The organism is Bradyrhizobium sp. 157 (assembly GCF_023073815.1).
GTDB lineage: Bacteria > Pseudomonadota > Alphaproteobacteria > Rhizobiales > Xanthobacteraceae > Bradyrhizobium.
Genome location: NZ_JADPKF010000038.1, coordinates 114,030 through 168,479, shown reverse-complemented (window position 1 = coordinate 168,479; position 54,450 = coordinate 114,030). Strand labels below are relative to the sequence as shown.

Below are 54,450 nucleotides of genomic sequence, written 5' to 3'. Positions count from 1 at the left end.
TTGCGGGGGTCGAGACGAGCGAAGCTCGCTCTTAGGTCGGCGCGAAGCGCCGGGTGGGGGCTCTCTCCACTCGGGCAGTGTCGCCCGCGGAGCCACCCCCCACCCCAGCCCTCCCCCGCAAGCGGGAGAGGGAGCGCACCTTCTTCGTGGTCGCAATCAAACTCAATTTCATCATGCTCTAGACCCAATTGTCCCGGGTCGGCCTGACCGCGGGAAACGTCATTCCTGACAGCAACACCCGCATCGTGCGCAGCGAAGCCTGCCGTCCGTCCCAGGCGATCCGCGGCAATGCATGTAGATTTGTGTATCCTTTGGCCTCGACGACGCCCGGGATCGTTGATACCGCGCTGGCGAAACCTGCCTCCTGCGCCATGACGACGTGCTCCCGGCGCCAGGATTGCCGATCGCCGAACGGATAGGCGAAATGGCTGACAGTGCGGCGCAAAGCGGTCTCCGCGACCGCCTTGCCCATCGTCATTTCGCGTTGCGCATCGGCCGCTTTCAGCTTGGACAGTGCGGAATAGTTCACCGTTGCGCTGCCGATCGTCACCAGCGGATCGGCGGCGAGCTTGGTCAGATCGTTCCAATCCATCGAGGCAGCGCGCGACAGCGCCGCGAGATCGACGGAGTAGCGCGTACAGAGATCGTGGATCGCGAACAAAAGGTCCGGCGGCGGCAGCGTCCGCATCCAGTTCGCCAGAAATTCGAAAGTATCATACTTGCCCGATATGCTGCCGGTTGCGAAACGCCGCTCCTTGCCGTCGATCATCAGGCTGATGCGATCCTCGCGCGCGATCATCTCTTCCAGCGCGAGCCACCAGGGTTCGCCGAGCCCATCCGGAAATGCGGTGGGCAGGTAGATGGTGAAAGGCACGCCCTGCTTCGACAACACCGGATAGGCCTGCGTGATGACGTCCTTACAGCCGCCGTCGAAGGTCAGGCAGGCAAACCGATTGGCTCTTGGCAGCGTGACCGCCCGCCGGCACACCTCGTCCATCGTGATCAGGTCGAAGTTCCAGCGCTTCAGCGCCTGGATGGTCCGGTCGAGAAATTGCGGCGTGATTTCACGCCACCGATTGGGCTGAAACGGCCGGGAATCGCGCGGACGGACGCACTCGAACCGCAAAATGACGCCGGCGCCACCGCTCTGCCGCTGCTTCAGCCTGAAATAGCCGCTGAAATAGGCGAGCTCCATCCAGGCCCGCCGCAAAATTCCGATATCCGACGCCAACGTACCGCCCTCAACATGCGGTCGCGCTGCCCCCGCCGCGCCCGCATCGTATTACCCTTTGTTGACATTTCCCTGCGAAGGTCGGCCAAAGCCGAAATTGTGAACAAATTCATATAACACGGGCTCTGCGATGACCATGGCTGCCGCGATCAAAGGCCGAACGGCGGATGCAGATGTGTGGTCGAAGGCGAGCCGTATCGCCGGCATCGACATCGTTCACGACCTCGCCGCGGCGGAAGGCGTCTGGCGCAGCCTGGAAGGCGCGCAAACCTTCTTCACGCCGTATCAGCGGTTCGACTTCCTCAGCCCCTGGCAGCGCCAGGTCGGCGCGCGCGAAGGCCTCGTTGCCTTCATCGTGATTGCCTACGACGCGGAACGCCGTCCGCTGCTGCTGCTTCCGCTCGCGCTCACGTACGCCTATGGCGCCCGCTGCGCCAGCTTCATGGGCGGCAAGCATTCGACCTTCAACATGGCGCTGTTCGACCGCGATTTCGCCGCGAGCGCAACGCGGGCCGATCTCGAGAGCCTGATATCGGCGATCTCACTGCGGTCCGAAGCCGATGTCCTCGCGCTGCACCAGCAACCGGTTCGCTGGCGCGACCTGACCAATCCACTCGCCTTGCTGCCGCATCAGCCGTCGGCCAATGATTGCCCGCTTTTGGTGATCGAGCCTGGCGCCGCGCCCCCTGCGCTGATCAGCAACTCGTTCCGGCGCCGTCTCAAGGGCAAGGAACGCAAGCTGCAGTCCCTGCCCGGTTATCGCAGTCTTATTGCGTCCTCCGAGGCCGACATCACCCGGCTGCTCGACTGGTTCTTCCGCGTCAAGCCGCTGCGGATGGCGGAACAGAAGCTGCCGAATGTGTTCGCCGATCCCGGCATCGAGGAATTCGTCCGCAGCGCCTGCACCGCGCCGCTCGCCGGCGGCAGGCACGCCATCGATATCCACGCGCTGGAATGCGATGAGGAAGTGATCGCGATCTTCGCCGGCGTCGCCGACGGCCATCGGTTCTCGATGATGTTTAACACCTACACGATGTCGGCAAATTCGAAGTACAGCCCCGGCCTGATCCTGATGCGCGACATCATCGATCACTATGCCGGACAGGGTTACCGCGCGCTCGACCTCGGGATCGGATCGGACGATTACAAGCGGCTGTTCTGCAAGAGCGACGAGCCGATCTTCGACAGCTTCATTTCGCTGAGCCAGCGCGGCAAGCTTGCCGCCGGCGTCATGTCGGGCCTCAACCGCACCAAGCGGCTGGTGAAGCACAATCCGGCGCTGCTGGAGATGGCGCAAAAGCTGCGCAACGCGTTCAGCTAGGACACGCAATCGATTTCCAGGTGACATGGTCGCCCGGCTGCGGGCTCGCAGTAGCTCACGACTTGTGAGCACGCGGCTTGCCCGCCATGGATTTCGATACTTCACGAACGCATTCGATGAATATCTCGGCAGCCGGGCTCAGCGTGCGATTCTTCAGCGTCACAATAGCCACCGACAAGACGGGCGCTCGTGGGAGTTTGACCGGAAGCACTTTCAGTCCCAAATCGCGACCGCTGAATTGCACAATCGAGCTTGGAAGGAAAGTGACATAGTTCCCGGTCGCGGCCAGCCTGCAGCAGAGGTGGATCGATAGCGTCGTAAGAGACGCGCGAGGCACCAGCAATCCGCTTTCGCGAAACAGATCAGCGGTCGCGGAGCCTGGAAAAGTATCCGGAGGAGGCAAGATCCAAGCCTCGTCGGCCAGATCGGCCAGACTTAGCTTCGACGACCGCGCCCATTCGCTTTGTCTTCCCACAACCACGACCCGCGGATCACTTAGGATAGGCTCCGCTACCAAATCGTCCTCGGCAAACGGCGTCGGAATCCACCCCAGCAACAGATCTATCCGCCGTTCGCGAAGTTCGCTGTAGTGCGTGGTGCTGAGCACAGTTTGCGCCACGTTCAAGCGGATGCGCGGATGCCGCCGGGCGAATCGATCGATCACAGCCGGGAGAAGGCCAGCCGCTACGCCCTCGGCACTGCCGATGCGCAGTTGTCCCGTGGTCGGGTCGGCAAGAAATTCGAGTTCTTGCAGGCCCTGCGTCAACTCGTCGAAAACTGCCATGCCGCGCTTTACGAGTGCGCGGCCGTAAGGCGTAGGTTCTATGCCGTTTCGGCTGCGGTCGAGAAGTCGAAGTCCGACCTCATGTTCCAAGTCAGCTATCGCCTTGGATACTGCCGGTTGAGAGATCGCAAGCTCGGCTGCGGCCTTCGCCATGCTGCCCCGCAGCGCGACGACAAGCAGGATATGCAGATCGCGCAGTTTGATACGGCGTCGGGCCCGGTCGATGTACTGCATGTCCGTCCTTATCAAAACAGTTATGGAACCTTCAAATAGTAGCATTGGACGGATATCTACGTCTCCAGCATCCTCCTGCGGAACGGCCAGGGAGGCATCTCATGATGACACGTCGTGATGTGTTGATTGCGTCAGCGGCCGGTGTCGCGCTCTCCGCTACTGCTGTCGTGCCGCGAGGCATCGCACAATCGCGCTTGAAAACCGCGCGTATACTGACGGGCTTCACGCCCGGTCTGCCTGACGCGGTGGCAAGGCTCATTGCCAGCCAGATGAAAGATTATGCAGATTCGATTGTCGTCGAGACCCGCCCTGGTGCGAGCGGCCGGGTCGCGGCGGAGGCCGTGAAGGGCGCGGCTGCCGACGGATCGGTCATTCTGTTCGCACCGCTCGGCTTCGTGATGCTCTTTCCGCACGTCTACAAGACGCTCAGGTACGATCCGCAGGATTTTATCCCGGTGTCGACGGCCGCCTCTTTCCCAACCTTGCTGACGGTGGGGCGGAAGGTACCGAGCGAGGTCCGAAGCCTTGCCGACTTCATCACCTGGTGCCGCGCCAATCCAAAAGACGCTACCTACGGCACGGCGGGCGTTGGAAGCACGCTGCATTTCATTGGTACGATGCTGGGACGCACGGCACGCTTCGAGTTTCTTCACGTGCCCTATCAAGGCGCAATCGCAATTCAGGACGTCCTGAAAGGCGAGATCGCATCGGCTATTATGCCGCTCGGCAGTTCCTTGGGCCTCGTCCGATCCGGCGAGCTCCGTGCGCTGGCGACCACCGGTCCCCGCCGGAGCCCTTATCTTCCCGACGTGCCGACGATCGCGGAAGCGGGTTATCCCACGCTCGAGGATCTCACATGGTTTGGTTTTTTCGTTCCGGCGAAGACGCCGGCGGACATCGTCAACAGGCTCAACAGTGCCCTCCAGGAGGCCCTGCGCACCGACGAGGTAAGGTCAGGCATGGCAAAATTATCCGTTGAGATCGACACGATCTCCATGAGCGACTTTGCGCAACTGATCGCATCGGAATCCGAACGGTGGAAGACGATCGTGCAAGCAACCGGGTTTACGCCGGCTGACTAGAGATCTCGGCTCTCGCGCGATACGGTTACATGCCCAGAGTCGCTTCGTAGACAGATATACGCGCGTTTACGCCGCCACTACGCGCGGACCCGGCTCAACCGCGTCTTCAGCCTGGTACGGCTTGTTCAGCATCGTCACCTCAAAGAAGCCGACCGCCTTGAGCTGCTCGCACAGCAGCGTGCGCGCATCCTGCGCCATCGACGCTTCGGGCACCACGACTGCGTGCGCCTGCGACGTCAGGAGTTCGGCTGGCAGATCGGACGCGGTGCCGGCATCCAGCAGCACGTGATCGTAGACCCGCAGCAACGCGTCGATTGCAAGCGTCAGCCGCGGTGATTGAAGCTGCGCACGGTCGAAGCCGGGGCGTCCCGCGCTCACTAGATGAACGCGCGACAGCCGATCCTTGGTGATAATCTGCGCAAACGAGGCTTCGCCCTGCATCAGTTCGGCAAGCCCCGGCGCTACCGGATCGACCGACGCCGCCGTCATCGTCGGCGAGGACGCCACGAGATCGACGACCACGATCTTTGCCTGCTGCGCCATCAGCCGCGCCAGCGTCAGTGCGGTCAGCGTGATGCTCTCGCTCGATGCCGTGCCGAGCACGGTCACCTTGCGCGCTGCAGCGCCTGCGCCAACCAGCTCATCAGCCAGTTGCTCGATCTCGCTGTCCCCTGTCGCAGTATCCATGTGAGGGGCGTCGGCATGCGGCTCATTCAACGTTGGCTCTGAAACGTGATCCGCTTCAGCGAGGCTCGCTACAGGAAGCTCGGGCGCGATCGGTGGCGCACGCACCGGTTCCGGCGCAGATGCCAGGACGATTTCGGGCGCAATTTCACGCACAACTTCCGGCGAAGCCGCACCGAGTGCCCGCGGCGCGGTCATGCGCAAGAGTTCGCCGGTCGCGATCACGCCCGAAGTGAGCAGCAGGGTCGCCAGCGTCGCGATCAAGACGATCGGCAGCTTCTTCGGATAGGCCGGGGTGTTGGAAACGGTGGCGCGGGAGATGATGCGGCCGTCGGCCGGCGCCGCCTCGATATTCTCGCGGGTGTTCGCCTCGCGGTATTTGGCGAGATAGGATTCCAGCAGGTCCCGCTGCGCCTTGGCCTCACGCTCGAGTGCGCGGAGCTGCACGTCCTGGCCGTTGGTCGAAGAGGCCTGCTTTTTCAACTGATCGAGGCTCGCCGTCAGGCCTTCGACCCGGCCGCTGGCGATGCGGGCGTCGTTCTCCAGCGAGCGGGACACCTTGCCCGCCTCCTCGCGCAACTGCCGATCGAGATCGGCGAGTTGAGCCTTCAATTCCTTGATGCGGGGATGACCGCCGAGCAGCGTCGAGGATTGCTCGGCGAGCTGCGCACGCAGTGTTACGCGCTGCTCGGACAGCCGGCGCACCAGTTCGGAATTGAGCACCTCGGAAGCCTCGATCGGCTTGCCGCTCTGAAGCATTTCCTTGATCAGCCGCGCCTTGGATTCGGCATCCGACTTCAGCGCTCGGGCGTTGTTCAACTGCGTGTTAATCTCGCCCATCTGCTGGTTGGATAGGGTGGTGTTGTTGGTGCCCACGAACAGGCTCGACTTGGAGCGAAAATCCTCGACCCGCGATTCGGCCTCGGCCACGCGCTTGCGCAAGTGTTCGATTTCACCCGAGAGCCACTGGCTCGCAGACTTCGCTTGCTGCTGCCGCGCGTCCTGCTGCAGCACCAGATAACCTTCCGCGATCGAGTTGGCGACACGCGCGGCAAGCTCGGGATCGCGCGACTGGAATTCGATGACGATGACGCGGGATTTGTCGACCGCATAGGCCGTGAAGCGCTCGTAATAGGCTTCCAACACGCGCTCTTCCGGCGTCAGCGAAAACGGATCGCGCCCGATGCCGACCAGTGCCAGCAGCGACTTCAGCGGCGAGAATCCCTGCAGCACCGGATCGAATTCGGGACGCTCGGAAAGCTTGTTCTTTTTGATGATCTCGCGGGCCAGATCGCGCGATTGCACCAACTGCACCTGGCTGGTGACGGCCTCGGCGTCGAGCGCGCTGCGCTCCTCGTTACGCTCGCCATTCGGCCGCAGGAAAACGTTCTCGCGCCCGTCGACCAGGATGCGCGCTTCCGACTTGTAACGCGGCGTGATCATGTTGACTGCGGCCAGCGACAGCACCAGCGCCAGTACTGTCGGAACGATGATCCAGCTCCGCCTGCGCATCAGCGCCTGACCAAGCGCATGCAGATCGAGATCGCCGGAATCGGATGCGGCGACAGGCTTCGGCGCCGAAGCCACAGGCCTTGCCATCGCCCGCTGCACCACCGGCTTGTCCTTGCCTGCACGCCAGAACGCCAAACGCATCGCACACTCCCGCGGACGCAACTATCGGTCCATTCGCCCGGGGCGATTACACTTCATTATGGTTGCTGCTGGGTTAATTTGCCTTGTCTGCGCGCCCGAGCGTACTCTCGCGCGCGCAGTCATTTTTTGTTAACCATCAAAGCCCTTAATCGCGGAATACTTTTCCAGGATACCTGTAATGCGAGGCGTGCTCGCCCCTATTCCATCTCTGATCGCTGCGCTGACGCTTGCGGGCTGCCTGGCCCAGACCGCGCAGGTCCCGGTCGCATCTGAAGGCGGTATCAATGCCTGTCGTTGACGGCCAGCCGCTTCGGATTCTGCACGCGACGCGCGCGCCGGTCGGCGGCATTTTCCGCCATATCCTCGATCTCGCCAACGGGCAGGTCGACCGCGGCCATCACGTCGGCATCATCGCCGATAGCCTCACCGGCGGCGAACGCGCCGAGCAGGCGCTGGCGGAAATCGCCCCGCGCCTCAAGCTCGGCGTTCACCGCACCGCCATTCGCCGCGAGCCGCTGCCGTCCGACCTTCTGGTATGGGCCCGCTTCCAGCGCATGATCCGCCAACTGAAGCCCGACGTGCTGCACGGTCACGGCGCCAAGGCCGGCGCCTTCATGCGGTTAAGGACCACTTCCCGCGACAGGATCAGGGTCTACACCCCGCACGGCGGTTCGCTGCACTATCCGCTGTCGACGCTCAAGGGCAACATCTATGCGCGTGTCGAGCGCGCGCTGATGAACGATACCGACCTGTTCCTGTTCGAAAGCGCGTTTGCTCGCAACACCTATCAGCGCACCATCGGCACGCCGAAGGGACTGGTGCGATGCGTCTTCAACGGCGTCACCGCCAGTGAATTCGATCCCGTGGTCGAGGCGGAGGACGCCACCGACCTGATCTATGTCGGCGAGTTCCGGCATATCAAGGGCGCCGACCTCCTGATTGATGCGGTAGCGCGGCTGCGCGCCGACGGCCGTCCGGTGACGCTGACGCTCGCAGGCGACGGCGAGGAAAGCGAAGGCCTCAAAGCCCAGGTTGCGCAGCTCGGCCTTGGTGAGGCCGTGCGCTTCATCGGCCACGTCAAGGCGCGTTACGGCTTCTCCAAGGGCTCGCTGCTGGTGGTTCCCTCCCGCGGAGACTCCATGCCTTATGTCGTGATCGAGGCAGCGGCCGCCGGCATTCCGATGCTCGCCGCCAATATCGGCGGCATCCCCGAAATTTTCGGCCCGCATGGCGATGCCTTGTTCGCGCCGAGCAACGCAGCCGCCATGGCCGAGGCCATCGAAGCCGCTCTGAAGGATCCGGCCGCGACGAAGGAGCGAGCCAAATCGCTGCGCGAACGAATCTTCCAGCATTTTTCGCAGAAGGCGATGGTCGAGGGCGTTGTCGCCGGCTACCGCGAGGCGTTTGCCAATCGTTAACCGAAAATTACCGACGTAACTGTTTCTTCCGATTTGTCCCGTAAGCCCGTGGTGTGGGGAATTCCGCACCGGCGGGCACGTTGCTATGTGCCCGCTCAAGAACGGACGTGGACCAGTGGAACCGATTAACGCACGCTCGATGCTCGATGCCGCGGCGACCGCCAGCGTCGATCGTCCGCCGATCGAACGGCGCCGCAGGCTGTCTCCGGCGGCGCTCGCCGTCACCAATCAGAAAGTTGGCCGCGCCTACTCGCCGATCGTGATCGCAGGCGCGGTTCGCGTGATCGATTTCGCGATGTTAAGCGCGATCGGCGTCGCGCTCTATTTCGGATATGTCGTGCCTCTCAAAGGTTTTTCCTGGGAGTTTCTCGCGGCGATCTTCGGCGTGGCGGCAACGGCGGTGATCTGCTTCCAGGCCGCCGATATTTATCAGGTGCAGTTGTTCCGTGGCCATCTTCGCCAGATGACGCGGATGATTTCATCCTGGGCATTCGTGTTCCTGCTGTTTATCGGCGTATCTTTCATCGTGAAGCTCGGCAACGAAATTTCGCGGCTGTGGCTTACGGCGTTTTTCGTGAGCGGCCTCGCGGCGCTGGTGACCGGGCGCGTGTTCCTGCGCTCGCTGGTGCGCCGCTGGGCCCGTCAGGGCCGGCTCGATCGCCGCACCATCATTGTAGGCGCGGACGAGAATGGCGAGCAGCTTGTCCAGGCGCTCAAGATCCAGGACGATTCGGACATCAAGGTGCTCGGCGTGTTCGACGACCGCAACGACGACCGCGCGATGGACACCTGCGCCGGCAGTCCCAAGCTCGGCAAGGTCGAGGACATCGTCGAATTCGCGCGCCGCACCCGCATCGATCTCGTGCTGTTCGCGCTGCCAATCTCGGCCGAGACGCGCATTCTCGATATGTTGAAGAAGCTTTGGGTGCTTCCGGTCGATATCCGACTCTCCGCCCATACCAACAAGCTGCGCTTCCGTCCCCGCTCCTATTCCTATCTCGGCGAGGTGCCTACTCTCGACGTGTTCGAGGCGCCGATCACCGACTGGGATCTGGTGATGAAGTGGCTGTTCGACCACGTCGTCGGCTTCGTGATCCTGGTGCTGGCATTGCCGGTAATGGGTCTGGTTGCGCTTGCGGTGAAGCTCGATAGCCCTGGGCCGATACTGTTCCGCCAGAAGCGTTTCGGCTTCAACAATGAGCGCATCGATGTCTTCAAGTTCCGCTCGATGTACCAGCATCAGGCCGATCCGACCGCCTCCAAGGTCGTAACCAAGAATGATCCGCGCGTAACCCGCATCGGGCGCTTCATCCGCAAGACCAGCCTCGACGAACTGCCGCAGCTCTTCAACGTCGTGTTCAAGAGCAATTTGTCGCTGGTCGGGCCGCGCCCGCATGCGGTGCAAGGCAAGTTGCAAAGCCGGCTGTTCGACGAGGCCGTCGACGGCTATTTCGCGCGCCACCGCGTCAAGCCTGGCATCACCGGCTGGGCGCAAATCAACGGCTGGCGCGGCGAAGTCGACACCGACGAAAAGATCCAGAAGCGCGTCGAGTTCGATCTGTATTACATCGAGAACTGGTCGGTGCTGTTCGATCTGTACATTCTGCTCAAGACGCCGATCGCGCTAATGACCAAGAGCGAGAACGCGTATTGAGTTGAGGACGCGCCAACGTCATTGCGAGGAGCGATAGCGACGAAGCAATCCATCTATCCCTGTGTGGCGCCATGGATTGCTTCGCTTCGCTCGCAATGACGCGGATGGTGCGGATAGTAGTGTCGTAGTTAGTTGAGTTGCGTGAGTATGTGATGGCGTATGCGGCGACAGCCGGGGAATCGCTCCCATCGATAACGGCCGCGCCCGGCGTGCTCGCGCTGCAGCGCGCGCTGGTTTGGCTCGTGGGTGCGTCCATCGCCATCGTCTTCATCGAGCCGAGCCCCTATGAGCTGGCGACGCTTGCCGCCTCGGTGATCTTCTTCGCCACGGGCGCGCGGATGCGGCTGGTATTCATGCCGCTGCTGTTGCTCTTGTTCCTGCTCAACCTCGGCTACAGCATCAGTGCGATCGCCGTAATGGATCGGCCCAATGTGCCGAGCTGGATTGCGACCTCCTGGTATATGGCAATCACGGTCATTTTCTTCGCGATGGTGATCTCCGAGGATACCGCAGCGCGGCTCGACATGCTCCGGCGCGGGCTCATCGTCGGCGCGATGATTGCAGCGCTCGCCGGCATCGCGGGTTATTTCAATCTCATTCCCGGCGGTCGTGACCTGTTGACGCTGTATGATCGCGCCCGCGGCACCTTCAAGGACCCGAACGTGTTTGGCGCGTTTCTGGTTCTGCCGGCGCTGTTCGTGCTGCAAAGCGTGGTCACGGACAAATTCGGCAAGGCGTTCCGCAGCGCGATCGCGTTTGGCATCATATCTTTGGCGATTCTCCTGGCGTTCTCACGCGCTGCGTGGGGCATGCTTATCATCACCTCGGGCTTCATGCTGGCATTGATGGTGCTGACCAGCCGCTCGCAGTCGCAGCGCTCGCGCATCATCGTGATGGCGCTTGTTACCGTATTTCTGGCGGCCGCCCTGGTCGCGGTGCTGCTGTCGTTCGATTCGATTGCACAGCTATTCAAGGAACGCGCCAGCTTGGACCAGAGCTACGACGAAGGCCGCTTCGGCCGGTTCGGCCGGCACATCCTCGGCGCAGAAATGGCGTTGGGCCTGCCCTTCGGCATTGGCCCGCTACAGTTCACCCGTTACTTCCCGGAAGACACCCACAATTCCTACCTGAACGCGTTCATGTCGGGCGGCTGGCTCTCCGGCGTTTGCTATCCGGCGCTGGTCTTCGTCACGGTTCTGACGGGCTTCCGCTATGTCTTCGTCCGCGTGCCCTGGCAGCCGGCCTACCTGGCAATCTTCGCAGCTTTCCTCGGCACGGTCGGCGAGAGCTTCATCATCGACACCGACCATTGGCGGCACTTCTGGATGATGCTGGGGGCGATGTGGGGCATGTTCGTCGCCGCCGAACGCTGGAGGGCGGGCAGCAATTCGGCACTCATGGCGCCGAAGCGGAAGCTTACTTCTCCACCGTGAACGTCAACCCGGCGTGCTCTTCCAGCCGCTTGATCAGCTTGTGCTGCATCGCTGCGCCCGGTGTCCAGAAGCCGGGCGCGACGTCAGGTGTATCGCGCAACAGGCAGATTGCGCATTCGGAAATCATCTTCGAGGTCGATCCGTACGGATCGCGGTCGCCTTTCACGGACGCGCGGACCTGGCGTCCATCAGGCGCGATCGCGACATAGAGCAAGTCGTAAAGGCCATTTTCGCGCTCCTCCTTCGACGGCCCCTCGCCGGGCTTGCGTGCATTGGCGCCGGTCTTTTCGTTGTTCGCCGCCATCACAAGCTTCGCGTTCGCTTCTCCCTGGTCGCCGGGACCGGTCAATACCATCTCGTCATAGATGAATTCGCGGCCGTACGGGAATCCCATAAGCATGTTGGAGCGATGAACGTTCCGCGTGTTGATCAAGGCCATCATGAACGGCGCGGCCCAGGATTGAAGATCTTCTTCGTAAACCGGCTTGTTACCGCGCGGCTGTCGCGCGCCGCTAAATCCTGGTGTGAGCGCAAAGGGATCGTTCAGGATAGAGACGAGGCTAAGGTCCTTGGCGACAGCACCGAACGTCGCCTTGGCGCTTGCGGCAGTACCGCCAGAGAGCGTACCGCGCATGTCGCGGACCCGACCTTTAACGCGAGAGGCGGGCACACCTAACACGCGCTTAGCCTCCGTCTGGACGAAGAACGCGCCAAGTTCAAACGGCAGCGAGTCGAAGCCACATGAGAACATGATCCGCGCGCCGCTTGCTTTCGCTTGCGCCTCGTGCGCCTCGATCATTTGTCGCATCCAGATCGGCTCGCCGCAATAGTCGAGATAATCGGCACCAGTTGCAGCGCAGATGGCGACCAGATCGCTTCCGTACAGCTGATATGGCCCAACACCTGCAATCACCGACTTCGTCTGCTCGACCATCGCTTTCAACGACGCCACATCACTGGAATCGGCGACGATCAGTGGCGTGTCCGCCGGAGCGCCGACCGCGTCACGGACGGTCGCGAGCTTGTCCTTGCTGCGGCCTGCCATCGCCCATTTCAGATTGGCGTCGCCCTTGTAGTGCTCGGCCAGATATTCGGCGACGAGCTGGCCGGTGAAGCCGGTGGCGCCATAGACGACGATGTCGAATTTCGACGAAGACATGTTCTGTTTCCCAGAAAAGTTGTGCTCTTCTTGTCATCGCGAGCGAAGCGAAGCAATCCATAAATCGCGCTGCGGCGGCACCCTGGATTGCTTCGTCGCTTCGCTCCTCGCAATGACGGTGCAGGTTCCTATTTCTTACCGTACGACACGCCCATCCCGGCGCGCACGTCGGCCTGGATGCCATAGGGCGCGATCGGATAGCGCAGGCCGTTCTTCGCGAGCTGCTTCATGCCTACGATGGCCTTGGCAAGATGCTCCGGCTTGAGCGCCATCAGCATCTCTTCGTCGGGCACGCCGCCATAACGCCGTTCCGCAAAGCACGGCAGCGACAGAGAAGGCTCGCCGGTTTTCAGTGCCCTGCCCCAGGAATCCGCGCATGCAGTCTCGCCGACCACGCCCCATTCGAACTTCTTGTAACCGGTATATTGCAGGCCGTTGATCAGAATGATCATCTGGCCGGGCGTGGCGTAGACCAGACAAATATCCGGCGGATTGAGCCGACCGCTGGTCAGCGGGCTCACCGCCATTGCCTGATATTGGCCGAAAGGCACAACGTCGAGCGCTTCCTGACGCTTGCGTGCGTCTTCGGCGGTGCCGTGCCAGACGCCGACGTAATTTTCCCCCGCGAGCCACTTCTCGTCCTGCGGCGCAAGTCCGATCACGGCACGGCATTGCGCGCCGACGAGATCATCGCCGGTAATGCCGACGGTCCAGCCGAGCCGCGAAGCCATGCTGACGATCTGGTCGGTGGTATGGACGGCCGACGGACGCCGGATCTTCGGGATCGCCATCATATCTTCCACGCTGGCAAACATCTTGATGCCGATCACGGTCGTCTTGAGCCGAAGCAGGCTGTTCAGGTCGGCCACCATGCCGGCCAAATCGAATGCTTCCGGCGGCGTCTGCTGTTGCATGGCGTCAACTCCCAATCGGCGCGCTTAAGCGGCGCTTTGTCCTTCGATATTAGCCCGGCTGGCTGCCCGCTGCTACTTTGCCGGACCCGGCAACAACTCGTCGATCTTGCCGGTGGCGCGGTAGGCGATCAGGCCCATCCATTCGCGCACGGCGAGGTCGGTCCGTCCCAGTCCATCGATCGCGACGTTGGTGAAGCCAAATACATCGTCACGTCCGCCGACCCGCCAGTCGACGGGATGGGGTTCGACCGCAAATCCCGCCTTCCGGAACAAGCCGACCGATCGCGGCATATGGAAGGCCGACGTCACCAGCAGCCAGCGCTCGCCGTCCTTGGGCGCAAGCAAGGCTTTGGAGAATTCCGCGTTCTCGTGCGTGTTGCGGGAACCACGTTCCATGATCAGCCGCGATTTGTCGATGCCGAGGCTTTCAAAGATAGCGCCGGCGAAATCGGCTTCCCTGGCGTCGTTCGAAATCAGCTTCGCGCTGCCGCCGGAGAACACAATACGCGCCTTCGGGTAGCGGTGTGCCAGCGCGGCAGCCGCGATCAGGCGATCCGGCGAGCTGCGCACCACCGGTGTGCCATGCGCAGTGGAGAGATCGGCTTCGATGGATGCGCCGAGCACGATGATGCCGTCAGGTGGGCCGCGCGAGCTGTCCCACGGCGGAAAGCGCTGCTCCAGCGGATAGAGCAAGAGATTCCCGAGCGGCGACAGCCCGCAAATGACGAGCAGCAGAACGGCTGCGATCACCAGCTTGCGGCCGAGCGATGCAAAGCGGGTGAACATCAGGATGGCGCCGATAAAGCCTACGCCGATCAGCAAATTCGTCGGCAACAGCAGAAAGCCGAGCGTCTTGGAGAGGACAAAAAACAAGCGAAGCCTCTGACAATGTCTGGTACAGCGTCATACGACGCCATTGCAGCAACCAAAAGCCCTCCCGCATGTCCAATCATCACCTGCATTCCAGCCCCGAAACCTGCCACTGGGGCTTCTTTGAAGCCAAATTGAAGCCCGTCCTGACCATTGCCAGCGGCGACGAAGTCACGATCGACACCGTGACCGGCGGCCCGGACGTGGTGCCCGATCGCAGCCAATTTCACGTCCCTCCCGAGCTTGCCGACATTCACGCGTATAGCGAGCGGATGCTGCCGGGACATATTCTTACCGGCCCGGTCGCCGTGGAGGGAGCCGAGCCCGGCGACGTGCTGGAGGTCGATATTCTCGACGTTCGGCTGCGCCAGGATTGGGGATACAATCTGATCCGTCCGCTGGCGGGCACCTTGCCCGACGATTTTCATGAGACCCGGATCCTGAACATTCCGCTCGACCGCGAGCGGATGGTAGGACGGATGCCGTGGGGGCTCGACCTGCCGTTGGCGCCGTTTTTCGGCGTGATGGGCGTGGCGCCGCCGCCCGCCTGGGGCCGCATCACCTCGCTGATTCCGCGCGCGATGGGTGGCAACCTCGACAACAAGGAATTGGGCGCCGGCGCCAAACTGTATCTGCCGGTGTTCGTGCCGGGCGCGCTGTTCTCCTGCGGCGACGGCCACGGCGTGCAGGGCGATGGCGAGGTCTGCGTCACCGCGATCGAAACCGCGCTGCAGGGCCGCTTCCGCCTGACATTGCGCAAGGACCTGCGGCTCGCCTATCCGCGCGCAGAAACATCAACGCATTACATGACGATGGCGATGGACCCCGATCTCGATCAATGCGTGGTGCGGGCGCTGCGCGACATGATCGTGCTGCTCGGCGAGAAGCGCAATCTGTCGCGCGAGGATGCCTACACGCTCTGCAGCCTCGCCGCCGATCTGCGCGTGACGCAAACGGTAAACGGCTCCAAGGGCATTCACTGCATGATCGCGAAGGCAGTCGTGCACGGCTGATCGGACGGCCCGCGGCTCCTCAAAAAGGAGACAGCAGCTTCAGCCGCGCGTGAAATAATACGCTGGTCTTTCCGACCAATGCAGTCCCCTGCACCTGCGCGCCATCGGCGGCGTACGACCCGCTGAAGCCGCAAGTGACTTCGCGCCCCCCGAACAGTGGCCGGCTGCCTGCTGATTTCGTGTGCTCGTTGGTGATCAACTCACCGCGCCACTTGCCGCGATCCGCGGTGTATGAGCCCGTGTAGTAGAAATAGGAGTCTCCGCCGGCGATCTTGCCGTCGCGCAGCACGATCACGCCGTGCGCGCGGCCATGGCCGCCGTCCGTCATCTCGATCTGGATGGTGTAGAGACCGTTCGTTACCGTCATTGCGCCCATGCCGCCGTCCCAGGATATCATCGGCATTCCCTGCAGCGCGAAGCAATGGGGAAATGGCCCGCACGGCTGGATCGTTTCGCCGCGCCTGTAACCGCCATTAAGGCTGCCGCGCGCTGCGCGTCATGGGGCGCTCAGCTAATCCACAAACCCGGCTTCGACTTTTAATATGTTTTTTCAAATGGATAGGGAGCTATCCACAAGTCGTTTGACTCATGTGTGCAAAACTAAATAGAGTCGAAATAGTAACTTTTCAGTACATCATTTAAAAGTTAGCGTTCCCCATGGCTACAGAAAAAGCCGAAACCGACCGCGTTCCCGTGACCTTGGCGCTCTCGACCATCGCTTATCTCGAAAGACTGGTGAGACAGGGCACCCACGGCACAAGTGTTCCCGGCGTTGCACGGACCCTGATCGAGGAAGGCATTCGGCTCGCCATCAAGGATGGGCTGCTTGCGATCCGCGACAACGGCAAGGCGTCCTGACGGGAGCAGCGCGGCGGTTTCACAGAATGTGGAACCGAGAAAATGCTTACGAACGTACCGACCTGGACCACCGATCGCGTCGAACTCCTGAAGAGCCATTTTGAAGCCGGCCTCACCTGCCGCGAGATCGCGGCCAGCATCGGCGTCAGCCGTAACGCCGTGATCGGCAAACTCTCGCGCCTTCAATTGACGCGCGGCCCCGCCCCCGCCGAACCGCGTCCGACCAAGGCTGCCAGAGAGCGCTCGCGGAAATCCGTCCCCAGGCTGCAGTATCAAGTCCTGCAAGCCGTCTACGAAAACGCGCAGCCGTTCCAGGAAGAGCCGATTATCAGCGACAATCGTTGCTCGCTGCTCGAGCTCAGCAATGAAAGATGCCGCTGGCCGATCAGCACGCCAGGCGCAGAGGATTTCTGCTTTTGCGGCAATACGCCGGTGGAAGGCATGCCCTATTGCTCAGGGCATACCCGCCTCGCCTACCGCCCGGGTTCGCGTCAGCGCGTCTCGCGCGCGTGAGCGGCGTCAGTTGCCGTGATGACGCGTCCAGAATGCAAAGTGTCGGTTCTGATTTCATCAGAACCGATCGGTTGCTACCCGAGCCGCCAGCCGACCTCTTCCGTAAAGCTCTTGTAGAACTCCGGCGTGTAGGCCTTCTCCGGGGCTTGCCGCACCCGCTCGTCGAGCTTGTGAGCATCGTCGCCGACGAGGATCCGCCAGCGTTCGGCCTTGACGCCGTCGAGGATGATTTTTGCCGCGGCCGCCGCCGTGGTCGGCGCCTCCTCGCGGAAGGAGCGCGCGCGGTCGAGCGCGATCTTCTGGATGTCGTCGTCCGACATCGGCGCGGTGTCAATTCCCATGCCGTTCAGGCGCTGCCGCGTCGCCAAAATTTCGTTCGGGCTGAGTTCATCGGATTCCGCCCCGCTCTGAATCTTGCGCGAATTGGCAACGATCGAGGTGCCGATATGCCCGGGCATTACGACGGAGCATTTGATGTGCGGAGCGTTGAGTCGCAGATCGGTCATCAGCGCTTCGGTAAAGCCTTTCACCGCGAACTTGGCGGCGCTGTAGGCGGTATGCGGCACGCCCGGGCCGACCGACGCCCAGAAGCCGTTGACGCTCGATGTGTTGATGATGTGGGCCTCGTCGGCCTTCATCATAAGCGGCAAGAAGGTGCGGACGCCGAGATAGACGCCGCCCCAACAGATGTTGAAGGTGCGTTCCCACTGCTCGCGCGTGTTGGTGAACAGGCTGCCGCCGCCGCCGATGCCGGCATTGTTGAACAACAGATGGATCTTGTCGGTCGCCTGCTGCTCGATCAGCTCGTCACGGAAGCGCTGCAGATGCGCCTCGATCGAGACGTCGGCGACGTGAGTGGTTACGCGCAGGCCCTGCGGCAGCCTTTCCGCTTCGCACAGCCGCTTGGTCTCGGCCATCGCTTCCGGCGAGACGTCGCACATCGCCACATTGCAACCTTCGGCGACGAGCTGACGCGCGAGCTCGCGACCCATGCCCGTGCCGCCCCCGGTGATCACGGCGAACTTTCCGGCAAAATCCTTCATTGAGACGCTTACCTCGGTTTTCAATTTTTGAGTTGGGGCGCTCATGGCATGGAGGCCCGTGCGGAAGGACAGTAACAGGTGGGAGCTGCCGGTAAAGCCGCCCGCGAGACGGGCGGCTCGATTGTCTCGCAGGCGTTTTCGCGTCGCGGAATTTACTCCGCGGCCTCGCGCGAGCCGCCCAGCGCACCCAATCCCTCCAGCGCCTTGCTGATTGCGGCCTGCTGCGCGGGCGATGCTTCCGGCATCGGCGCGCGGGAGCATGTCGTCGGCAGCCCCTGCAGCGACTGCGCATAGCGCGTGCATGCCGGCAGATTGTCCGAGACGATCGCGTTCCACAGCGTCAGCAGTTTCCTGTGCAGCTCGAGGGCGCGAGTATGATTGCCTGCCTTGACCACGTTCCAGAGCTCAACGGAAGCATGCGGCGCGGCGCTCAAGATCGCCGCGATCGAACCATGCGCGCCGAGCGTATAGGACGGATACATCAGCGCATCGACGGCACTGTAGATCAGTTTGTCCGGCGCCATCATCATGAGATCGGCAAACAATTTCAGATCGCCCGCGCTCTGTTTGACGCCTACGACGAGCGGCACCTCGTTCATGATCCGCGTCAGTAGCGCCGGCGAGAGGTACGACCAGGGCAGAACGTTGTAGATGATGATCGGCATGCCGGTTTCGTCGGCCATGCAGCGGAAATGGTCGACCATCGCCTCCTCGTCCGGCTTGAACAGATAGTGCACCGGCGTCACCTGAAGTGCTGCGACATCCATGTCGCGCACCAGCTTGCCGCGCCGGATCGCGTCGCGGGTGGAATCGACGATGATGCCGGCGATCACGGGCGCACGCCCTTTCGCGGCCTCCACCGTCGCCGCCACCAGATCACGATACTCCTCGTGATCGAGCGTATGCCCCTCCCCGGTCGAACCGCCGGCCGCCACGCCATGGCAGCCGGCCGCGATCAGCCAGTCGACCTGCGATGCAACGAGTTTGAAATCGATCTCGCCGTCTTTCCGGAACGGCGTCGTCATCGGCGGTATCACGCCTGTGGGGCGTACTGTCATCGGCCTGCCCTCGCTGTTTCCATCCGTTGCATGCGGGCGTATTCCCCGCTTTCGCAAGACCAACCGTACCGAAGGTCGGAACGGCGATCCAGTTGCGGAATTGACAAGGCAGAGTAGCGGAAACGCCGCGTCATACGCACGCGCTTGGTCTCAACCACGGATCACATCCCGCGTTCCCGGCGGCCTTCGACCGGTGACAGCCAGTTAATGTCGGAGCAGCGTTGTCCAGCGCCGGCGTCGACGGTCAGATCGGCGATAACGATTGCGAGCCCATGCAGGGCGCGCTTCACACATTGCGGGCTGATCGTCTCGGGTCAGCGCTTGCAGATGTCGCGGGTTGCTTGCTCGCCGCGCATGACCTGCATTATTTCGGCCGGTGCAAAACTGCCGAAATCGGCACCCACGAGCGTACCGTAGCGACGGTGGTTCTTGAGCATGAGCAACAAGCGATCGCCGACATTTTCGATGTCACGTGCGTCGCTGGCTGATATCGCTGGCTTGCCCGCGGAAGCGCCGGTCTGCTTCGCGTGGGCAAAGAACTTCGTGGTGGCTTCTACTGCCGCTGCGCGGTTATCGGCGTCGCAGAGTTCGCGATCGTCCTGCGCATAAATGCAGTCCGCCAACTCTCCCCATTTGATAGCCACAGAAACTGTCCGGTATTCGGATCTCGAATCTTCTGGCTTGCCAGCCAAGGTGGAAATGTTCGCCTGCATGGTGCCGGCCTTCAGGATGAAATATGCAGCACTTGGCTCCATCTTCATCGCGTCCGGACCGACGTCCACTACGCGGAAAATGCAGCGCCGCACGACCGGCGCGACTTCCGGCCGGCCGAGGCGATTGGCGTCGGCGAACAACGAAACACTAGGCCCGACCGAGACGAAACTTGACATCGCACTCGATACTTTCGGGGCCCAGATCCACCCGCCGACCACGAGGAAGCCTCCGACGAAGGCCAGGATGAGGGTGAGAACCTGACGGATCAATTTTCAAGCTCCCGCTGCTAAGCCCTGGGGCAGTTGTCGGTCGCGCCCTTGTAGCGATCGAGCATCGGCTTCATCGCTGCGGGCACGCTCCAGCCGAAATCGGCCTTGATCAGCCGGCCATTGCCAGTGTCCATCATCAGTGCGGCATTGATCGCGCGGTTGCGTGGACTGTCCCAGAGATCCCTGACGGTGGACATTTCTGATTCGCCATATCGCTTGGCGGTATTCATCATCTCATCGAATTTCGCAAAATAGCGACTGATGTAATCGACGATGTAGGCGCGATTGTCCCGCTCGCAGATCGCGTTCGGATGCGTGACGAGATAGCAGTTCAGCGCCGCCGTCATTTCTTTCGCGCTGGTGAGGTCGCGCCAATCGACGCGATGCTTGTCGGTCGAAAGCCTCGGGAGCTGCCCGTCCCTTTCGGGGTGTTCAAGCGCGGGGTAACACGCCTCGCGTATCTTGGCCGCTTTCCATTCGCCCATGCGATCGCCGCCCGGCAGGTAATCTCCGGAACGGCCCAGGACAAAATAGTTGATCAGGTTAACGCCCAGAAATATGCCGCCCAAAACGAAGGCTGCACGCATCAAAAAATTCATGACCCCACGCACCTGCAGAGGTTGCAATCCGCTCTATATAGCGGCGTCCGGATGTGCCGAGAAGGTTGGTGCCGGTTAGATCTGCCGGTTGGGTTAAGCCGGACTTAGCTGCCGGCATGCCCAGGAACGCCGGGCGTCTCCGGCCTGTTGGGATGCGCAGGTATCGAGCTTGGTCATGAAAGCTACAGATATTTCGCGGCCCGCGTAGCTTGAACCTTGAGCCCGCGGCAGCGACCTACATACCGGAGGCAGTATCAATAAAATAAGACGGGAGGCCGCCATGACCGAGTGGCGCGATAGTATGGTCGATCGACCGGAAACGGATGGTGCGACCTATTTGACGGGCTGGACAGTCAGCGGAATAGCTGTGCTAGGCGCCATTGTTGCCGTCTGGGTTCTCGGCATCTAGCAGCCATCAAAATCGCTATCCGTGAAAATGAATGGTCGGAGCGAAAGGATTTGAACCTTCGACCCCTAGTCTCCCAGACTAGTGCGCTAACCGGGCTGCGCCACGCTCCGATGCCGTTCCATTAGCTGCGATCAGCGCCCGGCGCAAGGCAGGAGAACGGCCCATTGCGGCCGGCAGGCCGCCGGTTCCGCTCGCCCGCTCAGCCGTCCTTCAGCGCGTTGTCCAGCAATTGCTTGCAGGCGATCAGATCTTGCAGCACCCGCTCCAGGCGCTCGCGGTCGGCGTCCGACGGCCCCGGCTTGGCCCTCGCTAACGGCAGCAAAATGCCGTCGTCGTCGGTATCGACGAAGCGGTAGTCGATTTCCTTCTCTTCGGTCTCGTAATCCTCGTCGTCGGCTGCGACGGTCGGGATCTCGCCCTCATCGGGCTCCTGCAGGCTGAGGCCGATCGCCTCCTCGACGGCGCCGAAGGTGACGGCTGAGGTCTGGTCAGCAAGGCCCTGCACCGATTTGATGCCGTGCTCTTTCAGGATCCGCTGCACGCCGCGGATCGTATAGCCCTCGCCGTACAGCAGGCGGCGGATTCCCTTGAGCAGATCGACGTCGTCCGGGCGATAGTAACGCCGCCCGCCGCTTCGCTTCATCGGCTTGATCTGGGCGAACCGCGTCTCCCAGAACCGCAGCACGTGCTGGGGAATGTCGAGCTCTTCAGCGACTTCGCTGATGGTGCGGAACGCATCCGGCGCTTTGTCCAAGTGCCAGCTCCTCTCAACTTAACTCGTTGGTGAAGACGCGGTACTCGCCTTGCTACGCAGCCGTGTTACTCGATCTCGCAGTCTTGTTAATCGGTCTTGCTTTCGCCGTTGCCGGGCGTGTGGCCGTTGATCCGCTGCTTCAGAATCGCCGACGGCTTGAACACCATCACGCGACGCGGCGAGATCGGCACTTCAGTACCGGTCTTCGGATTACGTCCGATACGCTGACCCTTCTTGCGCACCATGAAGGAGCCGAACGACGACAGCTTCACCGTCTCGCCCTTCTCGAGGCAATCAGTGATTTCTTTCAGAACGAGCTCGACAAACGCGGAGGATTCCGTTCGCGACAGGCCCACCTTCTGGTAGACCGCCTCGCACAAATCGACGCGTGTGACTGTTTTTCCGGTCCCGGTCATCGCCTGCCCCGCACTCTCGGCGAACAATTTATTCCCTGAAATTATGAGGTTAGCACGCAATGGTCAACAGCGACCATCATGCAGAAGCATGGAACCGCACTACAATTTTAGACAGTATTTTTGCGCTGCGTCTACCAGCGCACAAGCGCGGAACCCCAGGTGAATCCGCCCCCCATGGCCTCGAACAGCACCAGATCGCCCTTCTTTACCCGCCCGTCCTTGACGGCAACCGCAAGCGCCAGCGGGATCGACCCAGCCGACGTATTGCCGTGCAAGTCGACGGTCAGCACCACCTTTTGCGGCGCAATATGAAGCTTATGCGCCGAAGCATCGATGATTCGCTTGTTGGCCTGATGCGGGATGAACCAGTCGATGTCCTCGGCCGTCGTCCCGGTCGCATTGAAGGCGTCCACGATCACGTCCGTGATCATGCCGACCGCATGCTTGAACACTTCGCGGCCCTCCATCCGGAGATGGCCGACGGTCTGCGTCGTAGACGGGCCGCCGTCCACAAACAGCTTCGACTGGTGCCGGCCGTCCGAGCGCAGATGGGTCGTGAGCACGCCGCGATCGGAAGGCAAACCCGGCTGGTCCTGCGCCTCCAGCACGACCGCGCCGGCACCGTCGCCGAACAGCACACAAGTGCCGCGGTCGTTCCAGTCGAGAATGCGCGAAAACGTCTCCGCACCGATCACCAGCGCGCGCTTGTAGGCGCCGGAGCGGAGGAAATTGTCGGCGGTGGCGAGCGCGAAGACGAAGCCGGAACACACCGCCTGCAGATCGAAGGCGGCGCCATGATGGATACCGAGCCCGTTCTGGACTGCAACCGCGGTGGCCGGAAAGGTGTTGTCCGGCGTCGAGGTCGCGAGCACGATCAGGTCGATCGCCTGGGCGTCGAGACCGGCATGTTCCAGCGCCGCGCGCGCAGCGTTGATCGCCAGATGCGAGGTGAACTCGCCTTCGGCCGCGATGTGGCGCTCCCGAATGCCGGTACGCTGCACGATCCACTCATCCGAAGTATCGATTCGGGCCGCCAGTTCGGCATTGGTCAGCACCTTCTGCGGCAGGTAAGAGCCGCAGCCCAGCACCACCGAACGTTTCGCAGTCACGAGACAGCCTCCTGCGCGGTCGGTGCCAGCGCACTGCCGTCGCTCTTCATCATCTGATTGATCTTGGTGAGGAGATCGCAGCGGACCATCTCATAGCCAACATCGACTGCGTAGGCAAAGCCTTCGGCGGAGATTCCGCCATGGCTTTTGACAACCACGCCTTTCAGGCCGAGCAGCACACCGCCATTGGATTTGTTCGGATCGAGCTTGTCCCGCAGCGCCTTGAACGCGCTGCGGGCGAAAAGGTAGCCGATCCGGGACAGCCAACTGCTGGTCATGGCCTGGCGCAGGAAGTCCGCCATCTGGCGCGCAGTCCCCTCCGCGGCCTTCAACGCGATGTTGCCGCTAAAACCTTCCGACACGATCACATCGGCCGCGCCCTGGCCGATCCCGTCGCCCTCGACGAAGCCGATATAATTGAGCTGCGACGCGCGCAGCAGCTCGGCGGCCTCGCGGATTTCCTCGTGGCCCTTGATCTCCTCGACCCCGATGTTCAGGAGGCCGACAGTCGGCCGTTCCCGGTTCAACAGCACGCTCGCCATTGCGCTGCCCATCACTGCCAGCGCCACGAGATGGTGCGCATCGCCGCCGATCGTGGCACCGAGGTCGAGCACGACGGAATCGCCGCGCGCCGTCGGCCACACGCCGGCAATGGCCGGACGATCGATCCCTTGCATGGTGTGCAAATGGAAACGCGCCATCGCCATCAGCGCGCCGGTATTGCCCGCGGAGACCGCGACGTCGGCGTCACCTCTCTTCACCGCATCAATCGCAAGCCACATCGAGGACGTCTTGCGGCCGCGCCGCAGCGCCTGGCTCGGCTTGTCGTGCATGCTCACGGTGACGTCGGTGTGGATCACGCGCGACGCTTTTTTCAGGGCCGGGTACTTGGCGAGCTGTTCGTCGATCTGCTTGCTGTCGCCGCAGAGCAGGAATTCGCTGTCGGGATGCCGCTTCAAAGAAATTGCTGCGCCGGGAATGACGACCGATGCGCCGACATCGCCGCCCATGGCGTCAAGCGCGATTCGAACCTTTTGCGGCATGAACGTCCCGGAAACCTGATCTCTTGCGACCCTCGTAGAGCTCGGCCGCACACTGGAATGGCACCGTTAGGCGGTGCTCGGCGAAACGCAACACCGCGCCTCCGCCGGGCCGCGACAATAGCGTGTCCCCGGCCCGACACAACCTCTTGACCACCGTCTTTTGGCGAAAGCGAACCGGTGTGGCCCGAAGGCAAGAATAAGAAATATATTAAGATAATTCAATGCCTTATTGAGGAGTCCTAGCGAGACGGCGCAGCTACCTCAAACCGAATGCGGCTTCGTAGACTACTTTAACCGCCGGCTACTTGCCTTTGGGCTTCCTGGTGCCGGATTTCTTCGGTGCTGGCTTCAACGCCTTGAGTGCCGCGAATGGGTGATCCTCGGGATCGGCGGCTTCAACCATCGGCTCAAATACGGCGCCGGGCTTGCGCGGATATGGATCGACCGCGAGATACAAGGCATCGGTGGCGACCCTGCCGAGATCAATCATGCCATTCTCGATCGGCTCAGGCGGATCGGGTGTTTCCTCGTCGCTCTGCTCGGCGTCATCGACCAGCGCGGCCATCTGCGGGATCTGCTCGGCCGGAGCGAATATCAGGTCGATCGGCTCGTCGATCTCGTTCTCGATCTCTTCCAGCGTCACCACGCAGGTCTGCCCGATCCGTGCCCGCACATGGCCGGCGACATGGAAGCGGCCGCCGCTCTTTGGCGTCACATCGAAGGAAGCCTGCACCGATAGTACCGCGCGCAAGTCGCCCGTGTCGGCCACGGCCTTGCGGACGGCCTGATCGGCCTCGATGTCGCGATGGAGGCCCGTCTCGGGGATCTGCGCCACCGCAACGGGAACAGGCCACGGGTCGGGCTTCTCTGTGCCGGTCTTGCTCATCGCTGCGCGCCTGCTTTCTCCGGCGAGGGAAACTTGCCCCAGCCGCTCACCAAGGTCGCCTCGTCGAGGCTGTCGAGACCTGCCATTGCCGCCTCGGCGTAGGCGGCAAGCAGTCGGGCCTTTTCGATGTTCTCGCCGTTCAGGATATTCTTGCACATCGCCTGCGCCAGTGCCTCGCGGCCTTCGGTCAGCGCCAGGTCATAGGCCGCGGTCCGGCCATAGAAGGCTTCGGCGAAGGCCTGCATGCGCTTCGGCACCGTGAGGTCTCCGACCCCCATCTCGCGCAGATTATCGTCCATATCGTTGCAAAAATGGTCGAACAGCCCCTGCGACAGGGCCGCTCCCCCCTCGACCGATTTCAGCCGCCGCAAGACCAGCCACAAATGCACCAGAAGCAGGTCAAAACGGCCGTTAACCGTGTCCGGAACCCCAAAGTCCCGGTAAAACAACGGTTCTCGCGCCTGCGTCACGATCATGCCATAGATGGCCTCGATGGTGCCGCGCAGCGGCGTCCGGGGTTTCCTGAAGTGATTGAACGGCCAAAGCATTGTGGGTTCCGTCTGCGAGCCCTCCCGGGCCGCGCATGTTGCAATCCAGCGTGCTGCCCGGTACGTCAACCCACCGCGCGATGCAAGAGGACGGGCGAATTCCTGAGATGACCGAAATGAGCCACCTGAGCGCCCGCGTATCCTCGCCGCGCCGCCTGACCGCACGCCAGCGCGGTTTTCGCGCCGCCGCAGCCGTCGCACTGGTCTGCGCCGCGCTCGCCGGATGCACCGGCGAGCAGTTCCAGAAGGGCTATATCCTGCCGCCCAACGCGCTGGAGCAGATTCCGATCGGCGCCAGCCAGGACCAGGTGCTGATCGTGATGGGAACGCCATCGACGGTCGCGACCTTGAACGGCGAGGTGTTTTATTACATCTCGCAGCGCTCCGAGCGCAAAGTCGCGTTCATGAACCAGCAGGTCGTCGACCAGCGCGTGATCGCGATCTATTTCGACAAGAATCGCCAGGTGACGCGGCTCGCCAATTACGGATTACAGGACGGCAAGATCTTCGACTTCATCAGCCGCACCACGCCGACGTCCGGCCAGGAGCTCAGCTACCTGACGCCGCTGTTCAAGTTGCTCAGCTTTAATTAGAGCCGATCAGTTCTGATTCACTCTGTTCCGTGGCGCGGAAATCATGCGCCAAGTCGCCCGCTTGCTCTCTGCATGCGCGCTGCCTACGCTTTCCTGCAAACAATGATTCAGCAGGGAGTGAACTTGTGAAGATTAAAGCTATTTCTCGACGCCGCGTTTTGACCGGAGCTGCAGCCGTTTCAGCGGCAGCGATCTTGCCGCGCTCAAGCTTCGGCTCCGACTGGCGGCCGACCGAGACCGTGCGCCTCATCGTGCCGGCGGCACCAGGCGGCACCACCGACGTGATGGGGAGGTTGCTGGCCGCACATCTGCAGAAGGCGTGGGGCCAGTCCGCGGTCGTGGAAAACCGTTCCGGCGGCGGCGGCACCATCGGCACCGCCGAAGCCGTGCGCAGCAAGGGGGACGGACATACCATCCTCGTTGGCAATCCCGGCCCCAACGCGATCGCCTACAGCATCTTCCGCAACATGCCCTACAAGGCGGATCAGTTGCAGCCGGTTTCCAACTTGATCCGGATTCCAAATATCGTGTCGGCCCATCCGTCGACCGGCATCAAGTCGATCGGAGAACTGATCGCCTATATCAAGGCCAATCCGGACAAGCTCACCTATGCCTCGTCCGGCGTCGGACAGAGCCCGCACCTCACCGGTGCTTGGTTCCTGCAATTGACCGGCCTGAAGATGGTCCATGTGCCGTTCCGCGGCGCCGGCCCGGCGCTGCAGGCGGCGCTTGCCGGCGATATCCAGATCCTGTTCGACAATCTCTATCCGACGCTGCCGCAGGTTCTGGACGGCAAGCTCAATGCTCTGGCGGTGACTACGCCGGAGCGTGCCGCGCTGGCGCCCAACGTCCCCACCATGCGTGAGAGCGCACCGGAGCTTGCAAAATTCGACGTCTCATCCTGGTTCGGCATTTTCCTGCCGAAGAGTGTGCCCGCCCCTGTCCTCGACGCGCTCAACAAGGAGATCAAGGTCTTCCTGGAGCGCGATGACATCAAGGACCAGATGGCCAAGATCGGCGCACGCACCGATTATGGGACGCCGCAGCAGTATTCCGACTTCCTCCAGGCGGAGACGACGAAGTTCGGCGACATCATCAAGCGCGAAGGTCTGCAGATGGACGCGGGCTGAGCGCCAGACGTCTCATCCAAATCAAAACCCCGCGGCTCGCACCGCGGGGTTCTTTTTCGATCAGCCTCTCGCCGCACTCAGTGCGCCAGGATCGCCAGCAGCCACTCACGGCACCCGCTCGTCCATCTCCGGCCGCATCACCACGCTCTCCCGCGCAGTCGCCTCGTTGCGTGATCCCACGAAAACCGACGGCGTGGCGGCGCGATTGACCGCAACGTGGAGGACGCCCGCCGGAATGTAGATGTAGTCACCAAGATGCACCTTTTCACAGTGCTGTAGCTGGTCGCCGGTCCAGATCTCCAGCTCGTCCCCGCTCATCATGTAAAGCGCCGTCTCATGATGCTCGTGGACATGGGCTTTGGTGCGTCGGCCGGCCGGCAGTGTAATGATGCCGAGCCAGATCATTTTCGAGCCGACGGTCTCCGCGCTGATCCCCGGCTGATAGTCAGAACCCTGCTCGGCGCGGTAGCCGGCACTTCCCTTCACGACGAACCCCTTCCCGCCAGCTCCCGAGTCCACGCCGTGCCGTTCCCGTACGATCATGTTGCTCATTTTCATCTCTCCGGTTCGGGTTTTTACCCAACATGCGCAAGATCACTTGTCTGGAGGGCCGGAGTCTCAAAGATTGGTCCGAAAAATTCCAAATTCTTCCAAAGCCCGGTAAGCTCGCCGCATGCCCAGCGCGCCCTTCACCTTTGGCCCGTTCATGCTTGATCTGGATCGCGGAATGCTGTCGCGGGACGGCCGACCGGTCGCGGTCGGCCAAAAGGGCCGCCTCCTGCTGCAAGCTTTCCTGCAGTCGCCCGGCAAAATCCTCGACAAAGCGAGCCTGATGGACGCTGCCTGGCCTGGCGTCGGCGTGGAGGAAAGCAATCTGTCAGTCCAGATCGCGGCGCTGCGCAAGCTGCTCGGCACCGCGAAGGATGGCTCCGAATGGATCACGACCGTCCCGCGTGTCGGCTACCGGTTTGCCGGGCCGGTCGCTTCTCGGGCGCAGAGCGCCACACCGCAGCGCGCTGAGAGCAATGCCCAGTCGCGCCCCTCTATTGCGGTTCTGCCTTTCGGCATCATTGGCGAAGCCGACAAGGAATATCTCGCCGATGGGCTGACCGAAGATATCATCACGGCGCTATCGCGGTTTCGCTGGTTCCGAGTCATCGCGCGCGGTGCTGCCTTTATTTTCAAGGGTAAGCAGATTGATGTGCTGGAAGCCGCTCGCGAGCTTGGCGCACGTTACGTGTTGCAGGGAAGCGTTCGCCAATCCGCCCTTCGGCTGCGCATTACGGCTCAGTTCATCGACGCGAGCGACGGCAGCAATGTATGGGCGGAGCGCTACGATCTCGAGATGGCGGATGTCTTTGCGATCCAGGACGAGATCGCCGAGCGGGTAGCGGGTGCGATCGAGCCCGAGCTTCTCAAAAGCGAATCCTACGTTGCGGCCATGCGGCATACCGGCAACATGACCGCGTGGGACCTGGTGCGTCGGGGAATGTGGCATTTCCACAAGGTCACCCGCGACGGCCACCTGGCGGCGCGGGCGCTCTTTCGCCAAGCTTGTACAATCGACCCGGACTTGCCGGAATCCCACATCTGGCTCGGGCGCGTCAGCGCCGGGATAATCGCGTACGGCTGGAGCGACGCGCCCGGCGCGGACAGCAAGGAAGGCGTGGATGCCGCGGCGCACGCGATAGCACTCGATCCGAGAGATCCCTATGCGCACTACGCCTTCGCCATTGCGAACGCATACAGCAATGCGCCGCTGGTAGCTGTATCGGCAGCCGAGAAAGCGATCGCATTGAGCTCAAGCTTCGCATTGGGGCATCTGGTTCTCGGCCTGGCCCGTCTGTTCGCGGGCCTGGCACGAGAGGCAATCGAACCGCTTGAGCATGGCCTGGCGTTAAATCCGAACGATCCGCAGAATCTCACCTGGTACAATCTGCTCGCCTATGCACAGCTTCTCGCCGGAGAAGCCGAGCGCGCCCTTGCGACCGCCAACACGGTGCTCGCCATTCGCCCGACGTTTCGTCCGACACTGGAAACGCTCGCGTGCTGCCATGTCGCGCTCGGCAAGGTGGACGATGCACGCCGCTGCGCAAGCCGCATGAACGAGTTGACAGGGCCCGAGAGTCATTTCCTCGCGCCGCTAAAGCAACTGCATCCAGAATGGGACGAGCAGATATCGCAGATGCTCGACCGGGCTCGCGCATGAAAAACCCCGCGGCTCGCACCGCGGGGTTTTCTTTTTCGACAAGCTTGTCGCTGCTCAGTGCGCCAGGATGGCCAGCAGCAACAGCGCCACGATATTGGTGATCTTGATCATCGGGTTGACGGCGGGACCCGCCGTATCCTTGTAGGGATCGCCGACGGTGTCACCGGTCACGGCGGCCTTGTGGGCGTCCGATCCCTTGCCGCCGAAATGGCCGTCCTCGATGTACTTCTTGGCGTTGTCCCAGGCGCCGCCGCCCGAGGTCATCGAGATCGCCACGAACAGGCCGGTGACGATCACGCCGAGCAGCATGGCGCCGACCGCGGAGAACGCCGCCGACTTGCCGGCCGCGCCGCCGCCCGCGATCGCGTAGATCGCGAAGTAGACGAAGATCGGCGACAGCACCGGCAGCAGCGACGGAATGATCATTTCCTTGATCGCAGCCTTGGTGAGCAGATCGACCGCCTTGCCGTAATCCGGCTTGTCGGTGCCCTGCATGATGCCGGGCTTCTCGCGGAACTGACGCCGCACTTCCTCGACGATCGCGCCGGCCGCACGGCCGACCGCGGTCATGCCCATTGCACCGAACAGATACGGCAGCAGGCCGCCGAACAGCAGGCCGACCACCACGTAAGGGTTGTTGAGCGAGAAGTCGGGCAGCACACCCTGGAAATACGGATGCTTGGCAGAGTTGGCGATGAAGAACTTGAGATCTTCATTGTAGGCCGCGAACAGCACCAGCGCGCCGAGACCGGCGGAGCCGATCGCGTAGCCCTTGGTGACCGCCTTGGTGGTGTTGCCGACCGCATCCAGCGCGTCGGTCGACTTGCGGACTTCCTTCGGAAGGCCGGCCATTTCGGCGATGCCGCCGGCGTTGTCGGTGACCGGACCGAAAGCGTCGAGGGCCACGATCATGCCGGCCAGCGCGAGCATCGTCGTGGTCGCAATCGCGATGCCGAACAGGCCGGCAAGGCTATAGGTGATGAGGATGCCGGCGATGATCACGATCGCGGGCATCGCGGTCGATTCCATCGAGATCGCCAGACCCTGGATCACGTTGGTGCCATGACCGGTGACCGAGGACGACGCGATCGACTTCACCGGGCGATAATCGGTACCGGTATAGTATTCGGTGATCCAGATGATCAGGCCGGTGACGGCGAGGCCGACGACCCCGCATTGGAACAGCGCCAGGCCCGTGTACTTCACGCCCGCCAGTTCGCCGAAACCGATCAGCCAGTGGATGACGGCTGCGACGCCGAGCAGCGACAGCACGCCGGTCGCGATCAGGCCCTTGTACAGCGCCCCCATGATCGACTGGCTGGCGCCGAGCTTGACGAAGAAGGTGCCGATGATCGACGTGATGATGCAGACGCCGCCGATGGCGAGCGGCAGCGTCATCATCGGCACCAACAGCGGCGAAGTCGCGAAGAAGATCGCAGCCAGCACCATGGTGGCGACCGCGGTCACCGCATAGGTCTCGAACAGGTCGGCCGCCATGCCGGCGCAGTCGCCGACGTTGTCGCCGACGTTATCGGCGATGGTCGCTGGGTTGCGCGGATCATCCTCCGGAATACCGGCTTCGACCTTGCCGACCAGGTCGCCGCCGACGTCGGCGCCCTTGGTGAAGATGCCGCCGCCGAGACGGGCGAAGATCGAGATCAGTGAGGCGCCGAAGCCGAGCGCGACCAGCGCGTCAACCACGACACGGTCGTTGGCCTTCAGGCCCATGAACTGCGTGAGATAGGCGAAGTAGATGGTGACGCCGAGCAACGCCAGACCCGCCACCAGAAGACCGGTGATCGCACCCGCCTTGAAGGCCAGTTCGAGGCCGCCGGCCAGCGAAGTGGTCGCCGCCTGCGCGGTGCGCACGTTGGCGCGAACCGAGACGTTCATGCCGATGAAGCCGGCGGCGCCCGACAGCACCGCGCCGATCAGGAAGCCGATCGCAACCAGCATGCCGAGGAAGTAGGCGAGCAGCGCGAAAATCACGACGCCGACCATCGCGATCGTCATGTACTGGCGGCGCAGATAGGCCTGCGCGCCCTCGGCAACCGCCGCTGCGATTTCCTGCATTCGCGGATTGCCGGCGTCCGATTTCAGAACGGAAGATGTGGCCCAGATGGCGTAGACAATCGAAAGCGCTCCGCAGAGCACAATCACCCACAATGCTGTCATTGAATTTGCCTCAGTTTTTTGTTCGTTCCACCCCCGCGCCGTCGCCGCGGTCGCGGCGGACGCATAAAAAGGAGGCCTTCCCTGCCCAGAAGGGCGGCCTCAAATCGGGCGGGACCATGCCAAAATCGCCCCTCCGGCGCAATGTCGCGGAGGACGAAAACCGTCGATTTCTGAAAGGAATCACCCGGAATACGTCCAGCCAACTGGCGCCCGGGGCATCGGGCATTAGGCCCGTCCCAAATACAAGAGCCCGCTCAACCCCGGGAGGGATCGAGCGGGCTCACTAGCCATTCCAGTACATCCGTGAAACGACCGTTTCGAGGCCTTAGACCAGCGACAGGTTTTCCGCGCTTACCTTGCCCCGCATCTTGTCGGTCTTGAGTTCGAACTGAACCTTCTGACCTTCGGCCAGCCCGCCAAGGCCGGCGCGCTCGACGGCGGAGATGTGCACGAACACATCCTTGCTGCCATCGCTCGGCTCAATGAAACCGAAACCCTTTTGACCGTTGAACCACTTCACCGTTCCTGTAGCCATTTTCTCTTCTCCAAAGCACATAGGCTTTTCATTCCACGCGGCGATCGCGCAGATTCAAAAATCCAATCTCGACGATGTCTCTGGAAGAAGCCCCTTAAGGAGCGCGTTCAAACAGGCACGGCGCTAATCGAATGCGCCACAACCTATAGGTTTTCAGCGAAATTGCAATGGCCGGCCGGAAATAAAGCCGACGGCATGATGCGACGCCTTCAAAAATGGCTGTAGGATAGCCGTTCCAGCGCGATTTCATTGCCCTCTTTGTCGACGAACTTCGGAACTGAACTTCCCGCGACGATCGTTCCGATGGAACTAGGCGCAACCCCTGCGCGCTGCGCGGCAGCTTCGAAGGCTTCAACACGCTCTTCCGGAATCGTGCAGAGGATTTCGTAGTCGTCGCCACCGGTGATCAATGTCTCCAGTCCGACAATGCTGCGCGACACCAACCCCCGCGCTGCGCCGGACAACGGCACCCGCTCCAGATCAACCACAGCGGATACGCCCGACACGCTGCAGAGCTTTGCCAGATCGCCCGCCAAGCCATCCGATATATCCATTGAAGCACTGGCGTATTCGCGGACGATCTCGGCCATCGCTACGCGCGGCTGCGGGACGCGATAGCGCCCGACCAGCATCTCCCGCGCGGCTGTATCGGCGGCGGCATGCACTTTCCCGCCGCGGAGGATGGCCAGCCCCAGCGTGGCATCGCCGATCGTGCCTGTCACCATCACGCGCTCGCCGGGTTTGGCGCCGCTGCGATGGACCATTTTGCCCGACGGCACGCGGCCGAATGCGCTCACCGAGACCATCAGCGGCCCCGGTGTCGACACCGTATCGCCGCCGAGCAGCGGACATGCGAACTGCCTGATGTCCTCGCCCAGCGCCGCGGCGAACGGCTTTAGCCAGGCCTCATCCGCGCTGCGCAACGCCAACGTCAGCACGAAGCCGGCCGGCGTCGCGCCCTTCGCGGCGAGATCGCTGAGGTTCACTCGCAGTGCCTTACGTGCGACCGCATCGGGAGGATCATCGGGCAGGAAATGCACGCCCTCGACAATGGTATCCGTCGTCACCACGATGTCATCGCCGGACGGCTTGAGCGCCGCAGCGTCGTCGTCGAGACGGAAGGCGCCGGGGTCGGTTGCAAGCGGCCGGAAATAGCGCGCGATCAGCCAGTCCTCGCCGGACACTGGTTTGCCGCTAGCCACGCGTGAACTCGTCGGCGCGGAACTGGCGCGCGATCTGGTCGAGTACGGCGTTCACCATCCCGGTCTCGTCCTTTTCGACGAAGGCGTGCGCGACGTCGACATATTCGGATACGACCACCCGGCCCGGCACGTCCTTGCGATGCTCGAGCTCGTAGGAGCCGGCGCGCAGCACCGCGCGCAAGATCGCGTCGATCCGCTTCAACGGCCAGCCCTTCTGCAGCGCGTCGTCGATCAGAGGATCGAGCCTCGCCTGGTCGCGGACTACGCCCGACACCACGTCGCGGAAAAACGCCGCTTCCGCCGGCAAGTATTTCTCGCCCTCGACCTCATTGCCAAGCCAGTGGCTTTCGAACTCGGCGAAGATGTCGTTGATGCCCGCCCCCGCGATGTCCATCTGATACAGCGCCTGCACGGCGGCGAGCCGCGCCGCGCCACGGCGGTTGGCTTTCTTGTCGGGAACTTTGGCGGACTTCTTCTCTGCCATCGTTAAGCCTTTGCCAGCCGGCGTTTGATCCGCAGCATCGCCAGCGCCGCGCGCGCGGCGTCGCCGCCCTTGTTCAACTCGCTGGCGCGCGCCCTCGCCCAGGCCTGCGCCTCGGTATTGACGGTAATGATGCCGTTGCCGAGCGGAACCTTTCGCGCGACCGCAAGGTCCATCAGGGCGCGGGAGGATTCGATCGAGACGATCTCGAAATGGATGGTGTCGCCGCGCACCACACAGCCGAGCGCAATCGCCGCGTCATAGGGCTTGCCGTTGCGGTCGGCGGCATCGAGCGCGATCGCGATCGCGGCCGGAATCTCCAAGGCGCCGGGCACAGTGATGACGTCATGCGTCACGCCGGCAGCCTTCAATTCGGCGACGGCGCCTTCCAGCAGCGCGTCCTGGATGTCATCATAAAACCGCGCCTCGACGATCAGTGCGCGCGCGCCTGTGATGTCGGTCTGGTCCTTCAGCGGTGCGCGCCGTGCGTCTGCCATCAACTATCTTCCGTCTTGCTCGATCCTCATCCTGAGGAGCGGCCTCCTGGCCGCGTCTCGAAGGGGGGTTACTGCCGGGCCTCATGGTTCGAGACGGCGCAAGTGCGCCTCCTCACCACGAGGGGTTGGGCCGGCGTTTTAAGCGCCGTATGCCACCCTGTCACTTCATTTCCGACAGCCGCGCCGCATAGCGCGCCATCAGATCGACCTCGATGTTGACCTCGCTGCCTGCTGCCCAGCCGCCAAGCGTGGTGACGCTGAGCGTGTGCGGGATAATCAGCACCGAAAATGTGACATCCTCGACCGTATTCACCGTCAGCGACACGCCATCCAGCGTCACCGAACCTTTGGCGGCGATGAAACGGGCCAGCTCGCGCGTGGTGCGCAGTTCAAACCGGGCCATATCGGGCAGATCGTCGCGCCGGACGATGGTGGCGATGCCGTCGGCGTGGCCGGCAACGATATGACCGCCGAGTTCGTCGCCGATCTTCAGCGCCCGCTCCAGATTGAGTCTGGTTCCTTTGGTCCAATGCTTTGCCGTGGTCATGCCGAGCGTCTCGGCGGCGGCATCGACGTCGAACCAGGTCTTGCCGCCTTCGACGCCGGAAGCCACCACCGTCAGGCAGACGCCGTTGCAGGCAATCGAGGCGCCGTCGGCAATGGTCGTCTGATCGTAGCGGCAGGCGATTCGCATGCGGTGCAACTGCCCCTGCGCCGTTGGCGTCAAGGCGACAATTTCGCCGATGTCGGTGACAATTCCGGTGAACATTAGGCGGGCTCGTAAACAGTCAGGATATCTTTACCGAGTGGTTCGCTAGCACGTGTCTTGAACGCGGACGACCCGGTGAGAGTCGACAGCGGCAATGCGTCCAGCGCAGGAATGCCGTCAGCGCCTACCTTATCAGGGCCGCGCAGCAGCCAGATTTCATCAACCAGGCCGCTCGCGACGAAGGATGACGCTACACGCGATCCGCCCTCCACCATCAGCCTTGTGATGCCCTTGTCGGACAGCGCGTGCAGCACCGCTGATAGATCCAGCCACGGCGGCTGCGCGGTAGCGGCAACGCGCATCACCTGCGCGCCGGCCGCGCCGAGTTTCACGGCCGCCGGCGCCTCGGCAAAATCCGAGGTCATCACCCAGAGCGGCGTCTGCCGCGCGGACTGAACGAGCTTGCTGGTGCCGGGTAGCCGCAGCGCACGATCCAGCACCACCCGCACCGGCGACCGCGCTTCCATGCCCGGCAGGCGGCAGGTCAGATGCGGATCGTCCGCCAGCACGGTGCCGATCCCGACCAGGATGGCGTCGCATTGCGCGCGCAGCAGATGCACCCGCGTCTTCGCGCCCTCGCCCGTAATCGCAACAGGCTTGTGGCCGGCGGCAGCGATCTTGTCGTCTGCGGAAACCGCGAGTTTCAGGATCACATGCGGGCGCTTGTTGCGGATGCGGCGAAAATGGCCGGCGTGATCGCGCGCGGCTTCCTGAGCGCCGAGCCCGACATCGACCGCGATCCCGGCCGCGCGGAGTTTTGCATGCCCCTGCCCGGCCACCTCCGGATTCGGATCCTCGATCGCTGACACCACGCGCGCAATGCCGGAAGCGATCACGGCATCGACGCAAGGCGGCGATTTGCCGAAATGCGAACAGGGCTCCAGCGTGACATATATCGTCGCGCCCCGCGCCGCCTCGCCGGCACGCTTTAGCGCCTCCGGCTCGGCATGAGGCCGCCCGCCCGGTTGCGTCCAGCCGCGCCCGACGATGACGCCGTCTTTCACCACGACCGCGCCAACCGCCGGATTCGGCCAAGTGCGCCCCAATCCCCGCCGGCCGAGCGACAGCGCAAGCTGCATGAAGCGCTGGTCCGCCGCTTTGGACTCCCTAATCTTCTGCCCGTACTGGTCTTCCAGGATGCGGAAGATCATTTGCGCAACGTGGCGATCCGCGCTTCGTCCTCGCCTGAGAGCTCGCCGAGCACGGCCTCAAAATCCTTGGCCTCGCGGAAGTTGCGGTAGACGGAGGCGAAGCGCACATAGGCGACATCGTCGAGCTGGCGCAGATGCTCCATCACGATCTCGCCGATTGCCTCTGAGGACACTTCCGCCTCGCCGCCGCTTTCGAGCTCGCGCACGATCGCCGACACCATCTTCTCGACCCTTTCAGGATCGACCGGGCGTTTACGCAGACTGATTTGCAGCGAGCGCACCAGCTTGTCGCGGTCGAACGGCACGCGGCGGCCGTTGCGCTTGATCACGGTCAGTTCGCGCAACTGCACCCGCTCGAAGGTGGTGAAACGGAAGTTGCAGGCGATGCACACCCGCCGCCGCCGGATCACAGCCGAATCCTCAGTCGGACGCGAATCCTTCACCTGCGTATCGAGACTGTTGCAGCTGGGACAACGCATCCAACGGGACCTTTGATTAGCGAGACCTTACTAATAGATCGGGAAGCGGTCGGTGAGTGCCTTCACGCGTTCCTTGATCGCGGCTTCGACCAGCGGCGCCTTGCCGTCAGCCGATTGCGCCAGCGCGTTGAGCACTTCGGCGATCATGCCGCCGACCTGCTTGAATTCGGCCACGCCGAAGCCGCGCGTGGTCGCCGCCGGCGTGCCGAGACGCAGGCCCGAGGTGACGAACGGCTTTTCGGGGTCGAACGGAATGCCGTTCTTGTTGCAGGTGATCGCGGCGCGCACCAGCGCCTTCTCGGACGCGTTGCCCTTCAGGCCTTTGGGCCGGAGGTCGACCAGCATCAGGTGGTTGTCGGTGCCGCCGGAGACGATGTCGAGGCCATGGCCGCGCAGCGTTTCCGCCAGCGCCTTGGCATTCTCGACCACGTTCTTCGCGTAGACCTTGAAGTCCGGACGCAGCGCCTCGCCGAACGCCACCGCCTTGGCGGCGATGACATGCATCAGCGGGCCGCCCTGCAGGCCCGGGAAGATCGCCGAATTCAGCTTCTTGGCGAGCGCCTCGTCGTTGCAGAGGATCAGGCCGCCGCGCGGGCCGCGCAGCGATTTGTGCGTCGTCGTGGTGGTGACGTGGGCGTGCGGCACCGGCGAGGCATGGACGCCGCCGGCAACGAGGCCGGCGAAATGCGCCATGTCGACCAGGAGATAGGCGCCGACGCTGTCAGCGATCTCGCGGAAGCGCTTGAAGTCCCAGGCGCGCGAATAGGCCGATCCGCCTGCGATGATCAGCTTGGGGCGGACCTGCTCAGCCTGCTTCGCCACCTCGTCCATGTCGATGATTTGGTCGTCGCGCCGCACCGTGTAATGCGCGGCCTTGAACCATTTGCCGGACATGTTCACGGGTGAACCATGGGTGAGATGGCCACCGGCAGCGAGGTCGAGCCCCATAAAGGTGTCGCCCGGCTGCAGCAGCGCCAGAAACGCCGCCTGGTTCATCTGGCTGCCGGAGTTCGGCTGCACGTTGGCAAACTGCGCGCCGAACAGTTTCTTGGCGCGCTCGATCGCCAGCGTCTCGGCGACGTCGACCCATTCGCAACCGCCATAGTAACGCGCGCCCGGATAACCTTCCGCGTATTTGTTGGTCATCACCGAACCCTGCGCTTCCAGCACGGCCCGGCTGACGATGTTTTCCGAGGCGATCAGCTCGATCTCGTGCCGCTGACGGCCGAGTTCGCCCTTGATCGCGGCAGCGATTTCCGGGTCGGCCTCCGCGAGCGTGGCCGTGAAGAACGAGTCGGGCGCGGAGGCGGTCTTGGCGCTGGAGGGCGATGAGGTCATTGGCGAAATATCTCCACCGCCGCAGGCCCTTAGGGGTGAAGCGGGCGGGTCTGGTGTGGCGGTCGAAAGAAGCGCCTGCGAGATACCACATCGGCCGGAATTGGCCAAGCACTTGCGGTACAGGGCTGATATTTATGCAAGATATGGTGGGGATGAAGGGGGCGCCCCGTTGTCCCGGGCGCGGTGCAGCGCCCCTTGGCGGTGCACCGCAGAGCCGGGACCCCAATCCGTCGTCATTCCGGGGCGATGCGAAGCATCGAACCCGGAATCTCGAGATTCTCAGGGGCGCAAGGGGCGCCCCATAGTTCACTTCGCGCCCCGGAATGACGGACGCCCCCTCACGCAAACCGGTATGGCCCACCCTTCGCGACCGAGCGCTGGAACGCCGGACGGGCATGCATGCGTTCCAGCCAGGCCGCCAGGTTCCGATATGGCCCGAGCCTGTCGAACACTTTTGCCATTTCGCCGACAAAGCTCATCTGGATGTCGGCACCGGTCAGCGACGCCCCGACGAAGAACTCCCGCCCGTTCAGCGCGCGGTCGATATAGCCAAGGTGGTTCGCCAGTTCGCTGTCGATGCGCGGATGCAGCGGCGCGCCCGCCTCTTTCAGCCGGCCGACATAGAGGTTGAGCATCAGCGGTAACATCGCGGAGCCTTCGGAATAGTGCAGCCACTCGTTGTAGGCTTCGTAGTGTGCACTGCCCGGCGCCGGCATCATCGCGGGCTTGTCTTTTCCTTGGCCGTAGCGGCGGATGATGTAATCGACGATGGCGCCGGATTCGGCGATGGTCATGTCACCGTCCGTGATGACCGGCGATTTGCCGAGCGGATGAACCTGTTTCAACTCCGGCGGCGCCAACCGCGTCTCGGCGTTGCGCTGATAACGCTTCAGCTCATAGGGCGTGCCGACCTCCTCCAGCAGCCACAAAATTCGCTGCGAGCGGGAGTCGTTGAGATGATGGACGGTGAGCATGGGCTTCCTTTGGTTGCTATTGCGTGGCGCGCGGCTTGTTTGAACGTGTCATTGCGATCGAAGCGACTTCCGCAGCTTTAGCGAAGGCGGAAGCAATCCATAGCGCCGCGTGGGGATAGATGGATTGCTTCGCTGCGCTCGCAATGACGTGGAAATAGCGACGCAGCACAAGATCGTCATCCCCGCGAAGGGCCGGGGATCCAGTACGCTGCGGCTTATCGGCTCAATCACTGCTGTCTCTGGGATACTGGATCGTCCGCCTTCGCGGATGATGACAACTGAGTATGCGTTCGCGATCTCGCGACGCATGGCGTCCGAGGTTTGCTCAACTTCCCGCCCTCTTATTCAGAGGGCGCAGGGAAGACCGGGTGCTTGCTGCACCCGCGGTCTCGTGTGCGATTTGCGCAAACAAAAGTGCACACGAGCATACAGGTACAGCGGGAGCATCCCGGCCTTCCCTGCGCAATGGCTTTACGGCTTACTTCGTGCTCTTCCCGGTGAACGGCTTTCTTGCCACCGTCGCCACGCGGAAAACTTCCACGTAACTTAACGCCAGCACCGCGGCGCCAGAACCACACGACTTCGCCGTACGCATCCTGCGCCTACGTCTTGCGCATTCCGCGTCCACCACATCTCACCGCACGTTCGTGACGATCGCGATCTGCCCCTCAATTGGGTGAGACGCACGGTATATGTGACTGATTTGCTTCCCAGTGAAAGCGGAGAATTTTTGCAAGAGTGGCTGGACACAACATCTAGCTGATTTGCCTGTCGGGCCGCGCGAGACCTTTGCCTGCCGCGGCGTGAACCAGATCACATGCCGCCGTTTTGACCGAGCCTATAACCCATCCGGGGCTGACAGATGGATTTCCAAGCATGGAAAGCTCACTCCCACCGAAAGAGCGTCAGGCTAATTCGCGACGCTAGCTGACAACGGCCTTCCTGATCTACCGTACGATGGTCGTCGGTCTTCTGGGATTTTTCGTGATCTTTCCGAATTTCGCCAATGAAACAGAGGCCGAAACCGCGCGCACTGCAACGGCAACGAAACCGGTGCGATACGAAGGCGTGATCGCCAACTGGAACCGCTATCGCGAAGGACGCTAGAGCGGACGCGCGGTAATTCGAACCGGCTCAATCGAGAAGCAGGCGGCCGGCAGGCTCAGTGCGATCGCTTCCGCCCTTGACGACGACGATCTCGCCGCTGGCCGGCGAGACGCCGGTGAGCGCCAGAATATTCGCGCCGTGGGTCACAATGAGGAGGTTTCCGCGCGACGTCCATTTGGCGATGCGCGCGCGGGCGCCGGCCGTTAGCGCCTCTCGTTGATCGCGCAGCACCACGACATTGCCGAACGTCGCGTCGGTCTCGACCGTCCCGAGGTCCAGCAATTTGGCGGTGTCGACGCATCGGCACCACGGCGAACTCAGGATCGTTTCAAACGCAATCCCTTCCCGCTTGAGCCGCGCACCGATCTTCTCGGCGTCCGTCCTCCCCTTGGCGCTCAGGTTGCGCTGGGTGGCACAATCTTCAACGCGGAAGCCGGGCGGATCGCCAAAGCCCCCCGGCGCATCGGCATGCCGCATCAGCGCGACATGCCCGCCGGCGCGCAGCGCCTTCCAGGCATTGGCGGCTTCATCGGCGGTGGCGATCTCCGCCGAACCGAACAAACCGAGGAGGAGCGCGACGATGGCAAACCGAATGCAGGAAAACCGAATGCAGGACATGGCAAGCGACCTTGCTAGAAATACGCAATCAGGCGCCCCGCGCAGATGACGCCGAGCCACAGCAGGATCGATAGCAGTGCAGTCACCTTGGCTGCGCCGGACGCCTTGTCGCCCCAGCGCCCAACATGGCGCCACGGGACGGCATGCGCGATCACGACGTTGATCAGCGCCGCACCGATCAAAAGCAGCTTGGCCTGGAACGCGGGATTTTTCACGACATGCGAAGCATCGGCGCTGAACAGCAGAAAGCCCATGCTGATCGCGAGCACAAAGCCTGCACGCGACACCGGCAACAGCAACTGCGCCATCGGTTGAATGGCAATCGTGCGCCCGAGCCCCAGCAGCCTCAAATCGAGCGCCAGGATCGATCCGACCAGGATGACGAAGCCGATAATGTGCAGAATCTCGACCGCGGGATAGAGCGCAGGCGAAGAGCGCATCGCATGGCCCAGCGCGCTTTCCTGTAAGCCCAGGAATATCGATGCGGCCGGCTGGTGTTCCACTTGCGGCTTACCGCAATTCGATGCGCTTGCCGTCGAGCACGATATATTCGATCCGCGCCTCGTCCGGCTTGCTGGTGTGCGGATAGCCGAACACGGTGCAGGTCTTACCGGCTGCGATCAGCTCACGCGTCGCGCCACGCGCCAGCATACGCGACGGCGGCGCCAGGATGAAGTGCCAGTGCTTGCCGTCGACCACCATCTCGATCTCGCAATGCGGATTCTCGAAGGTCGATTTCAGGATCTTGCCGGTGACGGTGAACGATTTTGACGTGTCGTAGCCGCCCCAGCCGTGATGAGCGATGGCGGAAGCCGGCACAAGGCTGGCTGCCAGCGACAGAAACAAACGACGCGTGAGTGAGGTCATGGCGAGCCTCCTTGGAGCTGCGGCCCGTGCCCTAATGAGTTTCCCATTCCTTTTTCCAGAATGCCTCATTGGGCATTGTGCCGGCTGGATCATACGAGAATTCCGGCTTAACGCGATTGAGGAAGTACATGTTCACCAGGCCTTTGTGTTTCACCTCCACGGCGCCGCGGGGCTCCGTCTCGAAGCGCCCCTTGATGTGCTGGAAGGTAGCCTCGGAAATCGTGATGCGGCCTGGAACTCCGGCGGCCTCGACACGCTCCGCCACATTCACGGTGTTTCCCCAGATATCATAGGTGAATTTGTGCTTGCCCACCACGCCGGCGATCACCGGTCCGGTGTTGATCCCGATTCTTGCCATCCAAGCAGGAAGATGCAGCTTTTCCCGCTGCCGGTTCAGCTTGGCCAGGTGATCCATGATCTGCAGCGCGCACAGCGCAGCGTCCATCGCGTGCGAGCGGCTGGGCTCCGGCACGCCGCCGACTGCGAGATAGGCGTCGCCGATCGTCTTGAGTTTTTCAAGGCGATATTTTGCGATGATGTCGTCGAACCTGGTGAAGTGCTGGTCGAGTTGGTCGATGACGCTCGCCGGCTCCATCGTTTCGACGATGCGGGTGAACCCGGTGAAATCGATGAAGATGACACTAGCGGAATCGAAGAAGCGCGGCTTGACGCGCTGGTTCGCCTTGAGCTCAGCCGCGATAGATGGCGGCAGGATGTTCAGGAGCAGCCGCTCCGATTCACCTTTCTCGGTCACTGCTCGATCGCGCGCCAGCTCCAACTGGCGCAGCATCTCGTTGCGCTCAATCAATTGCCGACGCAATTCCAGGTGCACCATCGTTTGCCGTGATAGCCGCCGTAAGGCTTCCCGCTGCTCGAAACTGAGTTCGCGCGACTTGAAGTCAACCACGCACAACGTGCCCAAGGCATAGCCATCCTGGGTGATGAGCGGGACACCGCAATAAAAGCGGAGTTTCAAACCGGTCGTCACCAGTGGGCTGGTGTTAAATCGTTCATCGCTTAGGAGGTCGGGAACGTAGAGAAGATCGTTGTTGCAGATTGTGACATTGCAAACCGAAATTTCCCTCGGGCATTCGGAAAGGTCTGCCGGAAGACCATATTTCGCTTTGATCCATTGGCGCGATGGGTCGATGAAGCTGACCAGAGCAGCCGGGCAGTCGCAAATCTGCGCCGCCAGTTCGGTGATTTCGTCGAAGCCAATTTCCGGAAGCGTGTCGAGGACGGCGTAGCTTGTCAGCGCTTCAAGCCGTTCAGGCTCATTGGCTGGAATAGCTACGTCCATGACAAGCCCTCGCGCCACATAAGATCCGGAAATCTAGGGCGGAGCGTACATGGCAGGCAAGGTCCTTCTCGGTCGGACCCTGCTCCAGCACCTTTGGCGCCGGTCAGGTGTGCCCTGAAGACGGCGCCAGCACCTTACAATCCCGTATACCCCGCCTTCACCGGATCGTTGCTGCCGTCGAGCTGGCGCAGATAGGTGAGCCCGCACACCGTTAGCCGGTGCGGATCCTTCTCGCCCGCCTCGACCAGCGTGGTGAGATAGGCCGTTACCTTGGCGCGCGCCTCGTCGCTGGCAGCGGCGCTGCAGTTCAGAAGCAGGTCATAGGTCTGCATGATCCGTTCGATCGCGGCTTCCATGGATTTCTCCTGAGTTGCGTGATGCGGGTGATCGTCAGGCCAATACGCCTGCTTCGAATCTGGCGATCGCCTTGTTGGCCAGCCTCAGCCTATTGAATTCGCCACGCTGGAACAGCTTCATGATAATTGCGAGCAGCCGCTCGTCGGTGACGAGGCTATCGGCAATCGCGCCGCTCTTGCGAAGGTAGTTTGAGGCAATCGCGTAGGCATCGCCCACCACCTCAAAATTCAGGACCTGAATTCCGCGTTCGACCAGCATGCCCTCACCTGTTTCGTGGCCGGGGCGATAATTCGCAGGTGCGAAGATGGTTCCAACGCCAGAAATCGCCATTTCTGTCGGAAATGGCGTCGGTTGCCGGAAAATCGGAGGATTTCCCTTCAAAAAACAAAACGCACCGGAACCGGAAGACCGGCGCCGATGCGCTTTGAGCAGGGCTTACTGCCTTGCCAGTTCATTTGACCGCTTGTTGGCTGCCGGTCTTCTAGGTGGCCGGCTTGGCCGCAAGGCAGACGAAATTCATGTGTTCTGACGCGTTTCCTGGCGAGAACGTCTCCACCTCCGGACCGAAGTCCGAAGACATGCTTCGCGCGAAAACGCTTGCGAATTCTCAGAGCCGATACAGGATCTGGTCGGTCCAGAACCGCTCGAGCCGGTGCAGCGACTTGTTCAGCGTCGCGAACTCCTCGTTCGAGATGCCACCGACCTGCTCCACGGTCTTGACGTGCTTCTGGTAAAGCGCATCGACGATCTTGCGGATCTCCTGGCCCTGCGCGGTGAGGCGAATGCGGACCGAGCGACGATCGACGCGCGAGCGCTGATGATCGAGGAAGCCGAGCTCGACGAGCTTCTTCAGGTTATAGGAGACGTTGGAGCCGAGATAGTAACCGCGCGTGCGCAGCTCGCCCGCGGTCAGTTCCTTGTCGCCGATGTTATAGAGCAGCAGAGCCTGCACCGAATTGATGTCGGCGCGGCCGCGGCGATCGAATTCGTCCTTGATGACGTCGAGCAGCCGACGGTGCAGCCGCTCCACCAAAGTCAACGCTTCCAGATAGAGCGGCTGCACCGGAGTTTGACCGGCAGAGCGTTCAGCGGTTTCCACCGCCGTTGCAACGGCTTTGATCATGACACTTCCCCTGTCGTCGTTTTTCGACTTATTTCGACGAAACTTCTGTCCCGCCTGATAGCTTCAACTTAAGGGGGCGGTTTGAAGATCCGCTTAAATAAGACAATAAAGAGATCATGAATTTAACAGAGTGAATTGTGGATTAAGCCCCATGGATCAAGGCTTTTTGCAACATTTCATTGACGCTGCGAGCGCCCTGTTCACGCTTCGTCTGCAAGCCCTGTCGCATTCGGAAACAGGTGCGTCTGAAATCGAAACGCTCGCGTAAGATGTGTGGTGGAACCCTTTACGGCCTTTAACGGTGACCAAATCGTTAGGAAGAAACTTTTTGAAAATTGTACGGGATCGCGTCGCGGATTCTGCACGCGGATGGACTATGGCGGAAAACTGACAGAGTTGAAGGATGCTGCTGCGCTGCTCCCTCGCCCCGCCCTTGCGGGGAGAGGGGTGGGGTGAGGGGCTGCATCCACGAACTGAACTCGTGGATGCAGCCCCTCACCCGGATTGCACCGGACGATGCTTCGCATCGCCGAGGCAATCCGACCTCTCCCCGCGAAGAGCGGGCGAGGTTGGGACAGACGTCCTACGGCGGGCGCTCACGCGCGGCCATCCAGGCGAGCGCGAGATAGGCGGCCAGCATCACCGCCTCAAACCCCACGACCGTCAGGCTGCCGCCGTAGATGCCTGGAAACATCAGCTCGATCACCGCCATCGACACCACCGTGGTGAGCCACACCACCGCGCCCCAAGGCGTCGCGAGCCACAAGCCGACGGCGCCGACGAGTTCGATGACGGCGAAATAAACGGTCGCGGTCTGCCAGGCCATCGACTGGTTTTCGAACGCCTCTTCCTCGCCGCCGATGAAACCCGTGACCTGCGCCCAGTGGTACAGGCCCTTCATGATCGACACGACCGCCATGATGCGCAGGAACAGCACCAGCCGACGCGTCCACACATTGTCGTCGGGCTCGATCCGCTCCGACGACATCGCCGCCATGGACATCGCACCGTCCCTGGCATTGTCCCTCGCCTTGTCCCGGCCCTGATCGCGCGGCGAAACGTCAGACATGGAAGCCGACCCGGAAGCTGATCTGGGGGCTGGCTTCGCAACCGGGGCGCAACGCGTGCTGGAATCTGCTCATGGCCTGATGTCTTGGCCCGGCGGGACGGCAAAATCAATTGCTGATGAGATAGATCAAGGCTCGGTGACGCGGCAGCGGCAAGGTGCTAGAATTGGAACAAATCAAAACCTTCCCTCCGCCTCAAGGAGTACCGTTCACATGGCGATCAAGTTCGGGCGTCCGATCGAAATGCGCGACGCGCCGCGGCGGCAGACCGCCCTCGCCTCCACCCCGCTCGATCTGACCATCCGCCCCCGCCGCAACCGCAAGGCGGAATGGGCGCGGCGGCTGGTGCGCGAAAACGTGTTGACCACGGACGATCTGATCTGGCCGATGTTCGTGGTCGACGGCCACAACACGCGCACGCCGGTGGCTTCGATGCCCGGCGTCGACCGCCTCACCGTCGATCAGGCGGTGCGCGACGCCGAGCGCGCGGCAAAACTGAGCATCCCCTGCATCGCGCTGTTTCCCTATACCGAGCCGTCGCTCCGCGACGAGCACGGCTCCGAGGCGCTGAACCCGAACAATCTGGTCTGCCAGTCGGTGCGCGCGATCAAGAAGGAATTCCCCGAGATCGGCGTGCTGTGCGACGTCGCGCTCGATCCCTTCACCAGCCACGGCCATGACGGGCTGATCGAGGACGGCAAAATCCTCAATGACGAGACGGTGGCGGTGCTGGTGAAACAGGCGCTCGTGCAGGCGGAAGCCGGCTGCGACGTGATTGCGCCATCGGACATGATGGACGGCCGCGTCGGCGCGATCCGGGAGGCGCTGGACGAGGCAGGTTTTCTCGACGTGCAGATCATGTCCTACGCGGCGAAATACGCCTCCGCCTTCTACGGCCCGTTCCGCGACGCCATCGGCTCCGCCAAAACGCTGACCGGCGACAAGCGCACCTACCAGATGGACAGCGCCAATTCCGACGAAGCGCTGCGCGAGGTCGAGCTCGACATCGCCGAAGGCGCCGACATGGTGATGGTGAAGCCCGGCATGCCCTATCTCGATATTGTCCGGCGGGTGAAGGACACGTTTGCGATGCCGACCTTCGTCTACCAGGTGTCCGGCGAATACGCGATGATCGCGGGAGCCGCGGCCAATGGCTGGATCGACGGCGACCGCGCAATGATGGAAAGCCTGCTCGGCTTCAAGCGCGCCGGTGCGGATGGCATTTTGACGTACTTTGCGCCAAAGGCGGCGGAGAAATTGAAGGCCGAAGGCTGATTCCCGCGCTCTCTCACGTCATTGCGAGCGAAGCGAAGCAATCCATAGCGCCGCAGACCGCATAGATGGATTGCTTCGTCGCTTTGCTCCTCGCAATGACGGGGTAAGAGCGGACGTCCCTCCCGCCGAATATTGCGCGCTGTTAATGGTCGCAGCCCCCTTGGCGCAGGCCCCGCCGGTTCCCATGTCACGGTCTGGAATATCGGCCTGGAGGACGGACCATGTCTTATAGCGGTTCTGGCAACACCGGCGGCGGCCCTTCAAATGCCGGCGGCTATTCAAACGCTGGCGGCCCTTCAAATGCTGGCGGCGCCTGGCGGAACGATGGCGGGGTGCCGCCGCATGCGTTCGATCCCTATTCGCAGCCGGAACTGTTTCGCGGCGTGCTGACGCGACGGGTATTTGCGTTCCTGATCGACCTCGTGGTGCTGTCGGTGCCCGTCATCCTCGGCTACATCTTCATCTTCCTGTTCGGCATCGTTACGCTGACATTGGGCTGGATGCTGTTCTGGCTGGCGTGGCCCGCCACCATCGTGTGGGCGATCGTCTATTACGGTACCTCGATCGGCGGCCCGCATTCGGCGACGCTGGGCATGCGCGCGATGGATCTGGAGCTGCGCACCTGGTACGGCGCGCCGGGCTATTTCGTGCTCGGTGCCTGCCATGCCGTGCTGTACTGGCTCTCGGTCTCGTTCCTGACGCCGCTGGTGCTACTGGTCGGCCTGTTCAACAGCCGCCGCCGGTTGCTGCACGACATGATCCTGGGAACCGTGGTCATCAACAGCTCGGTTCGTACCCAGGTAGTTCCCTCGGCACGCAGCAGCTATTGAGCGAGTAGCAAACTATTTGACCGCCCGCCTTCCGGGCGCGATGTTAGAGCCGGTCGGGCCCCACGATGAAATCGGGGCCGGCCGGCGCTTTTTTCGTTCTGACGCGTTTTCTTAACGGGAACTGGTGTCTACTTCGTTCGAAAGCGCTATGGTTGATTTGTTTCGGAGGCGTGACGACCCGACGTGACCCAACACTCGCGTGATACCCCGCAATTCTACCTGACGGCGCCCTCGCCCTGCCCCTATCTGCCGGGCCGGCACGAGCGCAAGGTGTTCACGCATCTGGTTGGCGACAAGGCCGGCGACCTCAACGACCTGCTGACCCATGGCGGTTTCCGCCGCAGCCAATCGATCGCCTACCGTCCGGCCTGCGACCAGTGCCGGGCCTGCGTCTCCGTGCGCGTTATCGCCAACGAATTCCGCCCCTCGCGCAACTTCAAGAAAGTTTTGGCGCGCAACGCCGACATCGTCGGCGAGCAGCGCAGCGCGGTGCCGACGTCGGAGCAATACTCGGTGTTCCGCGCCTACCTCGACAAGCGCCACCGCCATGGCGGCATGGCCGACATGACCGTGCTCGACTACGCGATGATGGTGGAAGACAGCCATGTCGAGACCCGCATCATCGAATACCGCAAGCGCGGCGTCGATACCGGCATCACCGGGCGCGGCGAGGAGCTGGTCGCGGTGGCGCTGACGGACGTGCTCAGCGACGGGCTGTCGATGGTGTACTCGTTCTTCGAGCCGTCGCAGCACAGCCGCTCGCTCGGCACTTTCATGATCCTCGACCACATCACCCGCGCCCGCCGGCTCGGCCTGCCTTACGTCTATCTCGGCTACTGGATCGAGGGCTCCAAGAAGATGGACTACAAGGGCCGCTTCCTGCCGCAGCAGCGGCTGGCGCCGTCAGGCTGGCTGCGGGTAGATGCATCGGGCGAAATGCTGTCCGAGCCGCAGGATTGAATCACAAGACCTCATCCTGAGGAGCCGCCAACGGTCGCGCGAATGCGCGCCCGATGACAGGCTCCGCGGCGTCTCGAAGGATGAGTGGCACGGGCGGGGCCACATGGTTCGAGACGCGCGCAAGATGCGCGCTCCTCACCATGAGGGGCAATATCCAGCGCGCGGCTAGATCACCCGAAGAACGCGTCGAACAGCAGCTTCACGTTCAGCGCGACGATGATTCCGGCGACGATCCACGCCACGGCAGCCACTGCGCGCGGAATGACGAACTGGCCCATCTTGCGGCGGTCGGAAACGAACTTCACCAGCGGGATCACCGCGAACGGCAATTGCATCGACAGCACCACCTGGCTGAACACCAGGAGCTGACCGGTGCCGCGCTCGCCATAGAGCGCGGTGACGATCACGACCGGAACGATGGCGACGCCGCGGGTGAGTAGCCGCCGCGCCCAACTCGGCAGCCGCAGGTGCAGAAAGCCTTCCATCACGATCTGGCCGGCCAGCGTCGCGGTGACGGTCGAGTTCAGACCAGAGGCAAGCAGCGCCACTGCGAACAGGGTCGAGGCAATGCCGAGGCCGAGCAGCGGCGATAGCAGTTCATATGCCTGGCCGATTTCGGCGACTTCCGTGCGGCCGGTCGCATGGAAGGTGGAGGCGGCGACGATCAGGATCGCGGCGTTGATGAACAGCGCCAGCATCAAGGCGATGGTCGAATCCGTCGTGGCCCATTTGATCGCCTCGCGGCGGCCCTTGTCGTTGCGCTCATAGGCGCGGGTCTGCACGATCGAGGAGTGCAGGTAAAGATTATGCGGCATCACGGTCGCACCGATGATGCCGATGGCGATGTAGAGCATCTCCGGATTGGTGACGATCTCGGGCGACGGCACAAACCCCTTCAGGACGGCAGCTACCGGCGGCGCCGCAGCCACGATCTGAATCGAAAAGCAGATCGCGATCACAATCAGCAGCGAGATGACGAAGGCTTCGAGGAAGCGAAAACCCTTGTTCATCAGGAGGAGCAGCAGGAAGGCATCGAGCGCAGTTATCAGCGCGCCCCAGATCAGGGGAATGCCGAACAACAGGTTGAGCGCGATCGCGGTGCCGATCACTTCGGCAAGATCGCAGGCGATGATTGCCGCTTCGCAGACCACCCAGAGCAGGAAGTTCACGGGCCGCGAGAAGCTGGCGCGGCAGGCCTGCGCCAGATCACGGTCGGTGACGATGCCAAGCCGCGCGGCGAGCGCCTGCAACAGGATCGCCATCAGGTTCGACAGCAGAATGACCGCGAGCAGCGTGTAGCCGAACTTCGAGCCACCCGCGAGGTCGGTGGCCCAGTTGCCGGGGTCCATGTAACCGACCGAAACCAGATAGCCAGGGCCAAGGAAGGCCAGCAGCCGGCGCGACCAATGCCCGCCAAAGGGCACCGAGATCGTGGAATTGACCTCGGGCAAGCTCCGCCGGGCGCCGGCGGCGGCATCAGCGCGCCAACCGGCGGCGGTCGTATCGGCCATCAGCAGACCCTTGGCTTCGGGGGCCAAATCCGGCGTTCGCGCATCCATTTTAGCAAGATGGCTGAACTTCGCTCTTATTGCAACTCATTTGCAACTGCATCTGCCGATCACGAAAACGATAGCCGCCCACCACCTTGCAAAGTACTGAAGAAGTACTTTATGCTGCCTGCATGATAAAGCTTCCGATCGAAACCCCGACGGCGACGCTGCGATACGCCCTCGCCCCCGACCAAGCCGGCATAGCCGCCATCGAAGCAACCTTTGCCGCCTATGACCGGATGATGGCGATTCTCGCCGAGGTTGCCCCGGTCGGCGCCAACCTCGTCGCCCTCCACGCCCAGGCCTATGAGCGGATCCGAACCGAGACTGGACTGCCCGCTCGCCTGGTGACGCTCGGCCTGCGCGACCGCGCCAGTTATGTCGCAGGGTCGCCTACGCGCAAAATCCCGCTCGACGACAAGTTGTTTGCGATCAAGGGACCAACTTCACTGACCATTAGCACTGTCTACGGACGTGTCTTGGTGCCGTTTGAAATCCCCGGCTACCTTGCCGGCTGGGATAGTCCTTTCCCGGCTCATTTGGTTTCGGACGGCCGCGCTTACGAAATCCACATCGCCGTGAAATCGAAATCACCACAGCCGGAGGAGAAGACCATGGTTCACGAGGGTATTCTTGCACGTATGGGTAGACTTCTTGCCGCCATTGCCAGCGAGACGATCGACAATGCCGAGAACAGCAACAAGGTCGCGCTGGTCAAGCAGGCGATCCGCGAAATCGATGCCGGCGCTGACGAAGCGCGCCACGCGCTTGGCAAGTCGCGCGCCGAGGAGTTTCGCCTCAAGCGCCGGCGCCAGGAGCTCGACGCCGAGATTGCCGCGCTGACGGACAAGATTCGTCTTGCGGTTGCAGAAAACCGCGAAGATCTCGCGCGCGCCGGGGTTGCACGGCAAATTGATCTGGAATCGCAGGGTACCGCGCTGGAGCGCGCGATGGATTTCATCGAGCTCGAAATCGACGAGCAGACCAAGGCCTTACAGGCGATGCTTGGCGCGCGGCGTGAAGCCGAGACCCGCCTCGCCGATCTCGAGGCGAGCCTCGAGAAGCACGCGCCGCACGAAACCGGACGCGCCGCTGGCGCGACACAAACAGTGAGTCCCGATCGGGCGATGGCAGCGATCGCACGCGTCACCGGCGTGCCCGCTGCAAGCGTGCCCGGCGACAAGGAGCTCGATGAACTCGACCGGTTGCATCGCGAAAAGGAAATCGCGGCGCGGCTTGAAAGGATCAAATCGCAGCAATGAGTGCCGTGTCCGACCTCCTGCTGGCGCCCGACGTACGTCCCTTCGCAATTGCCGCCGCAATCATGCTGGCGCTCGGCGGCATCGAACTGCTGGCGACGCTGGTCGGCTTCTCGATCAGCGAACTGCTCGGCAAGGAAGTCACGGTCGAGGCCGATCACGCCAATGGCCTCGGCGGCCTGTTCCTCTGGATCAATGCGGGGCGTCTACCGCTTTTGATCCTGATCATTCTCGCGCTCGGCATGTTCTCGATCGCGGGATTCTTCCTGCAAGCGTTGGCGCACGGCGTGGGGATCTCGGTCCCCGTCTCGATCGCGGCGCTCGCCGCGGCGGCCTGCAGCATTCCGGCCATCCGCGTCACCAGCCGCGGCATCGCCAAGATCATCCCGCGCGACGAAACCTATGCGGTGGACGAGGCCGATTTCATCGGCCATGTCGCCGAGGTTTCGATCGGGCCGCTCGACCAGGGACTGCCCGGCCGCGTCCGTCTCAAGGATGTCTTCGGCAACTGGCACTCTCTGGTGGCGCGCGCCAGTCCCGAATCCGTACCCCTCCCGGTCGGCGCCAGCGTGTTGCTGGTCGACCGTGATGCCAAGAGCTTTATCGCCATTTCCGCACCAGCCGACCTCATTGCGCAACAACGTTCAGACAGGGCTTGAATATGTGGGAACTTGCAATACCCGTCACGATTGGCGTAATCGCCGTTCTTGTTATCGGTTTACTGCTTGCCAAACTGTACCGCCGCTCGACCCGCGATGAAGCCTACGTCCGCACCGGACTCGGCGGCCAGAAGGTCGTGCTCGATGGCGGTTCGATCGTCCTTCCGGTGTTCCACTCGGTCGCCGCAGTCAATCTGAAGACGCTGCGGCTGGAGGTTGCCCGTGGCGGCCCGGACTCGCTGATCACCAAGGACCGCATGCGCGTCGATATCGGCGCCGAGTTCTATCTGCGCGTCAAACCCGATACTTCCTCGATCGCGCTTGCCGCGCAGACGCTCGGCAGCCGCACCCAAAATGCAGGCGAGCTGCGCGAACTGATCGAGGCCAAATTCGTGGACGGCCTGCGTTCGGTCGCCGCCACCATGAACCTGGAAGAGCTGCAGGAGCAGCGCGCGACGTTCGTGAAATCGGTGCAGGACGCCGTCGGCGCCGACATCCAGAACAACGGCCTTGAGCTCGAATCAGTGTCGCTGACCCGTCTCGACCAGAGCGATATCAAGCATTTCAATCCGAGCAACTTCTTCGACGCCCACGGTTTGACGACGCTGACCAAGATCACCCGCGAGCGCGAACAGGAGCGCAACCAGATCGTCCGCACCACCGAGGTCAACATCGCGCAACAGGACCTCGTCGCCCGCCAGACCACGCTGACGATCGAGGCCACCAAGCGCGAGGCAGAACTGGCGCAGCAGCGCGACATCGCCAACAAGACCGCTGCGATGCGCGCGCAGACCGCGCAGGTCGAGCAGACCGCGCTGCAGAACGAGGCCGAGTACCGCATCCAGCAGGAGCTGGCGGTCGCCAACAAGCAGACCGAAGCCAACCAGCTCCGCGACACCAGAAAGATCGAGGCCGATCTGGCGGTGAAGCGCCGCAACACTGAAATGGAGCGCGACCTGCAGATCGTGGCGCAGGAAAGCGCGATCGCGATCGCCGCCAAGAGCAAGGAACAGTCTGAGGCGCAGACCATCGCCGAGACCGCGCGTGCGCTCGCAATTGCGGCCGAGGAAAAGGTCACCACCGCCAAAGCCGTCGAAATCGCCGAACGCGACAAGATCATCAACGTGATCGCAGCGCGCAAGGCCGCCGAGACCGAGGCGATGCCGATCACCGTGATGGCGGAAGCCGAGAACCAGGCCGCGAACAACAAGGCGGAAGCCATCACCATGCTGGCCAGGGCCGACGCCGAGGCGGCGACCACCCGCGCGGCCGGCGTCAAATCGCTCGGCCAGGCCGAGGCCGAGGTGGCGGCGTTGAAGGCGGAAGCGCGCAACAAGCTCTCGCAGGCGTTGATCGACTACGACCTGATGATGGCGCGCATCAATGTCATCCCGAGCGCGCTGGCCGAAGCGGTCAAGCCGATCGAGAAGATCTCCGACATCCGGATCTTCGACACCGGCGGCATGCTCGGCCGCGGCGGCGGCAATGGCGCGATGAACGGCCATAGCAACGGTCTTGGCCTTGGCGATGGCCTTGCTGCGCAGTTGCTGTCGGTCTCCGCGTTCAAGCCGATCATCGATAAGATCCTCGCCGAGGGCGGCTTCGCCGCCGGTCCGGACGCGCTGACCACTTTGACCAACGCGCTGGCCGCGCAGCAGCTCGCCAGTCCGGCCGAATTGCCGGCCGTGATTGATACAGATGACGATGCGGTCGCCACACCGCCCGCGACTATCTCCGGGCCGGGCAAGGCGACGCTCGGGCCGAAAACGTAACCAAGCGGCCGAAACGGCCATTCAACTCAATTCAAACGGGGCCCGCTGCGGTAACGCGGCGGGCCTTTTTCCTGCGCCGATCCTTGCCGGGGAACAGATGGCGACCTGCTGGGTGGACAATTCCCTTGTTGCAAATGCCTCTCATTAGTGATCAATTGCAAATAATTCGCAATTGCAACTGAGGAGACGGCAGAAATGCGTCAGTTCAAGCGAAGTTGGGACGGAGACCACGACTTTCGCTTCGGCGATTTTCCCGGCCATTTGCCGCACCGACCGCATGGCCCTCATGGCCCGCATGAGTCTCACGGCCCACATGGGCCTCACGGCCCCCATGGCCCGCCGTGCTATCCGGATGCCAAGCCGGCAAAAGTCGAATACCGCAGTTTCGACGGTTCGCAGAACAACCAATCCGATTCCAGCCTCAACGCCGCCGGTACCGAATTCGCGCGTATCGGCGAGGCGCATTTTGCCGACGGCATTTCCGTCCCGCTCGGCGGCAACAAT

The 54,450-nt window shown here is 62.5% G+C and carries 57 protein-coding genes and 1 tRNA gene (1 of these 58 cut by a window edge); 20 read left to right on the top strand and 38 right to left on the bottom strand.

Annotation, left to right across the window (positions count from 1 at the left end):
* Window positions 1-178 precede the first annotated feature (178 nt).
* A complete protein-coding gene (locus IVA95_RS09310) occupies window positions 179-1,231 on the bottom strand; it encodes a polysaccharide deacetylase family protein (RefSeq protein WP_247510237.1) in 1,053 nt (350 codons plus the stop codon).
* 130 nt (window positions 1,232-1,361) lie between these two features.
* On the opposite strand from IVA95_RS09310, the gene IVA95_RS09305 reads away from it, so the two are divergent.
* On the top strand, window positions 1,362-2,552 hold the full coding sequence (locus IVA95_RS09305; protein ID WP_247510236.1) for a GNAT family N-acetyltransferase: 1,191 nt from the start codon (window positions 1,362-1,364) through the stop codon (window positions 2,550-2,552).
* A 55-nt stretch (window positions 2,553-2,607) separates the two neighbouring features.
* Here IVA95_RS09305 and IVA95_RS09300 read toward each other — a convergent pair whose 3' ends face one another.
* Complete coding sequence (locus IVA95_RS09300) at window positions 2,608-3,570, bottom strand: LysR family transcriptional regulator (protein WP_247510235.1); 963 nt, start codon at window positions 3,568-3,570, stop codon at window positions 2,608-2,610.
* A gap of 101 nt (window positions 3,571-3,671) precedes the next feature.
* Here IVA95_RS09300 and IVA95_RS09295 point away from each other — a divergent pair, with 101 nt between their 5' ends.
* Entirely contained in the window at window positions 3,672-4,652 is a 981-nt protein-coding gene (locus tag IVA95_RS09295) for a tripartite tricarboxylate transporter substrate-binding protein (protein WP_247510234.1), read from the top strand.
* A gap of 66 nt (window positions 4,653-4,718) precedes the next feature.
* Here IVA95_RS09295 and IVA95_RS09290 read toward each other — a convergent pair whose 3' ends face one another.
* Complete coding sequence (locus tag IVA95_RS09290) at window positions 4,719-6,989, bottom strand: exopolysaccharide transport family protein (RefSeq protein ID WP_247510233.1); 2,271 nt, start codon at window positions 6,987-6,989, stop codon at window positions 4,719-4,721.
* Window positions 6,990-7,273: 284 nt separating this feature from the next.
* On the opposite strand from IVA95_RS09290, the gene IVA95_RS09285 reads away from it, so the two are divergent.
* The 3 genes from IVA95_RS09285 to IVA95_RS09275 all read left to right on the top strand — a co-directional run bounded on the left by IVA95_RS09285 (window position 7,274) and on the right by IVA95_RS09275 (window position 11,494).
* Window positions 7,274-8,407 (top strand): glycosyltransferase family 4 protein, encoded by a 1,134-nt coding sequence (locus IVA95_RS09285; RefSeq protein ID WP_247510232.1) that lies wholly within the window; start codon window positions 7,274-7,276, stop codon window positions 8,405-8,407.
* A gap of 115 nt (window positions 8,408-8,522) precedes the next feature.
* Window positions 8,523-10,061 carry an undecaprenyl-phosphate glucose phosphotransferase gene (locus tag IVA95_RS09280; protein ID WP_247510231.1) on the top strand — a complete coding sequence of 513 codons (1,539 nt, stop codon included), beginning with the start codon at window positions 8,523-8,525 and terminating at the stop codon, window positions 10,059-10,061.
* Window positions 10,062-10,213: 152 nt separating this feature from the next.
* The gene (locus tag IVA95_RS09275; RefSeq protein WP_247510230.1) at window positions 10,214-11,494 is read left to right on the top strand and encodes an O-antigen ligase family protein; all 1,281 of its coding nucleotides are present in this window, start codon (window positions 10,214-10,216) and stop codon (window positions 11,492-11,494) included.
* Here the strand turns inward: IVA95_RS09275 and IVA95_RS09270 are convergent.
* From IVA95_RS09270 to IVA95_RS09260, 3 genes are all read right to left on the bottom strand, one after another.
* Window positions 11,478-12,653, bottom strand: coding sequence for a saccharopine dehydrogenase NADP-binding domain-containing protein (locus tag IVA95_RS09270; RefSeq protein WP_247510229.1), 1,176 nt, complete (start codon window positions 12,651-12,653; stop codon window positions 11,478-11,480). The genes IVA95_RS09275 and IVA95_RS09270 overlap by 17 nt on opposite strands.
* Before the next feature lie 128 nt (window positions 12,654-12,781).
* Window positions 12,782-13,567: a DUF169 domain-containing protein gene (locus IVA95_RS09265; RefSeq protein WP_247510228.1), complete on the bottom strand. Its 786-nt coding sequence runs from the start codon at window positions 13,565-13,567 to the stop codon at window positions 12,782-12,784.
* A gap of 72 nt (window positions 13,568-13,639) precedes the next feature.
* The gene (locus IVA95_RS09260) at window positions 13,640-14,440 is read right to left on the bottom strand and encodes a YdcF family protein (RefSeq protein WP_247510227.1); all 801 of its coding nucleotides are present in this window, start codon (window positions 14,438-14,440) and stop codon (window positions 13,640-13,642) included.
* 68 nt (window positions 14,441-14,508) lie between these two features.
* Between IVA95_RS09260 and IVA95_RS09255 the strand changes: the two genes are divergently transcribed.
* Window positions 14,509-15,450, top strand: a complete 942-nt coding sequence (locus IVA95_RS09255) for an acetamidase/formamidase family protein (RefSeq protein ID WP_247510226.1) — start codon at window positions 14,509-14,511, stop codon at window positions 15,448-15,450.
* A gap of 19 nt (window positions 15,451-15,469) precedes the next feature.
* Here IVA95_RS09255 and IVA95_RS09250 read toward each other — a convergent pair whose 3' ends face one another.
* Entirely contained in the window at window positions 15,470-15,847 is a 378-nt protein-coding gene (locus tag IVA95_RS09250; protein WP_247510225.1) for a GrlR family regulatory protein, read from the bottom strand.
* A 260-nt stretch (window positions 15,848-16,107) separates the two neighbouring features.
* On the opposite strand from IVA95_RS09250, the gene IVA95_RS09245 reads away from it, so the two are divergent.
* On the top strand, window positions 16,108-16,308 hold the full coding sequence (locus IVA95_RS09245; RefSeq protein ID WP_213255505.1) for a hypothetical protein: 201 nt from the start codon (window positions 16,108-16,110) through the stop codon (window positions 16,306-16,308).
* 42 nt (window positions 16,309-16,350) lie between these two features.
* A complete protein-coding gene (locus IVA95_RS09240) occupies window positions 16,351-16,821 on the top strand; it encodes a GcrA family cell cycle regulator (protein WP_247510224.1) in 471 nt (156 codons plus the stop codon).
* Window positions 16,822-16,895: 74 nt separating this feature from the next.
* Here the strand turns inward: IVA95_RS09240 and IVA95_RS09235 are convergent, their stop codons facing one another.
* The 4 genes from IVA95_RS09235 to IVA95_RS09220 all read right to left on the bottom strand — a co-directional run bounded on the left by IVA95_RS09235 (window position 16,896) and on the right by IVA95_RS09220 (window position 20,504).
* The gene (locus IVA95_RS09235; protein WP_247510223.1) at window positions 16,896-17,864 is read right to left on the bottom strand and encodes an SDR family NAD(P)-dependent oxidoreductase; all 969 of its coding nucleotides are present in this window, start codon (window positions 17,862-17,864) and stop codon (window positions 16,896-16,898) included.
* Between the two features lie 152 nt (window positions 17,865-18,016).
* Window positions 18,017-18,922, bottom strand: coding sequence for a dihydrodipicolinate synthase family protein (locus tag IVA95_RS09230; protein ID WP_247510222.1), 906 nt, complete (start codon window positions 18,920-18,922; stop codon window positions 18,017-18,019).
* A gap of 314 nt (window positions 18,923-19,236) precedes the next feature.
* Window positions 19,237-19,905 (bottom strand): hypothetical protein, encoded by a 669-nt coding sequence (locus IVA95_RS09225; protein ID WP_247510221.1) that lies wholly within the window; start codon window positions 19,903-19,905, stop codon window positions 19,237-19,239.
* Between the two features lie 17 nt (window positions 19,906-19,922).
* On the bottom strand, window positions 19,923-20,504 hold the full coding sequence (locus IVA95_RS09220; RefSeq protein ID WP_247510220.1) for a hypothetical protein: 582 nt from the start codon (window positions 20,502-20,504) through the stop codon (window positions 19,923-19,925).
* 280 nt (window positions 20,505-20,784) lie between these two features.
* Here IVA95_RS09220 and IVA95_RS38750 point away from each other — a divergent pair, with 280 nt between their 5' ends.
* Entirely contained in the window at window positions 20,785-20,913 is a 129-nt protein-coding gene (locus IVA95_RS38750; protein WP_256470176.1) for a hypothetical protein, read from the top strand.
* Window positions 20,914-20,945: 32 nt separating this feature from the next.
* On the opposite strand, the gene IVA95_RS09215 is transcribed toward IVA95_RS38750, so the two are convergent.
* The 7 genes from IVA95_RS09215 to IVA95_RS09185 all read right to left on the bottom strand — a co-directional run bounded on the left by IVA95_RS09215 (window position 20,946) and on the right by IVA95_RS09185 (window position 25,669).
* Window positions 20,946-21,023, bottom strand: a tRNA-Pro gene (locus IVA95_RS09215).
* Window positions 21,024-21,112: 89 nt separating this feature from the next.
* The gene (locus IVA95_RS09210; protein WP_247510219.1) at window positions 21,113-21,667 is read right to left on the bottom strand and encodes a MerR family transcriptional regulator; all 555 of its coding nucleotides are present in this window, start codon (window positions 21,665-21,667) and stop codon (window positions 21,113-21,115) included.
* A gap of 86 nt (window positions 21,668-21,753) precedes the next feature.
* Complete coding sequence (locus IVA95_RS09205; protein ID WP_028345713.1) at window positions 21,754-22,083, bottom strand: integration host factor subunit alpha; 330 nt, start codon at window positions 22,081-22,083, stop codon at window positions 21,754-21,756.
* Between the two features lie 131 nt (window positions 22,084-22,214).
* Window positions 22,215-23,192: a beta-ketoacyl-ACP synthase III gene (locus tag IVA95_RS09200; protein ID WP_247510218.1), complete on the bottom strand. Its 978-nt coding sequence runs from the start codon at window positions 23,190-23,192 to the stop codon at window positions 22,215-22,217.
* Window positions 23,189-24,235, bottom strand: coding sequence for a phosphate acyltransferase PlsX (plsX, locus tag IVA95_RS09195; RefSeq protein WP_247510217.1), 1,047 nt, complete (start codon window positions 24,233-24,235; stop codon window positions 23,189-23,191). Before plsX ends, IVA95_RS09200 begins: the two co-directional genes overlap by 4 nt.
* Before the next feature lie 301 nt (window positions 24,236-24,536).
* Complete coding sequence (locus IVA95_RS09190; RefSeq protein ID WP_247510216.1) at window positions 24,537-25,121, bottom strand: DUF177 domain-containing protein; 585 nt, start codon at window positions 25,119-25,121, stop codon at window positions 24,537-24,539.
* Window positions 25,118-25,669, bottom strand: a complete 552-nt coding sequence (locus IVA95_RS09185; protein WP_247510215.1) for a ubiquinol-cytochrome C chaperone family protein — start codon at window positions 25,667-25,669, stop codon at window positions 25,118-25,120. Before IVA95_RS09185 ends, IVA95_RS09190 begins: the two co-directional genes overlap by 4 nt.
* A 116-nt stretch (window positions 25,670-25,785) precedes the next feature.
* Here IVA95_RS09185 and bamE point away from each other — a divergent pair, with 116 nt between their 5' ends.
* Both bamE and IVA95_RS09175 read left to right on the top strand, forming a co-directional pair.
* Entirely contained in the window at window positions 25,786-26,262 is a 477-nt protein-coding gene (gene bamE, locus IVA95_RS09180; protein ID WP_247510214.1) for an outer membrane protein assembly factor BamE, read from the top strand.
* Between the two features lie 125 nt (window positions 26,263-26,387).
* Complete coding sequence (locus IVA95_RS09175) at window positions 26,388-27,392, top strand: tripartite tricarboxylate transporter substrate binding protein (protein ID WP_213255529.1); 1,005 nt, start codon at window positions 26,388-26,390, stop codon at window positions 27,390-27,392.
* Between the two features lie 105 nt (window positions 27,393-27,497).
* Here IVA95_RS09175 and IVA95_RS09170 read toward each other — a convergent pair whose 3' ends face one another.
* Entirely contained in the window at window positions 27,498-27,935 is a 438-nt protein-coding gene (locus IVA95_RS09170) for a cupin domain-containing protein (protein WP_247510243.1), read from the bottom strand.
* A gap of 130 nt (window positions 27,936-28,065) precedes the next feature.
* Between IVA95_RS09170 and IVA95_RS09165 the strand changes: the two genes are divergently transcribed.
* Window positions 28,066-29,601: a winged helix-turn-helix domain-containing protein gene (locus tag IVA95_RS09165; protein ID WP_247510213.1), complete on the top strand. Its 1,536-nt coding sequence runs from the start codon at window positions 28,066-28,068 to the stop codon at window positions 29,599-29,601.
* Window positions 29,602-29,655: 54 nt separating this feature from the next.
* Here IVA95_RS09165 and IVA95_RS09160 read toward each other — a convergent pair whose 3' ends face one another.
* The 10 genes from IVA95_RS09160 to IVA95_RS09115 all read right to left on the bottom strand — a co-directional run bounded on the left by IVA95_RS09160 (window position 29,656) and on the right by IVA95_RS09115 (window position 39,202).
* Window positions 29,656-31,776, bottom strand: a complete 2,121-nt coding sequence (locus IVA95_RS09160; RefSeq protein ID WP_247510212.1) for a sodium-translocating pyrophosphatase — start codon at window positions 31,774-31,776, stop codon at window positions 29,656-29,658.
* Between the two features lie 325 nt (window positions 31,777-32,101).
* Window positions 32,102-32,311, bottom strand: coding sequence for a cold-shock protein (locus tag IVA95_RS09155; RefSeq protein ID WP_028345703.1), 210 nt, complete (start codon window positions 32,309-32,311; stop codon window positions 32,102-32,104).
* A 209-nt stretch (window positions 32,312-32,520) separates the two neighbouring features.
* A complete protein-coding gene (thiL, locus tag IVA95_RS09150) occupies window positions 32,521-33,513 on the bottom strand; it encodes a thiamine-phosphate kinase (RefSeq protein WP_247510211.1) in 993 nt (330 codons plus the stop codon).
* Window positions 33,506-33,997: a transcription antitermination factor NusB gene (nusB, locus tag IVA95_RS09145; RefSeq protein WP_247510210.1), complete on the bottom strand. Its 492-nt coding sequence runs from the start codon at window positions 33,995-33,997 to the stop codon at window positions 33,506-33,508. Before nusB ends, thiL begins: the two co-directional genes overlap by 8 nt.
* A gap of 2 nt (window positions 33,998-33,999) precedes the next feature.
* Complete coding sequence (gene ribH, locus IVA95_RS09140; protein WP_213255539.1) at window positions 34,000-34,491, bottom strand: 6,7-dimethyl-8-ribityllumazine synthase; 492 nt, start codon at window positions 34,489-34,491, stop codon at window positions 34,000-34,002.
* A gap of 160 nt (window positions 34,492-34,651) precedes the next feature.
* On the bottom strand, window positions 34,652-35,260 hold the full coding sequence (locus tag IVA95_RS09135) for a riboflavin synthase (RefSeq protein ID WP_247510209.1): 609 nt from the start codon (window positions 35,258-35,260) through the stop codon (window positions 34,652-34,654).
* Window positions 35,260-36,411, bottom strand: coding sequence for a bifunctional diaminohydroxyphosphoribosylaminopyrimidine deaminase/5-amino-6-(5-phosphoribosylamino)uracil reductase RibD (gene ribD, locus IVA95_RS09130; protein ID WP_247510208.1), 1,152 nt, complete (start codon window positions 36,409-36,411; stop codon window positions 35,260-35,262). The genes IVA95_RS09135 and ribD overlap by 1 nt, the downstream gene beginning before the upstream one ends.
* Window positions 36,408-36,890, bottom strand: coding sequence for a transcriptional regulator NrdR (gene nrdR, locus IVA95_RS09125; RefSeq protein ID WP_171581976.1), 483 nt, complete (start codon window positions 36,888-36,890; stop codon window positions 36,408-36,410). Before nrdR ends, ribD begins: the two co-directional genes overlap by 4 nt.
* A gap of 30 nt (window positions 36,891-36,920) precedes the next feature.
* Window positions 36,921-38,228, bottom strand: coding sequence for a serine hydroxymethyltransferase (gene glyA, locus IVA95_RS09120; protein ID WP_247510207.1), 1,308 nt, complete (start codon window positions 38,226-38,228; stop codon window positions 36,921-36,923).
* Between the two features lie 338 nt (window positions 38,229-38,566).
* Window positions 38,567-39,202: a glutathione S-transferase gene (locus tag IVA95_RS09115; RefSeq protein WP_247510206.1), complete on the bottom strand. Its 636-nt coding sequence runs from the start codon at window positions 39,200-39,202 to the stop codon at window positions 38,567-38,569.
* Window positions 39,203-40,159: 957 nt separating this feature from the next.
* Between IVA95_RS09115 and IVA95_RS09110 the strand changes: the two genes are divergently transcribed.
* The gene (locus IVA95_RS09110; protein ID WP_247510205.1) at window positions 40,160-40,309 is read left to right on the top strand and encodes a hypothetical protein; all 150 of its coding nucleotides are present in this window, start codon (window positions 40,160-40,162) and stop codon (window positions 40,307-40,309) included.
* A gap of 27 nt (window positions 40,310-40,336) precedes the next feature.
* Here the strand turns inward: IVA95_RS09110 and IVA95_RS09105 are convergent, their stop codons facing one another.
* The 8 genes from IVA95_RS09105 to IVA95_RS09070 form a co-directional block, all read right to left on the bottom strand.
* Window positions 40,337-40,927 (bottom strand): histidine phosphatase family protein, encoded by a 591-nt coding sequence (locus tag IVA95_RS09105; protein WP_247510204.1) that lies wholly within the window; start codon window positions 40,925-40,927, stop codon window positions 40,337-40,339.
* 14 nt (window positions 40,928-40,941) lie between these two features.
* Complete coding sequence (locus tag IVA95_RS09100; protein WP_247510203.1) at window positions 40,942-41,430, bottom strand: DUF6644 family protein; 489 nt, start codon at window positions 41,428-41,430, stop codon at window positions 40,942-40,944.
* A 7-nt stretch (window positions 41,431-41,437) separates the two neighbouring features.
* Window positions 41,438-41,794, bottom strand: a complete 357-nt coding sequence (locus IVA95_RS09095) for a DUF6152 family protein (RefSeq protein WP_213251965.1) — start codon at window positions 41,792-41,794, stop codon at window positions 41,438-41,440.
* Between the two features lie 31 nt (window positions 41,795-41,825).
* Complete coding sequence (locus tag IVA95_RS09090) at window positions 41,826-43,094, bottom strand: adenylate/guanylate cyclase domain-containing protein (RefSeq protein WP_247510202.1); 1,269 nt, start codon at window positions 43,092-43,094, stop codon at window positions 41,826-41,828.
* A 134-nt stretch (window positions 43,095-43,228) separates the two neighbouring features.
* Window positions 43,229-43,450, bottom strand: coding sequence for a hypothetical protein (locus tag IVA95_RS09085; protein ID WP_065729053.1), 222 nt, complete (start codon window positions 43,448-43,450; stop codon window positions 43,229-43,231).
* A 34-nt stretch (window positions 43,451-43,484) separates the two neighbouring features.
* Complete coding sequence (locus tag IVA95_RS09080; protein ID WP_247510201.1) at window positions 43,485-43,709, bottom strand: hypothetical protein; 225 nt, start codon at window positions 43,707-43,709, stop codon at window positions 43,485-43,487.
* Between the two features lie 349 nt (window positions 43,710-44,058).
* Window positions 44,059-44,574, bottom strand: a complete 516-nt coding sequence (locus IVA95_RS09075; RefSeq protein WP_028345688.1) for a MarR family winged helix-turn-helix transcriptional regulator — start codon at window positions 44,572-44,574, stop codon at window positions 44,059-44,061.
* A gap of 583 nt (window positions 44,575-45,157) precedes the next feature.
* Window positions 45,158-45,643 (bottom strand): DUF6163 family protein, encoded by a 486-nt coding sequence (locus IVA95_RS09070; RefSeq protein ID WP_247510200.1) that lies wholly within the window; start codon window positions 45,641-45,643, stop codon window positions 45,158-45,160.
* A gap of 211 nt (window positions 45,644-45,854) precedes the next feature.
* On the opposite strand from IVA95_RS09070, the gene hemB reads away from it, so the two are divergent.
* The 3 genes from hemB to IVA95_RS09055 all read left to right on the top strand — a co-directional run bounded on the left by hemB (window position 45,855) and on the right by IVA95_RS09055 (window position 48,706).
* Window positions 45,855-46,916: a porphobilinogen synthase gene (hemB, locus tag IVA95_RS09065; RefSeq protein ID WP_247510199.1), complete on the top strand. Its 1,062-nt coding sequence runs from the start codon at window positions 45,855-45,857 to the stop codon at window positions 46,914-46,916.
* 221 nt (window positions 46,917-47,137) lie between these two features.
* On the top strand, window positions 47,138-47,746 hold the full coding sequence (locus IVA95_RS09060) for an RDD family protein (RefSeq protein WP_247510198.1): 609 nt from the start codon (window positions 47,138-47,140) through the stop codon (window positions 47,744-47,746).
* Between the two features lie 183 nt (window positions 47,747-47,929).
* Window positions 47,930-48,706 (top strand): arginyltransferase, encoded by a 777-nt coding sequence (locus tag IVA95_RS09055; RefSeq protein ID WP_247510197.1) that lies wholly within the window; start codon window positions 47,930-47,932, stop codon window positions 48,704-48,706.
* Between the two features lie 170 nt (window positions 48,707-48,876).
* Here IVA95_RS09055 and IVA95_RS09050 read toward each other — a convergent pair whose 3' ends face one another.
* Complete coding sequence (locus tag IVA95_RS09050) at window positions 48,877-50,265, bottom strand: Nramp family divalent metal transporter (RefSeq protein ID WP_247510196.1); 1,389 nt, start codon at window positions 50,263-50,265, stop codon at window positions 48,877-48,879.
* A 122-nt stretch (window positions 50,266-50,387) separates the two neighbouring features.
* On the opposite strand from IVA95_RS09050, the gene IVA95_RS09045 reads away from it, so the two are divergent.
* The 4 genes from IVA95_RS09045 to IVA95_RS09030 all read left to right on the top strand — a co-directional run.
* Entirely contained in the window at window positions 50,388-51,518 is a 1,131-nt protein-coding gene (locus tag IVA95_RS09045; RefSeq protein WP_247510195.1) for a PspA/IM30 family protein, read from the top strand.
* Window positions 51,515-52,174 carry an OB-fold-containig protein gene (locus IVA95_RS09040; protein ID WP_247510194.1) on the top strand — a complete coding sequence of 220 codons (660 nt, stop codon included), beginning with the start codon at window positions 51,515-51,517 and terminating at the stop codon, window positions 52,172-52,174. The genes IVA95_RS09045 and IVA95_RS09040 overlap by 4 nt, the downstream gene beginning before the upstream one ends.
* Before the next feature lie 2 nt (window positions 52,175-52,176).
* Window positions 52,177-53,946, top strand: coding sequence for a flotillin domain-containing protein (locus tag IVA95_RS09035; RefSeq protein WP_247510193.1), 1,770 nt, complete (start codon window positions 52,177-52,179; stop codon window positions 53,944-53,946).
* A gap of 195 nt (window positions 53,947-54,141) precedes the next feature.
* A protein-coding gene (locus tag IVA95_RS09030) for a peroxidase family protein (protein ID WP_247510192.1) crosses the window boundary here: on the top strand, window positions 54,142-54,450 show its beginning. Its footprint extends 1,713 nt past the window's final position; only the first 309 of its 2,022 coding nucleotides appear in the window; it begins with the start codon at window positions 54,142-54,144; its stop codon lies beyond the right edge, outside the window.

Coding starts and splice junctions, on each gene's coding strand:
- IVA95_RS09305 (WP_247510236.1), top strand. CDS start 1,362: ATGACCATGGCTGCCGCGATCAAAGGCCGAACGGCGGATGCAGATGTG.
- IVA95_RS09300 (WP_247510235.1), bottom strand. CDS start 3,570: ATGCAGTACATCGACCGGGCCCGACGCCGTATCAAACTGCGCGATCTG.
- IVA95_RS09295 (WP_247510234.1), top strand. CDS start 3,672: ATGATGACACGTCGTGATGTGTTGATTGCGTCAGCGGCCGGTGTCGCG.
- IVA95_RS09290 (WP_247510233.1), bottom strand. CDS start 6,989: ATGCGTTTGGCGTTCTGGCGTGCAGGCAAGGACAAGCCGGTGGTGCAG.
- IVA95_RS09285 (WP_247510232.1), top strand. CDS start 7,274: ATGCCTGTCGTTGACGGCCAGCCGCTTCGGATTCTGCACGCGACGCGC.
- IVA95_RS09275 (WP_247510230.1), top strand. CDS start 10,214: ATGGCGTATGCGGCGACAGCCGGGGAATCGCTCCCATCGATAACGGCC.
- IVA95_RS09270 (WP_247510229.1), bottom strand. CDS start 12,653: ATGTCTTCGTCGAAATTCGACATCGTCGTCTATGGCGCCACCGGCTTC.
- IVA95_RS09265 (WP_247510228.1), bottom strand. CDS start 13,567: ATGCAACAGCAGACGCCGCCGGAAGCATTCGATTTGGCCGGCATGGTG.
- IVA95_RS09255 (WP_247510226.1), top strand. CDS start 14,509: ATGTCCAATCATCACCTGCATTCCAGCCCCGAAACCTGCCACTGGGGC.
- IVA95_RS09250 (WP_247510225.1), bottom strand. CDS start 15,847: ATGATATCCTGGGACGGCGGCATGGGCGCAATGACGGTAACGAACGGT.
- IVA95_RS09245 (WP_213255505.1), top strand. CDS start 16,108: ATGGCTACAGAAAAAGCCGAAACCGACCGCGTTCCCGTGACCTTGGCG.
- IVA95_RS09240 (WP_247510224.1), top strand. CDS start 16,351: ATGCTTACGAACGTACCGACCTGGACCACCGATCGCGTCGAACTCCTG.
- IVA95_RS09235 (WP_247510223.1), bottom strand. CDS start 17,864: ATGAAGGATTTTGCCGGAAAGTTCGCCGTGATCACCGGGGGCGGCACG.
- IVA95_RS09230 (WP_247510222.1), bottom strand. CDS start 18,922: ATGACAGTACGCCCCACAGGCGTGATACCGCCGATGACGACGCCGTTC.
- IVA95_RS09220 (WP_247510220.1), bottom strand. CDS start 20,504: ATGAATTTTTTGATGCGTGCAGCCTTCGTTTTGGGCGGCATATTTCTG.
- IVA95_RS38750 (WP_256470176.1), top strand. CDS start 20,785: ATGACCGAGTGGCGCGATAGTATGGTCGATCGACCGGAAACGGATGGT.
- IVA95_RS09205 (WP_028345713.1), bottom strand. CDS start 22,083: ATGACCGGGACCGGAAAAACAGTCACACGCGTCGATTTGTGCGAGGCG.
- plsX (WP_247510217.1), bottom strand. CDS start 24,235: ATGCCGCAAAAGGTTCGAATCGCGCTTGACGCCATGGGCGGCGATGTC.
- IVA95_RS09190 (WP_247510216.1), bottom strand. CDS start 25,121: ATGAGCAAGACCGGCACAGAGAAGCCCGACCCGTGGCCTGTTCCCGTT.
- IVA95_RS09185 (WP_247510215.1), bottom strand. CDS start 25,669: ATGCTTTGGCCGTTCAATCACTTCAGGAAACCCCGGACGCCGCTGCGC.
- bamE (WP_247510214.1), top strand. CDS start 25,786: ATGAGCCACCTGAGCGCCCGCGTATCCTCGCCGCGCCGCCTGACCGCA.
- IVA95_RS09170 (WP_247510243.1), bottom strand. CDS start 27,935: ATGATCGTACGGGAACGGCACGGCGTGGACTCGGGAGCTGGCGGGAAG.
- IVA95_RS09165 (WP_247510213.1), top strand. CDS start 28,066: ATGCCCAGCGCGCCCTTCACCTTTGGCCCGTTCATGCTTGATCTGGAT.
- IVA95_RS09160 (WP_247510212.1), bottom strand. CDS start 31,776: ATGACAGCATTGTGGGTGATTGTGCTCTGCGGAGCGCTTTCGATTGTC.
- IVA95_RS09155 (WP_028345703.1), bottom strand. CDS start 32,311: ATGGCTACAGGAACGGTGAAGTGGTTCAACGGTCAAAAGGGTTTCGGT.
- nusB (WP_247510210.1), bottom strand. CDS start 33,997: ATGGCAGAGAAGAAGTCCGCCAAAGTTCCCGACAAGAAAGCCAACCGC.
- ribH (WP_213255539.1), bottom strand. CDS start 34,491: ATGGCAGACGCACGGCGCGCACCGCTGAAGGACCAGACCGACATCACA.
- IVA95_RS09135 (WP_247510209.1), bottom strand. CDS start 35,260: ATGTTCACCGGAATTGTCACCGACATCGGCGAAATTGTCGCCTTGACG.
- ribD (WP_247510208.1), bottom strand. CDS start 36,411: ATGATCTTCCGCATCCTGGAAGACCAGTACGGGCAGAAGATTAGGGAG.
- nrdR (WP_171581976.1), bottom strand. CDS start 36,890: ATGCGTTGTCCCAGCTGCAACAGTCTCGATACGCAGGTGAAGGATTCG.
- glyA (WP_247510207.1), bottom strand. CDS start 38,228: ATGACCTCATCGCCCTCCAGCGCCAAGACCGCCTCCGCGCCCGACTCG.
- IVA95_RS09115 (WP_247510206.1), bottom strand. CDS start 39,202: ATGCTCACCGTCCATCATCTCAACGACTCCCGCTCGCAGCGAATTTTG.
- IVA95_RS09110 (WP_247510205.1), top strand. CDS start 40,160: ATGGTCGTCGGTCTTCTGGGATTTTTCGTGATCTTTCCGAATTTCGCC.
- IVA95_RS09105 (WP_247510204.1), bottom strand. CDS start 40,927: ATGTCCTGCATTCGGTTTTCCTGCATTCGGTTTGCCATCGTCGCGCTC.
- IVA95_RS09095 (WP_213251965.1), bottom strand. CDS start 41,794: ATGACCTCACTCACGCGTCGTTTGTTTCTGTCGCTGGCAGCCAGCCTT.
- IVA95_RS09090 (WP_247510202.1), bottom strand. CDS start 43,094: ATGGACGTAGCTATTCCAGCCAATGAGCCTGAACGGCTTGAAGCGCTG.
- IVA95_RS09085 (WP_065729053.1), bottom strand. CDS start 43,450: ATGGAAGCCGCGATCGAACGGATCATGCAGACCTATGACCTGCTTCTG.
- IVA95_RS09080 (WP_247510201.1), bottom strand. CDS start 43,709: ATGCTGGTCGAACGCGGAATTCAGGTCCTGAATTTTGAGGTGGTGGGC.
- IVA95_RS09075 (WP_028345688.1), bottom strand. CDS start 44,574: ATGATCAAAGCCGTTGCAACGGCGGTGGAAACCGCTGAACGCTCTGCC.
- IVA95_RS09070 (WP_247510200.1), bottom strand. CDS start 45,643: ATGTCTGACGTTTCGCCGCGCGATCAGGGCCGGGACAAGGCGAGGGAC.
- hemB (WP_247510199.1), top strand. CDS start 45,855: ATGGCGATCAAGTTCGGGCGTCCGATCGAAATGCGCGACGCGCCGCGG.
- IVA95_RS09060 (WP_247510198.1), top strand. CDS start 47,138: ATGTCTTATAGCGGTTCTGGCAACACCGGCGGCGGCCCTTCAAATGCC.
- IVA95_RS09050 (WP_247510196.1), bottom strand. CDS start 50,265: ATGGATGCGCGAACGCCGGATTTGGCCCCCGAAGCCAAGGGTCTGCTG.
- IVA95_RS09045 (WP_247510195.1), top strand. CDS start 50,388: ATGATAAAGCTTCCGATCGAAACCCCGACGGCGACGCTGCGATACGCC.
- IVA95_RS09040 (WP_247510194.1), top strand. CDS start 51,515: ATGAGTGCCGTGTCCGACCTCCTGCTGGCGCCCGACGTACGTCCCTTC.
- IVA95_RS09035 (WP_247510193.1), top strand. CDS start 52,177: ATGTGGGAACTTGCAATACCCGTCACGATTGGCGTAATCGCCGTTCTT.